This window comes from Acidisarcina polymorpha, from assembly GCF_003330725.1.
Classification (GTDB): Bacteria; Acidobacteriota; Terriglobia; order Terriglobales; family Acidobacteriaceae; genus Acidisarcina; species Acidisarcina polymorpha.
In genome coordinates, this window is sequence record NZ_CP030840.1 from 6,960,646 (window position 1) to 7,018,316 (window position 57,671).

Annotated in this window: 46 protein-coding genes and 2 pseudogenes (2 of these 48 only partly in view); 25 read left to right on the plus strand and 23 right to left on the minus strand. The window is 56.4% G+C overall.

Annotation, left to right across the window (positions count from 1 at the left end):
• Positions 1–222, plus strand: partial view of a hypothetical protein gene (locus ACPOL_RS34370; RefSeq protein WP_201759029.1) — the end only. The gene continues 507 nt to the left of window position 1, outside the view; only the last 222 of its 729 coding nucleotides appear in the window; its start codon lies off the left edge, out of view; its stop codon occupies positions 220–222.
• Positions 223–260: 38 nt separating this feature from the next.
• Complete coding sequence (locus ACPOL_RS34375; RefSeq protein ID WP_236657122.1) at positions 261–713, plus strand: thiamine pyrophosphate-dependent enzyme; 453 nt, start codon at positions 261–263, stop codon at positions 711–713.
• Between the two features lie 377 nt (positions 714–1,090).
• Here the strand turns inward: ACPOL_RS34375 and ACPOL_RS29895 are convergent, their stop codons facing one another.
• The 4 genes from ACPOL_RS29895 to ACPOL_RS29915 all read right to left on the minus strand — a co-directional run bounded on the left by ACPOL_RS29895 (position 1,091) and on the right by ACPOL_RS29915 (position 5,594).
• Positions 1,091–2,824 (minus strand): FAD-dependent monooxygenase, encoded by a 1,734-nt coding sequence (locus ACPOL_RS29895; protein ID WP_114210406.1) that lies wholly within the window; start codon positions 2,822–2,824, stop codon positions 1,091–1,093.
• A gap of 436 nt (positions 2,825–3,260) precedes the next feature.
• Positions 3,261–3,629 carry a protease-associated domain-containing protein gene (locus ACPOL_RS29900; protein WP_114210407.1) on the minus strand — a complete coding sequence of 123 codons (369 nt, stop codon included), beginning with the start codon at positions 3,627–3,629 and terminating at the stop codon, positions 3,261–3,263.
• Entirely contained in the window at positions 3,626–4,024 is a 399-nt protein-coding gene (locus tag ACPOL_RS33300; protein WP_150133186.1) for a hypothetical protein, read from the minus strand. The genes ACPOL_RS29900 and ACPOL_RS33300 overlap by 4 nt, the downstream gene beginning before the upstream one ends.
• A gap of 316 nt (positions 4,025–4,340) precedes the next feature.
• The gene (locus ACPOL_RS29915) at positions 4,341–5,594 is read right to left on the minus strand and encodes a hypothetical protein (protein WP_150133187.1); all 1,254 of its coding nucleotides are present in this window, start codon (positions 5,592–5,594) and stop codon (positions 4,341–4,343) included.
• An 857-nt stretch (positions 5,595–6,451) separates the two neighbouring features.
• Here ACPOL_RS29915 and ACPOL_RS29925 point away from each other — a divergent pair.
• The 7 genes and pseudogenes from ACPOL_RS29925 to ACPOL_RS29970 all read left to right on the plus strand — a co-directional run bounded on the left by ACPOL_RS29925 (position 6,452) and on the right by ACPOL_RS29970 (position 11,651).
• Complete coding sequence (locus ACPOL_RS29925; RefSeq protein WP_114211139.1) at positions 6,452–7,105, plus strand: SDR family oxidoreductase; 654 nt, start codon at positions 6,452–6,454, stop codon at positions 7,103–7,105.
• Between the two features lie 25 nt (positions 7,106–7,130).
• Positions 7,131–8,123 (plus strand): NADPH:quinone reductase, encoded by a 993-nt coding sequence (locus tag ACPOL_RS29930; protein ID WP_114210412.1) that lies wholly within the window; start codon positions 7,131–7,133, stop codon positions 8,121–8,123.
• A gap of 623 nt (positions 8,124–8,746) precedes the next feature.
• Positions 8,747–9,088: pseudogene (tnpB, locus tag ACPOL_RS29940) on the plus strand (IS66 family insertion sequence element accessory protein TnpB); the annotation flags it as partial.
• A 54-nt stretch (positions 9,089–9,142) separates the two neighbouring features.
• On the plus strand, positions 9,143–9,340 hold the full coding sequence (locus tag ACPOL_RS29945; protein ID WP_114210415.1) for a hypothetical protein: 198 nt from the start codon (positions 9,143–9,145) through the stop codon (positions 9,338–9,340).
• Between the two features lie 18 nt (positions 9,341–9,358).
• Positions 9,359–9,856 carry an IS66 family transposase zinc-finger binding domain-containing protein gene (locus ACPOL_RS29950; protein WP_114210416.1) on the plus strand — a complete coding sequence of 166 codons (498 nt, stop codon included), beginning with the start codon at positions 9,359–9,361 and terminating at the stop codon, positions 9,854–9,856.
• A pseudogene (gene tnpC / locus ACPOL_RS35210) lies at positions 9,802–10,959 on the plus strand (IS66 family transposase). Before ACPOL_RS29950 ends, tnpC begins: the two are co-directional and overlap by 55 nt.
• A complete protein-coding gene (locus ACPOL_RS29970) occupies positions 10,857–11,651 on the plus strand; it encodes a TMEM175 family protein (protein ID WP_114210420.1) in 795 nt (264 codons plus the stop codon). Before tnpC ends, ACPOL_RS29970 begins: the two are co-directional and overlap by 103 nt.
• A 14-nt stretch (positions 11,652–11,665) precedes the next feature.
• Here ACPOL_RS29970 and ACPOL_RS29975 read toward each other — a convergent pair whose 3' ends face one another.
• Positions 11,666–12,550, minus strand: coding sequence for an AraC family transcriptional regulator (locus ACPOL_RS29975; RefSeq protein ID WP_114210421.1), 885 nt, complete (start codon positions 12,548–12,550; stop codon positions 11,666–11,668).
• Positions 12,551–12,652: 102 nt separating this feature from the next.
• Here ACPOL_RS29975 and tehA point away from each other — a divergent pair, with 102 nt between their 5' ends.
• Positions 12,653–13,645, plus strand: a complete 993-nt coding sequence (gene tehA / locus ACPOL_RS29980) for a dicarboxylate transporter/tellurite-resistance protein TehA (RefSeq protein WP_114210422.1) — start codon at positions 12,653–12,655, stop codon at positions 13,643–13,645.
• 145 nt (positions 13,646–13,790) lie between these two features.
• Here the strand turns inward: tehA and ACPOL_RS29985 are convergent, their stop codons facing one another.
• Positions 13,791–14,636, minus strand: coding sequence for a helix-turn-helix transcriptional regulator (locus ACPOL_RS29985; protein ID WP_201759033.1), 846 nt, complete (start codon positions 14,634–14,636; stop codon positions 13,791–13,793).
• A gap of 72 nt (positions 14,637–14,708) precedes the next feature.
• On the opposite strand from ACPOL_RS29985, the gene ACPOL_RS29990 reads away from it, so the two are divergent.
• Complete coding sequence (locus ACPOL_RS29990) at positions 14,709–15,596, plus strand: SDR family oxidoreductase (protein ID WP_338026727.1); 888 nt, start codon at positions 14,709–14,711, stop codon at positions 15,594–15,596.
• 573 nt (positions 15,597–16,169) lie between these two features.
• Here the strand turns inward: ACPOL_RS29990 and ACPOL_RS36725 are convergent.
• The 5 genes from ACPOL_RS36725 to ACPOL_RS30020 form a co-directional block, all read right to left on the minus strand.
• On the minus strand, positions 16,170–16,616 hold the full coding sequence (locus ACPOL_RS36725) for a LexA family protein (RefSeq protein WP_414633402.1): 447 nt from the start codon (positions 16,614–16,616) through the stop codon (positions 16,170–16,172).
• A gap of 548 nt (positions 16,617–17,164) precedes the next feature.
• Positions 17,165–18,253, minus strand: a complete 1,089-nt coding sequence (locus ACPOL_RS30005) for an alkene reductase (protein ID WP_114210425.1) — start codon at positions 18,251–18,253, stop codon at positions 17,165–17,167.
• 156 nt (positions 18,254–18,409) lie between these two features.
• The gene (locus ACPOL_RS30010; RefSeq protein WP_114211142.1) at positions 18,410–19,138 is read right to left on the minus strand and encodes an alpha/beta hydrolase; all 729 of its coding nucleotides are present in this window, start codon (positions 19,136–19,138) and stop codon (positions 18,410–18,412) included.
• A gap of 136 nt (positions 19,139–19,274) precedes the next feature.
• Entirely contained in the window at positions 19,275–19,574 is a 300-nt protein-coding gene (locus tag ACPOL_RS30015; protein ID WP_114211143.1) for a putative quinol monooxygenase, read from the minus strand.
• A 57-nt stretch (positions 19,575–19,631) separates the two neighbouring features.
• On the minus strand, positions 19,632–20,186 hold the full coding sequence (locus ACPOL_RS30020) for a carboxymuconolactone decarboxylase family protein (RefSeq protein WP_114210426.1): 555 nt from the start codon (positions 20,184–20,186) through the stop codon (positions 19,632–19,634).
• Positions 20,187–20,286: 100 nt separating this feature from the next.
• On the opposite strand from ACPOL_RS30020, the gene ACPOL_RS30025 reads away from it, so the two are divergent.
• Positions 20,287–20,859, plus strand: a complete 573-nt coding sequence (locus ACPOL_RS30025) for a TetR/AcrR family transcriptional regulator (RefSeq protein ID WP_236657123.1) — start codon at positions 20,287–20,289, stop codon at positions 20,857–20,859.
• A 135-nt stretch (positions 20,860–20,994) separates the two neighbouring features.
• Here ACPOL_RS30025 and ACPOL_RS33820 read toward each other — a convergent pair whose 3' ends face one another.
• The 3 genes from ACPOL_RS33820 to ACPOL_RS30035 all read right to left on the minus strand — a co-directional run bounded on the left by ACPOL_RS33820 (position 20,995) and on the right by ACPOL_RS30035 (position 22,994).
• Positions 20,995–21,135 (minus strand): hypothetical protein, encoded by a 141-nt coding sequence (locus ACPOL_RS33820; RefSeq protein ID WP_161557655.1) that lies wholly within the window; start codon positions 21,133–21,135, stop codon positions 20,995–20,997.
• 184 nt (positions 21,136–21,319) lie between these two features.
• The gene (locus ACPOL_RS30030; protein ID WP_236657124.1) at positions 21,320–22,726 is read right to left on the minus strand and encodes a dihydrolipoyl dehydrogenase family protein; all 1,407 of its coding nucleotides are present in this window, start codon (positions 22,724–22,726) and stop codon (positions 21,320–21,322) included.
• Entirely contained in the window at positions 22,713–22,994 is a 282-nt protein-coding gene (locus ACPOL_RS30035; protein ID WP_114210429.1) for a DUF1427 family protein, read from the minus strand. The genes ACPOL_RS30030 and ACPOL_RS30035 overlap by 14 nt, the downstream gene beginning before the upstream one ends.
• 207 nt (positions 22,995–23,201) lie before the next feature.
• Between ACPOL_RS30035 and ACPOL_RS30040 the strand changes: the two genes are divergently transcribed.
• From ACPOL_RS30040 to ACPOL_RS30055, 4 genes are all read left to right on the plus strand, one after another.
• Positions 23,202–24,095 carry an alpha/beta fold hydrolase gene (locus ACPOL_RS30040; protein WP_114210430.1) on the plus strand — a complete coding sequence of 298 codons (894 nt, stop codon included), beginning with the start codon at positions 23,202–23,204 and terminating at the stop codon, positions 24,093–24,095.
• A gap of 63 nt (positions 24,096–24,158) precedes the next feature.
• Positions 24,159–24,839: a pyridoxamine 5'-phosphate oxidase family protein gene (locus ACPOL_RS30045; protein ID WP_114210431.1), complete on the plus strand. Its 681-nt coding sequence runs from the start codon at positions 24,159–24,161 to the stop codon at positions 24,837–24,839.
• 95 nt (positions 24,840–24,934) lie between these two features.
• Complete coding sequence (locus tag ACPOL_RS30050; protein ID WP_201759035.1) at positions 24,935–25,741, plus strand: cysteine hydrolase family protein; 807 nt, start codon at positions 24,935–24,937, stop codon at positions 25,739–25,741.
• Between the two features lie 57 nt (positions 25,742–25,798).
• Positions 25,799–26,413: a carbonic anhydrase gene (locus ACPOL_RS30055; protein WP_114210432.1), complete on the plus strand. Its 615-nt coding sequence runs from the start codon at positions 25,799–25,801 to the stop codon at positions 26,411–26,413.
• A 310-nt stretch (positions 26,414–26,723) separates the two neighbouring features.
• Here the strand turns inward: ACPOL_RS30055 and ACPOL_RS36730 are convergent, their stop codons facing one another.
• Positions 26,724–27,683 carry a helix-turn-helix domain-containing protein gene (locus ACPOL_RS36730; protein ID WP_114210433.1) on the minus strand — a complete coding sequence of 320 codons (960 nt, stop codon included), beginning with the start codon at positions 27,681–27,683 and terminating at the stop codon, positions 26,724–26,726.
• Between the two features lie 688 nt (positions 27,684–28,371).
• On the opposite strand from ACPOL_RS36730, the gene ACPOL_RS36735 reads away from it, so the two are divergent.
• From ACPOL_RS36735 to ACPOL_RS35215, 3 genes are all read left to right on the plus strand, one after another.
• Positions 28,372–29,055 (plus strand): response regulator transcription factor, encoded by a 684-nt coding sequence (locus ACPOL_RS36735; RefSeq protein WP_114210435.1) that lies wholly within the window; start codon positions 28,372–28,374, stop codon positions 29,053–29,055.
• A 326-nt stretch (positions 29,056–29,381) separates the two neighbouring features.
• On the plus strand, positions 29,382–29,774 hold the full coding sequence (locus ACPOL_RS30075) for an alpha/beta fold hydrolase (protein ID WP_114210436.1): 393 nt from the start codon (positions 29,382–29,384) through the stop codon (positions 29,772–29,774).
• A 77-nt stretch (positions 29,775–29,851) separates the two neighbouring features.
• Positions 29,852–30,169: a helix-turn-helix transcriptional regulator gene (locus tag ACPOL_RS35215; protein ID WP_414633328.1), complete on the plus strand. Its 318-nt coding sequence runs from the start codon at positions 29,852–29,854 to the stop codon at positions 30,167–30,169.
• 708 nt (positions 30,170–30,877) lie between these two features.
• On the opposite strand, the gene ACPOL_RS30085 is transcribed toward ACPOL_RS35215, so the two are convergent.
• The 3 genes from ACPOL_RS30085 to ACPOL_RS30095 all read right to left on the minus strand — a co-directional run bounded on the left by ACPOL_RS30085 (position 30,878) and on the right by ACPOL_RS30095 (position 34,328).
• Positions 30,878–31,420 (minus strand): ester cyclase, encoded by a 543-nt coding sequence (locus ACPOL_RS30085; protein ID WP_114210438.1) that lies wholly within the window; start codon positions 31,418–31,420, stop codon positions 30,878–30,880.
• A gap of 418 nt (positions 31,421–31,838) precedes the next feature.
• On the minus strand, positions 31,839–32,906 hold the full coding sequence (locus ACPOL_RS30090) for a LacI family DNA-binding transcriptional regulator (RefSeq protein WP_114210439.1): 1,068 nt from the start codon (positions 32,904–32,906) through the stop codon (positions 31,839–31,841).
• 108 nt (positions 32,907–33,014) lie between these two features.
• Positions 33,015–34,328 carry a hypothetical protein gene (locus ACPOL_RS30095; RefSeq protein ID WP_114210440.1) on the minus strand — a complete coding sequence of 438 codons (1,314 nt, stop codon included), beginning with the start codon at positions 34,326–34,328 and terminating at the stop codon, positions 33,015–33,017.
• A gap of 305 nt (positions 34,329–34,633) precedes the next feature.
• Here ACPOL_RS30095 and ACPOL_RS30100 point away from each other — a divergent pair, with 305 nt between their 5' ends.
• The 5 genes from ACPOL_RS30100 (at position 34,634) to ACPOL_RS30120 (ending at position 44,649) form a co-directional block, all read left to right on the plus strand.
• Complete coding sequence (locus ACPOL_RS30100) at positions 34,634–37,888, plus strand: outer membrane beta-barrel protein (protein ID WP_114210441.1); 3,255 nt, start codon at positions 34,634–34,636, stop codon at positions 37,886–37,888.
• A gap of 301 nt (positions 37,889–38,189) precedes the next feature.
• A complete protein-coding gene (locus ACPOL_RS30105; protein WP_161557657.1) occupies positions 38,190–40,004 on the plus strand; it encodes a tetratricopeptide repeat protein in 1,815 nt (604 codons plus the stop codon).
• A gap of 196 nt (positions 40,005–40,200) precedes the next feature.
• Positions 40,201–42,342, plus strand: coding sequence for a beta-galactosidase (locus tag ACPOL_RS30110; protein WP_114210443.1), 2,142 nt, complete (start codon positions 40,201–40,203; stop codon positions 42,340–42,342).
• 1 nt (position 42,343) lies between these two features.
• On the plus strand, positions 42,344–43,906 hold the full coding sequence (locus ACPOL_RS30115; RefSeq protein ID WP_161557658.1) for an alpha-L-fucosidase: 1,563 nt from the start codon (positions 42,344–42,346) through the stop codon (positions 43,904–43,906).
• Positions 43,867–44,649: a discoidin domain-containing protein gene (locus tag ACPOL_RS30120; RefSeq protein ID WP_114210445.1), complete on the plus strand. Its 783-nt coding sequence runs from the start codon at positions 43,867–43,869 to the stop codon at positions 44,647–44,649. Before ACPOL_RS30115 ends, ACPOL_RS30120 begins: the two co-directional genes overlap by 40 nt.
• Before the next feature lie 656 nt (positions 44,650–45,305).
• Here the strand turns inward: ACPOL_RS30120 and ACPOL_RS30125 are convergent.
• The 3 genes from ACPOL_RS30125 to ACPOL_RS30135 all read right to left on the minus strand — a co-directional run bounded on the left by ACPOL_RS30125 (position 45,306) and on the right by ACPOL_RS30135 (position 54,426).
• Entirely contained in the window at positions 45,306–47,939 is a 2,634-nt protein-coding gene (locus ACPOL_RS30125) for a glycoside hydrolase family 31 protein (protein WP_114210446.1), read from the minus strand.
• Between the two features lie 90 nt (positions 47,940–48,029).
• Entirely contained in the window at positions 48,030–50,426 is a 2,397-nt protein-coding gene (locus tag ACPOL_RS30130) for a glycoside hydrolase family 31 protein (RefSeq protein ID WP_114211145.1), read from the minus strand.
• Positions 50,427–50,829: 403 nt separating this feature from the next.
• Positions 50,830–54,426 (minus strand): outer membrane beta-barrel protein, encoded by a 3,597-nt coding sequence (locus tag ACPOL_RS30135; RefSeq protein WP_114210447.1) that lies wholly within the window; start codon positions 54,424–54,426, stop codon positions 50,830–50,832.
• A gap of 317 nt (positions 54,427–54,743) precedes the next feature.
• On the opposite strand from ACPOL_RS30135, the gene ACPOL_RS30140 reads away from it, so the two are divergent.
• Positions 54,744–55,781: a tetratricopeptide repeat protein gene (locus ACPOL_RS30140; RefSeq protein ID WP_414633403.1), complete on the plus strand. Its 1,038-nt coding sequence runs from the start codon at positions 54,744–54,746 to the stop codon at positions 55,779–55,781.
• Between the two features lie 25 nt (positions 55,782–55,806).
• On the opposite strand, the gene ACPOL_RS30145 is transcribed toward ACPOL_RS30140, so the two are convergent.
• Positions 55,807–57,432: an alpha-L-fucosidase gene (locus tag ACPOL_RS30145; RefSeq protein ID WP_114210449.1), complete on the minus strand. Its 1,626-nt coding sequence runs from the start codon at positions 57,430–57,432 to the stop codon at positions 55,807–55,809.
• Positions 57,432–57,671: the 3' end of an arabinofuranosidase catalytic domain-containing protein gene (locus ACPOL_RS30150; protein WP_114211146.1), read on the minus strand. The gene runs 3,234 nt beyond the window's last position; 240 of the gene's 3,474 nt are visible here — the last part of the coding sequence; its start codon lies beyond the right edge, outside the window; the stop codon is at positions 57,432–57,434. Before ACPOL_RS30150 ends, ACPOL_RS30145 begins: the two co-directional genes overlap by 1 nt.

Consider the following 57,671-nt stretch of genomic DNA (forward strand, 5'->3'; position numbering starts at 1 on the left):
AGGGAAGCGGCGGCGACACTTATTGCACGGGCAGTTTGTCGCCGCGGTGACGATTGGCTCGAAGAGGTACGAGCAGCGCTCAGCAGGCGACCAGCTATAGGTGGGGTTCGGTTCGCTCATCAACAGCCGGTCGGCTTCATCCGGCGGAGCTTTTACGCACTCTGCGTCCTTACGTCGAACGGGATAACGACACAGTCTTTATCTGCGACGGGGGTGAAGTAGGTCAATGGGCCCAAAGCATGTTGCCGGCGCGGCGCCGAATGGTCAACGGCGTTTCAGGAGCGATTGGAAGTTCACTCTCCCTCGCGCTTGCCGCTAGATATGCAGAGCCCAAGGCACCGGTCTTCGCGGTGCTAGGCGATGGGACGATCGGCTTCCATCTGTCGGAATTCGAAACGGCTGTGCGGTACAATCTTCCCTTTGTTGCCGTCGTTGGCAACGATGCGTGTTGGAACGCCGAGAGCCAGATCCAACGGCGGACGTATGGTCAGGACCGAATGCATGGCTGTGAATTAACGCCTGCACGCTATGATCTCGTCGTATCGGCGCTCGGCGGGCACGGCGAATTGGTGACTGAAGTGAATGACCTTGCAGGGGCGATCGAGCGATCGCTGGCCAGCGGTAAACCATCCTGTGTCAACGTCATGATTGAGAGCATCGCTGCGCCTGTGGTCCGATCAAACACCGAATCGCTGCGAGAGACGAGAAAATGATCTCGAGTCGCGAGGTACTCATGCGGAAGCAGCGGATGAACACCTCGCCCGCCGCCTGGCGTGTCCGTTCCGCAATAGCTCTCTGGAACGCTGTCTCTATAGAGGAGGCAGTCCGAGGCTCAGAGCTCCGAAGCCAAACTGTCGATCCCGCACAACTCAAATACCTATAACCTCTCGGCTGGGAGCACATCAGCCTCACCAGAGACCACTAACAGAAGAGAAAGAGGCCGGTACCGGGCAGATCAGGTCGCTGAGGACTGCAAACCCTCCTTAGCGTGAGAAATCGCGACCCCATTCGGAAGGCCCCATTAGACGGCTTATCAATACAAGGAATCGTGCCTATGGAGGTCCCGTTAGGAAACGGACGATAAAGCTGTCTAATGCTTACCAAGAATGGTACCGAAAGCCGATGTGAGCGCGTCCTCTACCGTTAAACCACTGCATGTTACAAACCGACAAGCGACATGTCCGTCTGGACGGACAAGAAGGCATCCATCTTCGTCGATCTCACGCCGACTCGTCCATTCCAGGTACAGGTCTGTCACATCGCAGCCAGGACCGATGACGATTGTGTTCAATACAATGTCCCATCTTGCGCTAGCCGCGTCTGCGGCTTTCAACCATGATTCGCCGCCAATTCCGGTAATAATGGTAAAGCTTCCTTTTCCTACCAGGTCGAGTGTGGAAACATTTTGTCCGTGACGTTGTACCCACGCGTGGGGGAGGTAGGCACCGGGTCGCGTGGAAGGATTATAAAAAAGTTCAGCGTCCGGCATGGATGCAGGTATCGGAGTTCCATCCGGTATTATCGCGCTAGAGACATACATGCGATTCAGTTCGACGCCGCGACCTCTGAACTCGTATTTAATAGCGGCGATACTCTTATTAAGAGCGGCCCGGTGGGCTTTACCATCCTGCGTGTCGCTACTGAGGATGGTAGACCATTCTGGGCCGGTGGGACCGGCGTTGGTGCCGAGCACCCCTATACCTTCCAGAAGGGGTCCATAGCCTTCCATGCTCTTGAGAGCTCGCTTCGCAACTTGCCGGCCCACGGGCACACGTTCGTCATCGTAGGTTGCAAGAAGGTCTGGTCCAGCCTTACCCCTTAACACGAGATGCAATTTCCAGGAAAGATTGTAGGCGTCTTGTATCCCGGTGTTTGATCCAAGTCCGCTGGCCGGAACGTGACGATGGACCGCATCACCGATGCAAAACACCCGCCCGCGATGGTAGCTGGTGGCATAAAGCGTGTTCATCCTCCAAGGGTCAGTCCCGAGGAGTGTAACGGGCAGATTAGGGACTCCGAGATAGTTGCGAATCGCGCCGATGTTTTCTTGAGAGCTGGATGCCGGTGGCTCCTGGCCTACCGCTAGGCCTTGAATCAGGATCCATTCGGTCCAAGGCTTTGTACACCTGAGAATTGCAAGGCCAGGTCCTTCAGGATCATCTGGCGTACGGATCAAAAAGTAAAGCATCCCAGGACGATATTCCACATAGGAAGAGAGGTCTGCTCTAAACAGCAAGTTGATGCTTCCGCCAATCTCGCCAGGCCCTTCGAACGGTAGCTCTAACTGGCTTGCGACGAGGCTTTTCCCGCCGTCTGCTCCAATCATGAAGCGTGCCTTTACGACCAGATGCTCGCCACTGATGCGGTCTAGCACCGTCGCAATCACCCCGTCATCGTTCTGTTCAAAGGAGAGCAACTCCGTCGAGAAGCGGACCAGCGCGCCCATCTTCGTCGCAGCATCAAGGAGCAAGGGCTCCAGTTGATCCTGCGCTAAATCGGCAATGATACAAGGGCTGACACTATCATCTGCGTACGAGGTGCCGAGTTCACGCACACGGGCAAACTCTTCTCCGACGAGGGAACGCATGAATAAGATGTCTGGCATCTTGGAATAGGGAGTTGCTATTTGTAGTGCCCGAGACTCAAGCCCATGGTCTCGCAGAATTTCGAATGTCCGTTGATTCGTGAAATGTGCGCGGGGCGTCGGAGAGAGCGATTTATGCTTCGTGATTGCGAGCACTTTGACACCCAATTGCGAGAGGGACAGTGCTGCAGTAAGACCTGATGGACCACAGCCAATAACAAGAACTTCTGTTTCAATCATCTGACCGTTTCTACCTCAAAAGCGCGTTTCAATGCATATCCGCTATGACTTAGAGCCCGTGGTCCGAAATGCTCGCCCCGATTAGGCCGTGCCGTCTTCGGTGAGCCTTTGGATAAAGTCCACCATATGTGCGTGGGCATCCTCCCAGCGATCAGCAGCCGCGCTAAGTGTGCAATCGTCGTACACGACGAGTTCAACCACTCCGGGCGGAAAAGCAGCAGCAGTCGCTTCAAATGGACATGACTACACCAGCTCCGTCATCAAGTGCTCCAGTACCGAGATCCCTGAGTCGAAATAACCGAAGACAATGACCACCTGTTGGGATGAGTGGAGCCCCTCCAGTCGGCGATCACATTATAGCTTTCGACCTTGGGGTTGAGTTGAGGTGTGAGGACAAGACGCATCTTAGTCTCACCTTGCTTTGCGAGATCGGCCATCAGGTCAGCATCTTCAGCGGCAACCGACGCGGTTGGTACTTTAGGTGATTATGGGGAAGGCGGTAGTCCGCGCCGCCGATGGAACGGACCAAGACAGCTACAACTCCAGCAGTAGCCAGGGCAGGGGCGGCCTTCCGCAGAAGCGCAATCGGAAGGCCAGCATCCAGTGCTAGATTCTGCGCTGCCATAGCTTTGTCAAAGCTTCGATTTAGTAGCACGATCTTACCTTTGAAGCTGTCGGGTGGCAGTTGACGCAATTCGTCGAAGGAGGATACGACGATGACAGAGGCGACAATCCCAGTCGGTGGCGTTGGCACCGTGCCACCGAACGCCGTTAGCACAATCTTCTGCTCGGTATGCGGTGTCATACCCTTCCACTGGATGAGAGCGCCCGTTTCAACCCCGCGGACCAATGCGGCACCATTGTCTTTTCGAGAGTCACGGTGGCCCCAAGAGCGCGCATTTGATCGGCAACATACTGCACCGCCTGCACGGCCTGTGGAGATCCGCTCAAACGCGGGCCAATACTGTTTGTGAGATGTTTCAACTGATCGATCGCATAATCATCAGTCAAAGCCGCATCGCGCAGCCGTGTCATAGTCACATACTGCTCCGCCGTCCAGGCACTTGTGTCGGGCTCGGCAATCGGTAGAGGGCCGGAGAGGGAACCAAGCCGACTGTTGACAGGTGTGTTCTGGGCCCATGCAGGTATCACGAGTGCGATGGATGCGAGTATCAAAGTGCAGATGCTATTGCAGATCATACTTCTCTTTTCCCTTACCTTCAGGTGTATGGCACGCATGATAAGGTCCCTCATCATGCGTGAAGCTGAACGCCAGGTAGAGCAACAGACCGAAATGCCCGCAAAGCGGAACATAAATGATCCAAGGCGCCAGATAGTGCAATAGTTATATTCCGTTCTTGTTCGACCTAAGCATCAGTGCGAAAGACAGATTGATGTATAGGAGTCGTATTAAATCGTCAATGGAACGTTTATGTTCACTTGGAGGACTTAATGGCTAAACCTCTTGAACGTACAATTCCCGTAAACATCGGGTTACCTATGTACGGTAAGTCTTCTAGTGTTTGTGCGGAGCGGGCAGTGTCAGTGCGAGTTGCGGGTCGCCCCAGAGGCCAAAGTTGAGCTGAAAGTACGGTACTACAGACTGGGCCAGTACCTCCCTGATATCGCTCATCTGGCCTCGTGCCACCGCTGTGTTCACGTGGTAGTACTTCGCATAAAACGTCTGATCGTTCACGATATTCTTTTCCACATCATGCGCAAGAACCAGGTTTGCATCGCTGTCCTTATCCACCCCATATCCGTCGACAGCGACATGTGCGCGGTTCTGCATGATGCCGGCTACCGCTTCATTGATAATAGAGCCCATACCCGGCGTCAGATGATGCCGCTCAATATCTGCATTTACTGTCTTTGACAGCCCAGAGAGCGCGAAGATGGCGTGCCCACTCTCGTGTGCAAAGATCCCGATGTGTTTCCGCAAGGTCACATCGCTCACCACACCCGTGCCCCCCGTGAGCATCTTCTCGCTCAGGCGAACTTGATGACCATCCCAGAACGATGCGGAATGGTCTTGCGCGCCCCGAAGCATCGTAAAGGTAACCTTGTAAGAGCTGATCGCCTCCGCTTCAGCCGTGCCCAGCCAACTTAGCCGGGCCAGGTAGAGAAATGCGGCCGTCTCATCGGCCACATCCTTAGCATTACCCTGCGCGTTCGGGCGCCCCACGATTCTCAGCATCTCTGAATCGGAGAGTCGAGCCACCACCTGTCCCCGCACCGCGGCCGGCACGCCTGGATCGCACAGCAGCACCGAGTAGATCGCTGTTCGCCCCAAATCAATTGCCCGTCCGGGTACGTCATGAACATTCAGCAATGCCTGCTCTAAACCAGGGTTGCTTGCAACAGATAGACAGCTGGCCAGCCCAGCCTTGGTCAACCCTTGGTCTCCACCGCAAAGTGACCGATCCATTGGGCTTACCGCAAAAAAACGTGCGGCATTTCGCGCCGATGGTTCAGAGCTTTCAGCAAGAGGGGTTAGATCGTCCTGCGTGATTCGATCCTTCTTCTGCTTGTGCACTCGATCGAACTCGGTTAAGAGCACCTGAGCGGCCTCTTTTAAGTTTGTCGTGGTACCGACTGACTGTGCCGTGGGGGTTTGCATCTCAGGCGGGGCGCTGACATTCACACGGTTTGAATCCTGCGCGCGAAGATCATGAATGACCGAAGAAAGCAGGAATAATCCCGCAATAAAAAGTACGCTAGCACGCAAACCATTGTGACAATGGAACCGCAATGCAGACAACCGTGGCACGAACAAATCTACTCTCCTTATTGCTTCTTTCCATAGCATGGGCAACGTCAATCGCGACACTGCGTCGGCCAGCGACGCTAGCACGGCCAGCTGCAAGCTAGTCGTTCAGGCTCTGATCTGTACGCGGGGGAATGCCGCCGACGCTTCATGATCCAGAGATTTCAAGTCTTTCCTGTACTTGCGGCGGATGCGCGGTTTTTGCTTCGGCTAGCCAAGAGAGCAACTAGTCCCATCGAGCTCGCCGTTCAATATGGCCTGGTGCAGCCAAACAGCTGTAATGGGATAGCGCAGCAACGGCAAGAGGAGCGACTCTCCCGCAGATCGCTTATGTGATGGTGTAGCCGGCGCAAATCCCGTGATACTTTGCGCTGCTGAAAAGAGTCCGATCATCTCCAGAGGAACTCCATGCAGCAAACGAATCATAACCACAGCTCCTTGATTCGTTGTTATCGGTCCGTTGTTATAGTCCTAGATCAACAATAAGCGCTATTGAAGATTACAGGAGAGACACCCGCAATCTGGATCGTGCAGCGTCTACTGATCAATTCGACGTGAGCGGGAACGTTGCGGTTGTAGCTGCAACAGCCCCCACCCGCTTAATCGCAAGAGTGGAACAATCTTCCGCTACTTATGACAAATGAATTCGCATGTAGGCGAATAGGATGATCTAGATGGTTAAGTTTAGCGAAAGACCCTAGTGCGAACAGTTCCAGAAAAGTCCAATAACCATGGAGTAGACCCCGAAACTACCGCAGCTCTCGGCGTCTTGAATGAAATGGAAGCTGCTGTTGGATCTTGAACCGATGGCTACTGTACGAGCAAACAGCTTAGCTGTGCGTCATCAAGGGGAGCTGACAATGAAAGTGTTCATTATAGGCATCTCGGGTGCAACAGGGTCTCGCGTCGCTCGACTCCTTGCGGACGAGGGCAATACGGTATCCGGTCTCTATCGGCACCCGGAACAGCTTGCGGGCATTCAGGCTCTTGGTGCCAGCGGGACTCTTGGTGATGTCGCAACCACCTCTGAAGAAGAATTGGCTTCCGCAATCACTGGGGCCGATGTTCTCGTCTTCTCAGCCGGCGCTGGTGAACAGGACGATGATTCGATGATCGACGCGGTCGACCGCGACGGTGTTCTTAAAACGATCGCCGCTCTACGCATCGCGGGTATCTCCCGTCTTCTCTTGGTTTCGGTATTTCCCGAAGCATGGAGAGAAAGACATATGCCTAAGAGCTTTGAACACTACATGGCAGCAAAAAAGCAAGCAGACGTATACCTTGTTCACAGTGAACTCGACTGGGTAATTCTTCGGCCCTCTGCGCTTACCGATGATCCCGGAACGGGGCGCGTCAGTCTGAGTGAAGCAGAGATTCATATCGATATTTCCCGCGACGACGTGGCTGCGACCATCGCAACGCTGCTCCATCGTCCGGAGGTGCGGAGACGCATTCTTGAGGTGACTGCAGGCGGAACACCGATCGCGAGCGCTGTCGCCACATTGTCGAACTAGGTCAGGTCAGGTGTCAGGATAGGAAATGAGAGCAGCATGGTATGAACGAAACAGAAGCGCACGCGACGTGCTAATAGTTGGGGAACTTGCAAAACCCGCCCTTGGACCCGGCAAAGTCCTCGTGAGAGTACATGCAGCCGGTGTTAATCCCTCCGATACGAAACGGCGAGCACGCGCACCTCTACTCCCGGGAAACAAGCAACAGATCCCGCACCAGGATGGAGCCGGTGTCATCGAGGAAATTGGTGAGGGCGTCTCTGCTTCCCGGCTCGGACAGCGAGTTTGGATCTACGAAGCGTTGGTCGCAGGTAAAGCTGGGTGTGCTGCGCAGTATGTCGCCGTTCCAAGCGGGAACGCGGTGCCACTCCCGAGTAGCATCTCGTTCGAAACGGGCGCATGTCTTGGCGTTCCGGCCTTGACGGCGCACCGTTGCGTATTCGCAGATGGTCCGGTGACCGGTAAGACCCTGCTCGTGACTGGAGGTGCGGGCTCTGTCGGTGTCCATGCTATCCAGTTCGCGAAGGCGGCGGGTGCTAGGGTATTCACAACCGTCAGCCGTCCCGAGCAGGCGCTCATCGCAAAAGATGCGGGGGCAGATCTTGTGATCGATCGACATAAAGAAGATGTGGTGGCTCGCATCCAGGAGACGGCGAACAACGCAGGAGCTCAGGTCGTAGATAGGGTTATTGATGTTGCGTTCGGCCAGACGCTTCCATTCGCGGTCAAGCTGCTCAAAGTGGGCGGAGTCATTGCCACCTACTCCTCGGACGCTCGGCCAGAGCCAACCATACCGTTCTTGCCCCTCTTGTTCCTCGATGCGACCATCCGCTTTGTGAATGTATACATGATGTCGCGAGAGGCTCATGAGAGCGCAATTGAGGCTGTCATGGTGGGTTTAAGAGAGGGTTGGCTCAAACCAACCATCGCGTCTCGGTTCTCATTGGACCAGATTGTCGCAGCTCATGAGGCATCGGAGTCGGGTAAGAGTGTAGGCAAAATCGTCGTTCTCCTGGACTAGTCGACTGGTCTTTCACCTGCGGCACCTAGAGTTACTCTTCACCCCGATCCAGCCCCAGTCGCCGTTCCAAAGATGCCAGTCCGTCCGGCAAATCCCTGAGGCTGTCACACGAACAAGAGCGTCTTCGTCTCCAATCTCTGGAATTGGAACATCTCGGACGGCCATAGGTTTTAGTACCTCGTCCATCTGTACTGCTTTCATAGTCCTCATAAGTCTCCTTTTAGATGGATCTGAGTAGGTTGATACTTAGTTACCTTGCTGGAAACAAAGACCGCGAAGTGAGCACGTGTTGGAAGACCAGCAAAGCACCAACCCGCGGTACTTTCTGGAGCTTTTCCACGCACTGATACTCAGGCGTAGATACAGGTAGAGTCTTGAACGAAATTGCTGCAATTTCTCTTCAGTCTGCATGCACAATTCAGCCCTTAAGGCGAATTTCAAATTCCGAGGTTTCGATGTCGATCGTGTTCTACATACGCGGATACGCCACCGGGTTGATATCACTATCATTTGTTTCGCGATGGAGAGATTGCCCAAAATTCTCAAAGGAAGGTGGATTTCGCGCAAAGTCGCGTAACCGCCGTCCCAGGACAATGCGGGGCATATGAACCGTCTTCGTCGCTACCGGCAAAACCGATATGCGTCTCGGGTTCAATGGGCTCTATGCTCTCGTTGTCGGCAAGTTACAGCAGGATCCGCAAAGCGGCCATCTGTTCTTGTTTGCCAAATCGAGAAGAGATCGCGTGAAGATTCTCTTCTTTGACAGCAACAGCCTATGGGTCTGCGCACGCAGGATGGAGCAAGGACGATTACATTGGCCGACATCGGAAGATGGGCGCGTGCAGTTGACTCTCGAAGAGTTTGCGCTGTTGATTGGCGGCATCGATCTGTCCGCAACGACGAAGCGGAAGTGGTACAGAAAGGCTGTTGCCGAAGAGAAGTCGATCTCGCAAACAGCCTCATAAATACTGGTGATTCAATGCCATAACCCTGATGTTGTTTGAGAGAATAGAAGCAGGATGAATCCCGCTTCCAAGTCGCTTCTTGCTGTTGTGCTTGATCCGGCTGCCGCCGCACTCATTGCACAGCTGAAGCAAACGATGAAGCAGGCGATCGCAGCCAAGGATCAGGTGATTGCGCTGTCCGAGCTGAAGATACGGAAGCTCGAAGAAGAGCTTCGCCTGGAACGTATCAAGAAGTACGGCCTGCGCAGTTAGAAGCTCAGCGATCTCCAGTTGCAGCTGCTCGACCTTGAGCCTGGCGCATCGAGCGATGATGTCCAGAGCGAGATCGAACGCGGTCCGCTGCCGGACGCGACCGCGAACAACGACACGACCGATAAGCAGCGGCGCGGACGCCAGAATCATCCCGGCCGCAACGAGCTGCCCGCGCATCTGAAACGTGTCGACAGGATGATTCCCTGCGCGTCCGAGCAGTGCAAGTGCGGCAGGTGCGGCGGCGATACCAGGGTGATCGGCTACGACATAACGGAAGTGCTCGACATGAAGCCGGTCGAGTTTTTTGTGACGCGCATCATGCGGGAGAAGCGTGCCTGTGTGCGCTGCATCAAGCAGGGTGTCGCCACCGCGCCGGTGCCGGTGCGCATCGCGCCCAGATCGATCTTTTCCGATGAAACCATCATCAGCTTTCTGGTCGGAAGTATGCCGACAGCGTCCCGTTGTATCGTCAACGCGCGATCCTGCTGCGCGATCTCGGCACCGATGTGGCGCTGAGCACGATCAACGATGCGGTGTTGCGTGTGGGCGAACTGCTGATCCCGATCGTCGGCGTCATGAAGTGCGAGCTGCTGGCCGGTCATTACATCCAGGCCGATGAAACCTATGTCGGAGTACAGACCGATGAGAAGAAAGGCTGCAATCATACCGGATACTTCTGGCAGTACAGCGCGCCGGGTAAGGGTGTGGTCTTCGACTTCAACATGACGCGGAGCAAAGACGTTCCAAAAGCCTTCCTCTAAGACTATGGCGGCATCCTTCACACCGACGGATACGCCTCCTATGAAAAAGATATCGGCGCCGAAGGCATGATCCACGCGTGCTGTATCGCGCACGCACGCAGAAAGTTTATCGAAGCCCTCAAGGTACAGACTAAGGCCAACGCCGGCGATCCTAAGTTGGAACGCGCCGTCGCGCTCATGGATCACTTGTTTGCGATCGACTGCGAGGCGCGCTAACAGCAGCCGTCGCCAGATGACCGCCATGCGCGGCGGCAGCAACATGCGCCGGCCATTCTGAGAGAGTTACATGCGCTGTTGCTTGAGATGCGGCAGGCCGGATCGATTCTGCCAGAGTCCGCCGCCGGTCAGGCGATCTCGTATACGTTGAATCGTTGGCAGAAGCTGACACGGTTCATCGAGCGTCCTGTGATCGAACTATCGACGAACTTGGCTGAGAACTCGATGAGACCGATTGCAATCGGTCGCCGCAACTGGCTGCACCTGGGAAGCCAGGAAGCGGGACCGAAGATAGCCGCCATCTTCTCGATCGTCGAGAGCTGCCGCAAACTGGACGTGCCCATTCGCAATATCTGGCCGACGTGCTGCCCGGCCTGGCCGACCGCTACATCCAGTCCCTGGCCGAGTTCACCCCAACCGCTTACGCAGCCAAAGCGGCAAAGTAGCCTATTCCGGGCCGCCTGGGGCCCGTCAACCATGGTGTTTGCCGGACGCACACGGATTCGCCGCTCGCGGCCTCTCTCCTGTAGAGTTGGCAGATGCCTGATGAAGCGGACCGAAATGAACGACAGATCAGTCGGCTCGGCAGTTTCATCGACGCCGTGTTCGCGATCGCTATCACACTTCCGGTTGTGCAGTTGACAGCACCTAAGGTCGGGGCAGGTGAGAATCTAGGAGCCGCCTATGCTCGCTTGCGGCCTGATCTAATTGCCTACATCCTCGGATTCATGGTTATTGGACTTTTCTGGAACTGTTCGCACTTTGGTGCGAAGCTTTTGGTAAAGTCCGATCAAGGGTTCAATCTGCTGACTCTTCTCTTCTTGGCGTCCGTAACCCTAACCCCATTTCCAGCACGGCCGTTTATTGAACATATTGCAGATCCGCCAAACGCTGGCGTCGCGGCAATGTTCTATGGACTCGCTCTCACTGCGCCAATCGCGATGTGGTTCTCGCGCTGGCTCTGGGGAGTGTTGCGCGGTCTCTATAACCCGGAGCTTCCGAAGAGCTATGTGCGAGCACTCACCATTCGATATGCCACTGCTCTAGCGGTCGCACTGTCCGGCGCGCTCATATTGGTGCTGACCAAGCATCCGAGAATCGGCCTCTCTACCGTGGCTGCATCGACGGCAAGCTTCCTCTTACCCCCGACCACCCTATTTGGATCTCGTCGAAGCTTGAAGAGGGCGAATCATGATGTTTCTAAGTCGGCGCGATATGCCGGCGCACTCGATAGCCTGCATCTTCCGCAAACGTGGCCTGGACCTAACTTTGAGCAGAAGCAACGCCGCTCATGCAAGCAAAGTGCCTGGGCGAATGTGTTCACAATTCCTTAGACTTTGAAACGACGCTAAACCACTCTACGCAGGCTCTGGGCCGGCGGTACGCCGAAAACACGCTTGAAGTGGCGAGTCAGGTGGCTCTGATCCGAGAAGCCCAACGTTGAAGCAACATCGACGATCGGTTCGCCGCGCTGCAGCATATTTTTGGCTCGTTCGATCCGTACCTGCAGCAGGTATTTGTGCGGCGGCAGGCCCAGCGCCTCGCGAAAACTGCGAAGCGCATGATACATACTCAGGTGGCCAACGTTGGCAAGCGCTTCAAGGCTGATCTGCTCTTCGGCGTGCGCGTGAATGTACTCACGCATGCGCGCGACACTGCCCGAAGGTGCCGTCGACGGGGTGGTGCACGCCTTCTCAGCGTGTCTCTGCGCGACGTGCTCTAGGACGTTAAGCATCCTGCATTCAAACTCGATTGCCTCGCAATGACCTTCCAGCTTCTTATGTAGCTCCAGTATCTTGTCGGCGAGTTGTGGATCGAGACGAAAGGCTTCTGTAAATCGGATAGGCGTTGCGGAGATCTGCAGGCTGAGCCGCTCAAAGAGTTCGTCCTGCAGGTAGAACATGCGGAACGACCAGCGCCGGCTATCAGCTGGGAACGGCGCGTGCACATCGCCGGGGTTGAACATAATTACCGTATCTGGTTGCAGCGTGTAGTTGCGGTCGCGATGCCAGGAGCGCATAACCCCGGACTGCATGGCACCGAAGGAGGCTTCGGAGTGGAAATGGCGAGTGAAGGAGTAGGCCTGGAAGTCTCCGCGAAAGAGTTCTGCGCCCGCCACCCGTTCATTCCGCCACAGCGTGCCCGTTTCATTCTTAGACAAGGCAGCGGCTGCGGCTGGATCCCAGGGCCGGTCCTCGTCATGCGGCATTGCTTTGGGGGCTGATTTCTCCATGCAAACTCACGCTTTGGGGGTTGCTTTGTCCATGCAAAATCAAGGGATATTACCGCAACTTCGTTCAATACTCTACCGCTCTATACCCCTGATCATCGGGATATGGAAACGATCAAGAAACTACCGCAGGTACCGGCGTCCTGGTTCGGGATCGTGCTTGGCCTGGCGGGGCTTGGACTCAGCTGGCGCGTTGCTCATCGAGTGTGGGGAATGCCAGCCTTGATTGGTGAGAGCATCCTGGGAATCTCCGCTATGGTCTGGGCAACGCTGCTCGGGCTTTTCGCAGTCAAGTGGATCCTTTTTAGGTGTGACGCTCACGCGGAACTTAAGGATGCCATCCAGTCCACCTATATCAGCCTGATTGGAATTGGAACCAATCTGATGGCTATCGGCCTGTACCCCTATAGCCAGCGCGGTGCGCTTGCTTTGTTTGTTCCGGCGACCCTGGTCTCCGTCACGCACGGCGTTTTCTTTACCAGCTTTGCGTGGAGCGGCGACAGGCACTCTAGTGCCACCACTGGATCGCTATACCTGCCGACTGTCGCGGGCTGCTTTGTCACAGGCACCGCCGCAGCAACGCTTGGGTACCATGGGCTGGCGCAACTTGCTTTTGGTGCCGGGATGTTCTCCCGGCTTTCGATTGAATCCGTCATCCTTCACCGGCTCTACGATAAGAGCGAGATGCCGCCAGAGCAACGCCCGAGCCTCGGCATCCAATTCGCCCCTGCGGCAGTCGCGGCAGTCACTTACTTGAGCATCCAGGGTGGCGTACCGGATCTGTTCAGCAAGGCATTGCTTGGGTACGCGATCCTGCAGGGCTTGGTGGTGGTGCGCCTGATCGGCTGGATCATGGTGTCGCCTTTGAATGTCAGGTACTGGGCATTCACCTTTGGTGCGGCGTCTTTATCGACCGCGTCCTGCCGCACGGTCGAACATGGTGAACAGGGAGCGCTGCGCATTCTTGCGCCAATCCTGTTTATCGCAGCCAACCTGATCGTTGCAGGGGTTTCTGCAGTGACGTTGAGTCAGTTGGTCAGGCATCTCCTTACATCTCGTCGAACTGAAAGGGTCTTCCGTGACCCGCGCTCTGCATGACCTGTCGCAAGCCGCTACAACTGCTTCTGATACGCAAGTGCAGTTCGTGGGCGGTCGTCGTGAGGACCAGACTGAATCGCTACGACTACCGTTGCCGCGTGCCGGGATGTGTGACGGGTACCTATAAAGCATCATCCCGCGTGTCTTACGCTTCAAGATGACTCCTTATGCGCTCTGCGACCTCTGTACTGGTCGGCATGAAGATCATCATCGTGAGGTCCTGCCGTCCGTCTACTCCGAAGATAGAAGCCTCGAAGTTAAGCGTTCCGAGAACCGGATGCCGGAGGTCCTTTGTGGCGTGCGCGGTGGCCGAAACATCGTTGTCCTGCCACATCGCTTTGAAGGCGGGACTGGAGCGCGAGAGCTCATCCACCATGGCAGCTACCTCGGCCATGGCACCCGCACGTGCCACGTCCGCACGAAAAGCGGCAACCGCCATCCGTGCCACGCCTTCCCAGTCGTAATAGAGAGTCTGCGCCTGAGGATCGAGGAAGACCATTCGTAGCGTATTGCGCTCGGGCAGGGCGAGCTCTGCGAAGTTCGGCCAAAGCACCGTCGCGGCATGATTCCAGGCCACAACATCCCACGTTGCGGTTTTGATGAATGCAGGCGCCGGACTGAGTTGGTCCAGCACACGCTGGACACGCGGCTCGATATCATCGGGCCGTTTGTAGCGGCTTTCGGGCGCTCTCCCCAAGCCAAACACAAAGAGATGTTCCCGCTCCGCATCGGTCAACAATAGCGCTCGTGCCAGCTTGTCGAGCACGTCGCTCGAGGGTGCGCCTCCCCGGCCTTGTTCCAGGCACACATACCAGGCTGAGCTGATGTTGGCTCGCTGGGCCACCTCTTCACGGCGGAGGCCGGGTGTCCTGCGTCGGGCTGAAGAGAAACCGAAAGATGCTGGATCGAGTTTTGCTCGCCGATCCTGAAGAAACCTACCCAACGCCTGGTCGGTCGCATCGTGAACCTTTACCATAGTAGTCAATATCATAGGATAAATCCTCGACTTTACTATGATCCCTGCTGCATCGATCATAAATTCCATGGTCTTTGGAGGACCAGAATGATGCGTGTATTTGTGACGGGAGCGACAGGATTCATCGGTTCGGAGCTGGTAAAAGATCTCATCAAAGCAGGGCATCAGGTGCGCGGACTGACCCGGAGCGATGCCGGCGCCGAGCAATTGAAGGCGGCGGCCGCTGAGCCGCATCGCGGGGACGTTGAGGATCTTGACAGCCTGCGCAGCGGAGCAACCGGCATGGATGCCGTGGCTCATTTGGCGTTCAGCCAGGATATGACGAAGTTTGCGCAGAGTGGCGCGGATGAGATCAAGGCGATTGAGACGTTGGGATCGGCCCTGGAACCGGGCAAGCTGCTCGTGGTGACGTCGGGAGTCGCCATCACCATCGGTGGTCCGGGCCACGTGCGCAAGGAGACGGACCCTGCAATCGATTCGCCGGACATTCCACGTAAGCCGGAGCAAACAGCGCAGGCTGTCGCGGAGCGGGGTGTGCACATCGGGATCGTACGAATGTCGCAGGTGCATGATACCCACAAGCAAGGGCTGGTGATGTTTTTGATTCAAATTGCGCGGGAGAAAGGCGTCTCGGCCTATGTGGGCGATGGCGCAAATCGATGGGCCGCGGCTCCCGTGAAGGATGTTGCGCACCTCTACCGGCTGGCTCTCGAGAAGACAGGACCCGGTGTGACGACGTATCACGCGGTTGAGGAAGAGGGCGTGTCGTTGCGCGAGATCGCGGAAGCGATCGGTAAGGGACTGAACGTGCCGGTTGTCTCGATCCCACAGGAAAAGGCCGCAGAACACTTTGGAATGTTTGGGTACTTTGCCGGGCTGGACATGCCCGCTTCAAGCGAATGGACGCGGAAGACTCTGGGATGGGAGCCAACCGGGCCAGGCATGATCGAAGACCTCACGAATATGCAGTATTGAGGAAGCCGTGAATACACGAACATCGCGATGCTTCAGCACAGAGAGGGCTCGGCGTGAGCCCTCCTCTGCGCAACAAGTTCGAAATCGGGCCAGCTCCGGCTAAAAAGGTTCCTCTATTTGAGTACGTCGCCGCTAATACGGGCGAACTGTGGTTGCCATAACGTAAAGAGGTAAATGCGTAAATGCATCAATGCGGAATGTCTCGGGCTCTTGGGTGCTGATTGGCTTTTGGCTGCATAGAGATTCGCATCCGGATCTCAACTGCGCTGGTATCATGCGGGGAAAAATTTATGAGGGGGTAATGCTCGCACAAGGGTATTTGCTGGGAATTGACATGGCGGGCACATACCAGACTTCAGCAATCGAGCTTGCATGGAGGCAGGACCTTACCGTCGCGATGGATTTAGGCGGCGACGCTAGCCCCGTCCTTCGCTGCCGCCTGACACAGCGCCACAGTCTCGTTTGTCTTGGTGACACATACTACAGTGGCTTGGAATTCCGGAAGACTCCGGTTCAATGCGAACCGCCAGTCCCGACTTCGAATGCATTTATTCAGCCAATGCCCTGCTATCCCTACAAAAGAGAATCACCGCCACCCCAGAAATGATGTACCTCGTCGCCTATTTCCATCAAGGAAAACCTCGCCCTGGCGGCTGATCCCGAGTAAGAAATTAGCAGGTACTGGGCGGGCCCAGATTGCGGCAATCCGCTGGATCTAAAAAGTTGAAGACGGATTGCCCCTGGTGACAGCAATGTTGGGTCTACCATCATGGAAGGCCTGGCTGTCTCCGTCTCAGCAACCTTACCGTACGATCTGGACCGTTTTCTGAAGAAACCCGAATCAGGTCCACATCGAAGCCGCTTGACCGTATACGCACCGTTCACTGCCACGACCACCACGCAGCCGTTCGCTGCCTTTGCCGAGCGATCGACAACTAAAGGTCGCCGTCCAGAAATGCCGGCACCCTTCATCGAGTCCACATCGACGCGCATGAGGAAGGTAGCAGCGAGGTTTTCTATAAGAACTCGGTCAGATCAAGCGGAGCTTCACGTAGGCCTCTGCAGGGCTTGGGAAGCCTGCGGGCAGTTTCCCATTGAAGTACGGTAACACCAGCGGCCACTCGACCAACTCTAAGCTCATTCGCTACCCAGGACAGGTAGCAGGATGAGCGAAGAAACAGCGAATATGTGGGCAGGACGAACCCTCGCTAAGTACACTAGAGCTGCGCTTTTAGCGGGGCTTCACAATGTGCGTTTGGTTAGAGCAGGGGCAAACCGAGGTTGCCAAAGCAACACGGCCCTGCGCGAACAGCTCTGATGGATCTTTCTGGATATACATCAAGAATTCCGGCCCCGCGACCGGAAGAAATACCGGCCTATCCGTTTGTAATGCCCATACCCATGTCAATGCGACTTTCGTCTTTTTCTTCGCTTACATTTCCCCGCCCCCGCCCTCGCCGGAGGTGTTCGGCACTCACATGCCGCGTTTCAACGCGGAAGTGTAAGAGCCAGCGCCTGGTCGGCGCCACTGAGATTCCTAACCGAACGGTAAGTAAGCAAACGGTTACCTATCGATCAAAATGGAGTGTGGGATAGCTCGTGTAGCCGGCGGCCCCTCCGCCATAGAAAGTCTCTGGGTCTGGCTCATTGAGAGCAGCTCCGAGTTGCAGCCGCACTGGTAGATCCGGGTTGGCCAGAAAGGCGCGGCCGTATGCGACAGCGTCGGCATGTCCGGTCCGTAATGCTTCCTGTCCCCTGGGCCCGTCATATCCGCCATTGACGACATAGAGACCTTTCCACAGCGTTCTAAGGTGAGCCGACATGGCGAGGTCCTCCTCGCTGCTACCTTTGCTGTTCTGCGCCGTTTCAACAAGATGAAGGTACCCAAGCTCATAGCTGTTGAGGCTGTCGACGGTGATAGAGAAGGTCTCGCGCGGGTTGTCGTCGGTCATATCGTTGAAACCGCCCGTCGGAGAGATTCGCACACCCACGTGCGCACGATCCCAGACCTCCAGGACTCGTTCCACTATTTCAGTGAGAAATCGGACTCGATTTGACGCAATACCTCCATACTCGTCCGTTCGCCGATTCGTTCCAGTTTTGAGAAATTGATCGACCAAGTATCCATTCGCCGCGTGAATCTCGACCCCGTCAAATCCGGCTTCTTTTGCGTTGGCGGCTGCTCGCCGATAATCATCGAAGGTCTTATTGATCCCGCTAGCCGTCAAGGCAACCGGCTCCGAAACCGGAGCCAGACCCGTGGCAATTAGAGTCTGGCTATTGGCACGGATTGCGGAGGGAGCTACTGGCTGTGCATTGTTCGGCAATAAGGACGTATGTGAGATCCGGCCGACATGCCACAATTGAAGGAAGATTCGGCCTCCACTCTGGTGAACTGCTTCCGTGACGCGCCTCCACCCTCGCACCTGTTCGGGGGAATGAATCCCTGGAGTATTGATGTAGCCTTTGCCCATGGGCGAGATTTGCGTAGCCTCGGTCACGATGAGGCCAGCCGAAGCGCGTTGCGAGTAATAAGTCGCCGCAAGTTCGCCGGGCACGCCATCTGCGCCGGCGCGGTTGCGCGTAAGGGGCGCCATAAAGATGCGATTTGCCAGGACCAAAGATCCAAGCTGAACCGGTTCGAAGAGATTCGCCATTCTGTGCTCCTGATGGCCCACGACGTGATGCGCTGCTGGTGATGAGTTCCATCCAGAAGGCGGTTGCTGTTTTCGCGTGCTGTAACCTGTGGTCCTAAACTCGATTCCTTACGCCGCAGCCAACGCGGCGTAGAACAACCATTCAAAAGATCGCTATCACTTCATGGTTGCGCGGGCGGCCTGCCCGATCACATCGACCACGACGTCCGGGAAAGTGATGGGGATGGCGTGCGATGAGTTCAGCTCGATGACGTGAGAGTGGGCACGATCGGCTTCGAACTTAAATTCTTGAACGGGAATCACGGGATCAAGCAACGGCCTGATTTGCCAACTCGGCTTACTCGTCCATGCAGCTGATGTCAGTGGCTCGTTGAGAGCTGCCAAGCTGATCGGGCGTTGTGTGGCGATCATCAGGGCGACCACGCTCTCAGGCACATCGGCAGCGACGAGATAGCGGTACTTGTCGGCCTTGACTTGGACATTCGTGCCGCTGGTTCCGTCGGGCAAGGTATATGGGGACAGTTCGACAGATGAGGCAAAGTCGCCACCCGGAAACCGTACGAGACAATCGTTTGCAGATTCCCCTACCCCAGGCATAGGGGAGCCGGCGTAGAGAAGGGCCTTGACCTTAGGGTCGTCCCCGGCCTGGCCGATGACAGCACCGCCGTAGGCATGGGAAACGAGGATCACGGGCCCCTCGATCGAGTCCAGCAGGCTTCGCAGGTAGGCAGCGTCGTGCGCCACCCCCCGCAAGGGATTGGAGAAGGCCTTGACCGGATAGCCGTCGCGCTGAAGTCCCTGGATCACTCCATGAGTCCAGAGCGACGAGTCTTCGAGAGCCCCGTGCACAAGCACGATCGTGGGCTTGGATAATTGGATATCCATTTTGATTCCTTTCCAGAAGTGTTGCTCGAAGTGTTGGGCCAAATGTTGCTTCGGGGGATGGGCGGCTGACGTATGCATTAAGCCAAGCCGCCCAGGATCGTCCTCTGTTTCCGTAATAAAGGGCCGCAGTAAGGGGTTACTTCTGGGCGACCACCTGAAGCTTAGAGACCTTCGGCGCAACGGAGAATAGCTCCTCCGCCTTCTCCACTAGCTCCTGTGCGGCCTCGCCGTTCAGATGGGTTTCGCGAGCAGCTTCATCGCCAAAGGTGTCGAAGATCCAATAGGCTCCAGGCTCACCTTCAATTTTCGCCGCGTGCCAAGACAGCGTTCCAGACTCTTTTCTTGCTAGCGAGGCCTCCTTCTCGAGAAATGCCTCGACTTCCGATTCCTTTCCCGGTTTCGCCTTCAACTCCACAAGCAACGCGAACTTAGCCATTTCGATCTCCCTTTCTTGAGCGGTGGTTTGGTTGATGGTTTCCGTCACTGCGAGGCTCTAGGCTTCCGACTTGAATGCCGGATCGAGTTCCGTATGGGAGATGTGATCCAGGTAATTGCTCATCGTCTTGAGAGCGACGCCTATCAGAACCTCAAGTACCTGCTCCTTTCTGTATCCGGCAGCAAGAAAGCTATCCATGACTTGCGCCCGCACGTGGCCGCGCTCAGCAACGATCTCCTTGGTGAGGGCGACGAGCGCGTCTAACTTCGGGTCGGAGACAGGCTGGTTGGACCTCACTGCGGATACTACGTCGGCCGGCACATGCAGGAAAGCCTTCAGCACCGTGCTGTGTGCTGCGGTGCAGTAACCGCAATGATTCACAACGCTGGCGGCGAGGAAGACGACTTGGCGTTCCGCTGCAGTGAATGTCCCCTTGTCGAATGTTTTTTCCAAACCTATGTAGCCTTCGAGCAAAGTAGGAGAGTTTGCAAAGACTCCAAAAAGGTTGGGAATGAACTTAAACGACTTCTGGACACCTTCCAGAAGCGGTCGAGACTTCTCAGGCGCGTTGTCCACACCTAGAGGTGAGAAGAGGGCTGTTTGCGTATTCATGTGCTGGTTCCCTTCATACGACTAATATAAAGACAGACACCTCTGTCTGTTTTAAGAGGAGTATAGACAGATATCTCTGTCCGCCGTCAAGATCAATTTGATGAACACACAAACCCAACCCGATCCACGACAGAGAATTCTGGACGTGGTCGACCGGCTCTTCTACACGGAAGGGGTCCGCGCGACCGGCACCGAGAAGATCATGTCCCTCGCCAAAGTCGCAAAGGCGACGTTTTACCATCATTTCGAAAGCAAGGACGCCCTGGTGCTCGCATACCTCGAAAACCGCGACCGAGCTCTTTGGGACTATCTTTCTCAGCCCACTCCCCCAAAGGACCTGCGTGAGGCCCTGACCAAATTCGAACAATATGCGAACCGGCCCGAAGTAGTCGGCTGCCCGTTCCTTCGTATCGCAACCGAGTTCCCAGATACCGCCCATCCGTTCCATCGCCTGGCGATCGAACACCAAAACAAAATTGTTGACTACCTGGCCGACTTGCTAAAGTCCTTAGTAACCGATAAGAGGGCTGCGGCGGCGGCGATCCTTGGCGTCATCGATGGAGCCTTCTCCATTCGAATGCTCTATGGGACCTCGAAGGAGGTTTTGATTGTCTCGCCCGCCGAGGCAGTGTTCAAGAGCTTTCAGAGCGCGGGAGCTCCGCGCCGCAGATGATTGGCTGGCGGTCGCAGCATACCGCAAAGAGCCAAGACTAATGTCGATAACGCTGCCGAAATGCGACTGACAAATCGCCGAGTAATGAAAGCCCGGTGACGCGAAGCGAAAATTTATGGCGTAAATGACTATCGATCAGGTGGTCGCTGAAGCTTCGATCAGAACCAGCCAGTGGTCCTGCTGCGAGGCGAGATAGTTGTTGAAGTTATAGCTCACCTGATGAATCGCATTTCGCCGGGCATCATCTGGGCTGGTCGCAATATCGTGCAGGATCATCAAGGTGCCGAGAATGCAGCCATTCGCACAAGCCGCCTCGATGACCGCTTGCTTCAGGGCTGCGAAAACGCTGTGGGCCTGACTCGTTCGCCTAACCTAGCAAGCGTTTCCGGTACGGAATGGGCCTGCTGAGGTGCACAAGGCCACGACTGCCATTAAGCTGCATTCGATTTCCCCTCAGGGGCTACTTTCCAGGCACGGCAGAGAACAGATAGACGAGTCCCTCCGTCAGGGTCGGATGGGTCACAATGAGGTCACGTAGAGCCGTATAGGGCAGCCCGGCGCTCATGGCCAGTTGGACAGGAGCCAGCAACTCACCCGCACTTGCTCCTAGAGCCGTGAATCCCAGAATGCGGTCGTCGTCGCCAATGAGAGCCTTGAAAAATCCTTCGGTCTCGCCGAGAGTGCGCGTGCGTAGCACGGCAGCCATGGGTAGTTTGGCTAGGCGATACGAGGTGCCTTGGCGCTTGGCATCATCTTCGCGCAAGCCAACGTGGGCGAGTTCGGGATCGGTAAACAGCGTATAGGGCAGCTGCCGCCCCGTGGTCACCCGGCTCTCGCCTTTGAGCGTTCGATAAACGATCCGATAGTCATCGTATGCAACGTGAGTGAAATATGGACTGCCGGCAGAATCCCCCACGGCATACACGCCGTCGGCCGTTGTTCGCAGTGAGGCGTCCACCCTGATGTGTCCGTTCGCGTTCAAGTGGATGCCGGCCTTGTCCAACCCGATCCCTTCGGTGTTTGGGGCGCGACCCGCCGCTGCAAGGATGTGTGTTGCCTTGACAACCTCCTCACCGGCTGCGCTCCTGATTCGTGCTTCAACGGTCTCTCCCGAGCGGCCGCTGACGGATTCCAGTGTGCTTCCCAAAAGGAACCGGATACCCTCCCCACCAAGCAGATGACCGAGCGTTGCAGAGACATCTTCGTCCTCGCGCGGTAACAAGCGCTCATTGCGATCAACGACCGTCACCCTAGAGCCGAAGCGCGCCATGGCCTGGGCAAACTCGAGCCCGACATAGCCCGCACCTATCACGAGCAGATGCTCAGGAAGGGTATCAAGCTCAAGCTCTTCCACATGCGTCATCGGCTGCGCCGCGCGCAAGCCAGGGATGTCAGGTACTGTAGCGCGCGATCCCGTATTCACGATAATGGTCTTTGCTGTGAGCAGCCGCGAGCCTCCGGCTTGGAGTTCCACGGATAACATGCGAGGGCCAACAAAAACGCCCTCGCCGCAGATGAATTCGACATGGTTGGCAGCGAAGCGCTTGTTGTGCACGTCCACGAGGCCATTGACCATCGCTCGCTTTCTGTCGCGAACGACCGTCATGTCAATACCGGGCGAAGGCAAGTTCATGCCGAATTCATTGAGCCTCTGTGCATACCACGCGACCTTAGCCGAGTGCACAATGTTCTTACTTGGAAGGCAGGCGATGTTGGGACAGGATCCGCCGATGTATCGCCGTTCAACGAGCGCTACACGCTTGCCGTCTCCCCCCAGTGTCCAGCTGAGATACTTGCCGGCCTCTCCGCTTCCAAGGATCAGAACGTCGAATTCTTCGGCCTGCGATCCTGTGCTATACGCCATCATGGCCCTCCACATTGCTATTTGTTGCGTTCGCCCTGTAACCTGACTTCGCCTCAAGCCCAGACATGCCGGTCGGCCCTCCGCACAGATGCGTGGTGCTCGCGAACTTACCTTGTCCGTCCAAGATCCTGTTCGTCGCTGAATAGCCAATGGTCATAGCGAGTACGAGGAGTGCCCCGGGAATCAGAGGGGGACTCGGGACCGGGATGTCGAAGTAGCGGCATCCTGCTCCCACCATGAAACTTAATACCATTCCAATGATGAGCTTCATCTGGCATCACTCCAGCGCGTATCTTGAACCGGAATCCTCGGTCCTCTGAGGACTCTACCGCGGAGTCGCAAGCGAGGCAATCACGTCTTTCCATTACGCCCAAACCTCTAATGGAAAGACATGATAGGCAACCGCCAAAGCTATATCTATTGTGATGGGCGGGGCGGGTGCTTCGTCTTGCCCACTTGAGCTTTGAAGGAATTCATCATGAAAGCTAACGCCGTTTTGTCCGATCCGGCCTCGGCCGTGCACTACAACACAACTCGCATCGGAGATGTCGATGTCTTCTACCGCGAAGCCGGCGCGAAAGACGCCCCCGTGCTCCTCTTGCTGCACGGCTTCCCAACCTCATCGAACATGTTCCGAAACCTGATTCCCCGCCTTGCAGGATCTTTCCACGTGGTTGCTCCCGATTATCCCGGCTATGGATTCAGTGGTATGCCGGACCGAAAAGAGTTCCCCTACACGTTCGAGAACATGACGAACATTGTCGAACAGTTGACTCTGAAGCTCGGCCTAGACAAGTACTCGCTTTACGTGATGGACTATGGCGCACCGATCGGCTATCGTCTAGCCATTCGGCACCCGGAGAAGGTTAGAGGCCTGGTCATCCAGAACGGCAATGCCTACGAGGAAGGACTTCTGGAGTTCTGGGATCCGATTAAGCAATACTGGGGCGAAGCAACGCACGAAAATCGCGCGGCTCTTGAGTACCTGACCAAGCCGGACGCAACCAAGTGGCAGTACCATAATGGCGTGGCTGACACGAGCCTGCTTGACCCGACGACCTGGACGCTCGATCAAGCCGGGATGGATCGGCCAGGCAATGCGGATATCCAGCTGGACATGCTCTATGACTACCGGACCAATGTTCCGCTGTACCCACAATTTCAGAAGTTCTTCCGCGAGTACCAACCTCCGGCCCTGATCGTGTGGGGCAAGAAGGACTACATCTTCCCGGCCGAGGGTGCGGCACCCTATAAGCGGGATCTGCCAAACGTTGAGACCCACCTGCTCGATACGGGTCATTTTGCTCTTGAAACCCACGGTGAGGAGATCGCCTCGCGCATCAAGGACTTCTTCGGGCAGCAACGTGGGTAACCAGCCGAGACCGTGGGTGGTACGTTAGCGGGCCACCCACGTGTCTGGAAGAAGCGAGGGTCTATGAGTTTTGGATCGCTCCTCTTCACGCCAGTCGTGAAGGAGCTTCAAGAGCGTTACGGCAGCCGACGGCAGTACGAAAGGATTGCCGCGTCCGAAACTCACGATGGCCTTTCGCCCTTTGAAGTCGAGTTTCTGTCAGAACGCGATCATTTTTACTGGGCGACCATAGGATCAACCGGATGGCCCTACGTGCAGCACCGCGGCGGGCCAAAGGGCTTTCTGAAGGTCGTCGACCATCACACTCTGGCATTTGCAGACTTCTCAGGAAATAAGCAGTTCATCAGTACTGGAAACCTGCTCACGGACAACAGGGTAGCGATGATCCTCGTTGATTACCCGCGACAAGCGCGCCTCAAAATCCTGGGGCGCGTCGAAGTTTTCGAAGGAGAGAAGGCTGCTCCCTGGATTCAGCGTGTGAAGGTCTCTGGATACAAGGCCACCATAGAGCGGGTCTTCGTCATTCACGTCGAGGCATACGACTGGAACTGCCCGCAACACATTACTCCGCGCTATACCGCTGAGGAAATCCATCACGCAGTCGCTGCGACTGAGGAAAAGATACGTGCTCTGGAAACGGAGAACGAAGCGTTGCGACAACAGCTTAGACATGCCAATGCAGAGGCTGCGTCCAAACGAACTCCCGATCCACCAGCGTCGAAAGGCCATCGGGCAAAGACATGACTACATGGGAACACCGCGGTGACCTGAATCGCGAGTTTTCACTACCGGTACGGCAGACATCACGGAGGAGCACAAGCAAATAACAAGGAGGAGAAATGGAAACGAATGACATGCAGAACACGTCGCGCCGCCGCTTTCTCACATCTGCAGGTGCATCTGCAGCCGCCACAATCTTCGTCTCGAATCTTTCCGCGCAGAGCCCCGAAAGCGGGGGAAGCGGCATTAATCCAGCGGAGACGAGCCAGCACTTAAGCCTTCACAGATCGGATACTGCGGTGGTGATCATCGACCCACAGAACGATGTTCTAAGCGAAAAAGGTCTCGCATGGCCGTTGCTGCACGAGAGCCTGAAGGAGAACAACACTGTCGAGAACATCGAGAAGCTCTTCAAGACGGCAAAGACGCACGACTATGAAGTATTCGTTTCACCACATTATTTCTTCCCAGAGGATAAGGGTTGGAAGTTCAACGGTCCCTTGGAGGAGGTCGAGGCCACAGAGGGAATGTTCGCGAGAAAGGGCCGTCTGGATATCAGTGGACTCAAGGGGGCGGGCGCAGATTGGCTAGAGCGCTATAAGCCTTATATTGAGGATGGGAAGACCATCGTCTGCTCGCCACACCGCGTTTGGGGACCAGAGACAAATGACCTCGTCCTTCAGTTGCGTAAGCGGAGCATCAGCAAGGTGATCCTGGGAGGCATGCTGGCCAATATGTGCGTCGAATCTCACCTGCGTGAGTTATTGGAGCAAGGGTTCGAGGTGGCCGTAGTGAAGGACGCTACCGCGGCTCCCAAGCACCCCCAGTGGGGCTACGGCTACACGGCTGCTTTGATCAATTACGCGTTCCTCGCCCACGCTGTCCTGACTACCGACGACGCTGTGAAAACTATGCAGCGTGGCTGATCCGATGTGATAGTCGCACATCCAACACCTCGATACGGAAGGTCGGAAAACAACGACATGAGCGTCAACGATATAAAAAATGCAGCGGAATTCGGACGGTTCGTATATTCCAACGGTCCAGGATACGACGAACCAACCGTTAGGGCAGCTTTCAGGAACGCCGTTCCCCTTAAGACGATCGCCATTTACTGCTACGATCCGCGGGCTGCAGAGATACCATCTGTCCTCGCCAAAGTCTTGCCCGATGAGATTTACCCAGGCGAGGTGATCTATGACGCAGCCGGCAAGAAGGTAGGCGGCACCGCGACAATCATGCCCGTGGTGGTCGCTGGAGGGAGGGCCATTGACGCCCTTCGATCCATCACGATCGGACATCACTTGTTTGGCGTGACCAACGTCGCGGTGGTACATCATACCAATTGCGGTACGAGCAGCTTCACCGCGCCTGGACTTATCAAGACATACCTTGCCGAGGAAGGCGAAGACATTTCGACGGTGTATGAGAAGGACAGTCTTGCTATTGCGAACCTTGCAGAGACCCTTGACCACGATGTAAAGCTTCTGCGTGCATCAGCCGGCATACCAAAGTCGGTCAATATTTACGGGTACGTGTTCAACATTGATACCGATGAATTCACGTTGCTCATTTCTGATCTCGGCACGAAACAGTAACGCCTCGCATGAATTGGTCACCCCTATGACGCCCGAGGCCGGTCGGTTCGAGGAGTCTTAGCCGGTACCCGATTGGTTTCTTCATCGCGCCTCGACCAAGCAGGTTGCAGCCCTTCGCGCAGTGGAACGTGATGGAGGAATCGGACACCGTTGCTATGGGCAGGCGGCGGTACAGTGGGTCTGTCTGAACCGTTACGCTTCTGCAGCAAAAATGATGGGGAACGTTACCTGTAACTCAGAGGTAGCAAGCGGCCAGGATCTGCCTGCTCTCGCCAGCACTACTGGCATTCAAGCCGATGAGGCTGTACTCTCATGCGTTTCGCCGCCACTCCAGTGGAGTAGCTCCGGTGATCTTCCGGAACATGCGGGTAAACTGGCTCGGGTCAGAGAAGCCGGTCCTCGCCGCGACGTCGGAAACGGTGGAACCTGGTACAAGGAGAAGGCGTTTCGCGCGTTGAACTCTCGTCTTTAGGATGTACTGATACGGGGTTTCACCCAAAGATTCCCGAAACGCCCTTGCAAAATGATAGCGACTTAGCGAATTCAGATTCGCCAGTTCCTCTAGTCGAATGTCTTCATGCAAATGGTCTTCTATGTAGGCGATGACTCTCTTGATATGGCGTTGAGAAAGACCTCCCCGAAGATGTGGGATCGACTTCGATAACTCTCCATATTTACGGACCAAAGCGACCGACAATGCCATGCTAAGGAGATCACCATATAAAGCGCCTGTGCCCCACCCGCTCGCCATTTCGCGATTCATCGCGTCTAGCAGAAGTCCGACTTGATCATCGCGAAACGACCATAGTAGTTTGAAGTCACATAGTCCCCTGAGGCCCATCTGTTCTGTAGCGTCTGCAAGCAACGCAGGTTCAAAAGCCGCAACTATCCTCTGAGTCGATCCGTGCCATATAACGCTGTCCCGGGTGCCAGCCGGCAATAACATCATGCTCCCAGGAACGGATCGTTCGCGTCCCGATCGGCCAGAGCATAACCAGTCCATATCGACCTGTCCGCCCGTCTGAAAATGCAGACACAGAGACTCGTGATCGTGGACGGGAATCTCGCATCCTGCGTGATGATGCTTCTCCAAAATCAGGCCACGCCAAGGCGAGCGCCGGCTGTCCAGGATCGGGCGTTGTTTGAACAAGGGAACCTGTTCTTTTCCGGCCCGGACAAACACACGTCTCTCTTCCGAATAGCCTGCCAACGTCAGTTCCTCTTTCCTCGTCCTGTTCAGCCTTTCTGATGCAATCGGTTGCTCCTCCATAACGATGAGTCCCCCACAACTAACAGCAATATTCCACTGGTTGCCGCATCATTCCACCGAATACCCCTTGAGTAGCTCTACATACCCGTTGGATGATGGGAGAACAACGGCATAGCCTTCGACCTCCTGTGAAATCAAGGGCACGACCACAGTGGCTATCCATATAAGACACCGCAGAGAGCGCCCGAGTCCAGGAGTAGTTTGGACGCTTCTCGGCGGAATGAGACGGATTGCAGTACACCTCTGAACGCAGATGCTTTGGCTCCCAGATGCTTTTCTCGGTAAGCGCGGCCATCGCGTGATGGCGCATGACCGCCGAGACCTCGGACACTCTGGGCAGTCCTGGAGGCGGGGATGATCTTGATACCTGTGCCGATGATCTCGCTGAACTCTTCGACAAGCTTGATCGAGGCGAAGTTAGTTCGGTACATCGGACTACGGCAACAAGAGGGTGAAGAAGGCTGTCTTGATCGGTGCGATCCCACCTGTGATGGCTCGCAGGATTGAGTGACCTTGGCTTGTGAAAGTAGAACGTGAGAACTCTCTAGAGGTCGAAAGCTATTCTTCCAACAAAGGCCGGCAGTATATGCAGATTCCGTCTCTTGTGCAGACTCATTCGCAATATCGTTGCTCTCCGGTGTCGCCGTATAGCAGAGACCGGATTAATCGCTCACCTGACGTGGCATATATGGTCGGAGCTAGCCCCGCCGTGCGTGAGGTTATACCGGGAATTAGTGAGGCGATAAAGGTGGAAGCGGTTTGCTTCGACTCAACCCGGGAGTTCTTGGAATGTAGCCGGGAAGAAGAGGCCTCTTGCCTCATCTTAAACTTGTGTCATCGGAATGAGGAGGGATTCCAGCTGCAATGCCGGTTAGCCGAAGAGGCTTACCCTCCGGTCATTTTTACTTGCTATCACGGCGATGTTCCTTCCGTCGTTCGAGCGCTGAAGTGCGGTCCGGTGGAGCTGTTGGCCTCACCGATCAGCCCTGCCGATTTGGAGGATGCAATCTTGTCCGCACTGTCTAGGGACCGAACACAGCGACGACAGAGGGCCGAGCGGGAAGATCTCCAACGGCGATATTCAATTCTGACGCCGCGCGAAAGGGAGGTGCTTCCCTTGATCGTTGGTGGGCTATTAAACAAACAAGCGGCGTCGGTCCTTGGGATTTCGGAAGTGACGCTTCAAATTCACCGAAGCCAAGTGGTGCGGAAAATGCAGGCTCACTCCATTGCGGATCTCGTCAGGATGGCAGCAAGTCTTCAAATCCCTTTCTGGACGGAGAATGACACGACCTCGGAAACCCTGCCGCAGCGATGCCCCTTTGCTACACCACACCATCGGCCGGTGCGAAGCCGGCACTGGCGGCGGTAGTTGAATTAATAAAGCGTAAGCTGGCAATAAAGCAGCGCGGAATGTTCTTCACCCGTCGGTTAGAAATCTTGGATTGAATCCCGGGCTGGCCCAACTCACGATGGGATATGGCAACGAGTCGAAACAAAATGGGCCATTTGATTCGAGGCAAACTCTAAAGGCCAGAAACACAATGCTTTGAGACCTCTGCGTCCTTCCCCTGTCGTCAGCATCAATGGACAATTTGCTCCTCGCCAAGTCTTTGCGCCACGCGTACACCGCAGGATGCAAATTCGCCATGATGGCTGCTGAAGCCGGAGGCGAGTCGCAGGCGAAATCTCCCCAATATGATCGCAGAGAAATCGAAAGAGAGCTCCCAGCTGAATGTGCCTCTGAAAGCCCTCTTGTTCTTCACCGATACTCCTGAAGGGCGTCAGGCAGGTATTGATTTTGTGAAGCGAATCAACAATCACACTGTCGATCCCGAGTATCCTGCATCGCAGGAAACGGTTCAGGCGCAGGCAAAGGCTTATAGCACCTGGGGGCTCACACCTGCGGATTACACACAGTTGGAAGCCATCAAGCAGCCCGTTCTCATTGTCAACGGCAATCAAGACTTGATCGCCCCTACCGTAAATTCGTATGTCCTTTATCAGCACATCCCTGAGGCGCAACTCAGCCTTTATACCGACCCCGGTCACGGCTCATTGTTCCAGCACTCCATGTCCTGCACGCGCTAAATTGCCATTTTGTTTACTCCTATGGTGGCACCACACGATCGCCCAAACATGCTCAGGGTGGACTCACGGCGCAGCAAGTGAGAAGAGCAACTGAGTTTCTCGATGCTCATCTAGACGCACACATTGACCTGCAGCAGGTGGCGGAAACTTGCGAATTTTCACTGAGTCATTTCGCCCGGGCCTTCAGGCAAACGTTCGGAAAGCCACCCTATCGGTGGTTGATCGAACGTCGGATTGATAAAGCTCAAGATCTGATTGCGAAATCCCGCCTGCCCATCGCGGATATCGCTATTCAATGCGGGTTTACGGATCAATCAGGGCTCAACCGCTCCTTCAAACGCATCCATGGGGTGACTCCAGGAACGTGGTGGCGGACGACCACTAAGAGGAAATAGCAACAAATCAGACATGTGTTGAAGATCTCGTCCATCTCTCAACCTTCGCTCGAACCCTGCCTCTGCATTGTTCGTATGCAATGAAGAGGCCGCGAGTTCGACGCGTCAGACGACCGGATCCTCCGCCTTGGCGCCTACGGAGGGAACGGCGCTTCATCAAAAAGCGGTAATATCTCGCTTTTGACGGTTTTCGCCTAGATGCTTTCGTATATCAAAAACATGCTCGAAAAATAGGACAGCGAATGTTGGACTGCCGCACAAGTGTGCGGAGATCAGCATGCGATTTGCACGGATTTCGAAAGAGCTGGAGCAGATCGCATCACGTGTCGCAGAAATTTCAGGACGAATTGAAACGTAACGGATAACGGCGAACACAGGATACCGCCAGATGGATTCTGATGTTATTAGGACGATTGGCCGGCGCCCCGCATCGCGACGAAATGTGAACAAGATTCGTTGGGCGCTGACTGATCTCTCCTAACACCGAGGGACTCTTTCTACGCGTACCTGAAGCCTATCCAGAGCAACAGGTTAGCCACGCAAGAGGGCGCTCCTTCATCTCTTCCCGCTGCCAGTCACACACTCAAACCGGTCTTACTGTTCGCCAAGAAATCTGTGGAACAGTATCCATTAACCGCTCGGGAATTGGTCGCTCTTCACGGGATGGATCGGGATGGGCCAAGGAGCGGCGCGGATTCCTCTACTTTCTCAGACCGGAACGGTACTTTCCTGCCAGCGCTTCATAAGGGTATTGCTTGGCAGAGACTTATCTGCCACTTTGTGCGAAGTCTCTACTCCTGCCACTGGTAAACCCGTTGGATCGAGCAGGCCTATCTGAGTCAAGACCGAAGCCTGATCCCAATAGATGTGCTCATGCGCAACTTTGTCGCCGACGAACTTAACTATTGCAACCATCGGGATTTCGACGGCGCGACCGGTCGGTGGAACTCCTGGCAGCAACCAATCGATCTCAGTGGTGTGGGTAAATTGACAGATGAATTCATCAACGATTGTGTCTTCTCCAACAGTACGGCTAATCGGTAGGAGACCAAAGTCGGGCGGGTTGACCGGAATAAAGTGGTCGGCGTAGAAGCGCTTAAGCTCTTCGTGTCCCACTCCACCGGTCATAGTGGGAATGTGGTTCACATAGGGTTCTGGCACCATCGTGGCCATGGTGGCATTCGCATCTCGAGTCTCAAATTCGCAGCGGCAGTGACCTTCCCAAAGTTCAACTAGATTCGGCTTTGACATACGCTCTTTCCCTGATCCCTGAAATTTACTTGGTAGTGAGCGGTCCAATAAAGACGACCGGGTCTTTGCGCTCTCAGTTTAACTCTCGTCGTAGGCTAGTTTGTTCTTAGACATAGCTCTCCTGAGGAGCGCCTAAGGCTAACTAAGCTGTCACCCGAGCATTGTAGCCGTCGATCCTTACTTTCTCGTAAATCGTACTCGATGAATAATCCCTGCACCCTCTTGAATTATAAGGAGCTGGTGAGGGTTTAGATCCTGGGATGGGCAGAGATTACCGCACTCCTTGTCCACCTCCACAATGGTGTGGCCAGACAGTCGACCAGGCGAGGCCCCAGAACCGCTCCGGCAAGATTGACGAGGCTGCGGCGCGTCAGATACTTGGACATGATTACCCTCAATATTCTGGTCTGAGTCGGCGCTACAAACCGGCAGATGCCGGCGGCCCGATAGACTCGCGGACGCGAAGTTCTGCTTCAAGCCTAAGAATCGTTTCAGGAGGGCTATCTTCGTTCGGCTTCCTCGTCATCTTGCGGATCAAAGCAGCCGCGGATTCTCTTCCGATGCGGTAACTAGGCTGAGCAATGCAACTGATCTGCGGGGAGAAGAGTGTTGCCCAGCTGAACCCGTCGGCTCCGACCACGAAATCGTCGAATCCGATCACGCTAACCTGGGCTGGACACCGCAGGTCCAGTTCCTTGAGCGCACGCATCAGCCCCAGGGTCATTTCATGGTTGTGAGAAAAAATGGCAGTAGGGGGAGTCGGGAGCTGCATCAGGCCGATAGCAGCTTTGTACCCTCCCTGCAGGTTGAAGCTGCCCGTCCTGACGTACTCTGCAGGCAATGGGAGACCGAACTCGGCGAGAGCATCACGAACCCCTTTCGCCCGCTCTTCGGTAGTGAGGACTCCCGGAATTCCGGCGATCATGGCGATACGCTTATGCCCCGCCTCAATTAAGCACAGTGTTCCCCGGCGGCTGGCGTCAACGTTGTCGACCATGACAACTGTGCCCAGGTACCCCGCGGGAAATCGGTCGAACAACACGATGGATAAATTAGGGTCGAGTCGCTCATAAGCGAGAGACTGAAGATTTGCTGGCGCTATGATGATTCCGTCAACGCGGCGCGAGATGAGAGTAGTAAGTTGCTTTTCCTCTTCCTCTTCATCTCCTCGCGAATCCGCAATGAGTATGGAATACTCGTTTTTCCTGGCTTCATCTTCAACTCCGCGAAGCACTTCAGCATAAAAGGGACTCGCAATCTGGGGCATTACCATGCCGAGTGCGTGCGACTTCTGGATGCGAAGACTGCGCGCAAGCATGTCGGGCTTGTAGTTCAGCATGCGGATGGCACGCCTGACACGGACCGTCAGTTCCTCACTGACAATCGTCTTACCATTGACCACGGCAGAGACCGTGGCAACAGAAACTCCGGCCAGTCGCCCCACATCCCGCATCGTTGTTCGGCTTACTTTTCGGAAAGGCGCCATTCTAATCGATTCGAGAGGGAAACCTAGTCTAGCAAACTTCCGTCTCGTGACAAGCTTCTTCCGTGTGACAGCGGTGCCAAGAAAGAAAGCCCCGGGGCGTTGGTACCCTCACCAGGTAGAAAAAGCCACCACCCGCGGGCGGGAAGAAGACCCATCGACCTGATCCGTCTCCAGAACGAGTTCGAGGTTCTTTTCCGCCCAATCCCTGGGCAGGCCGGCGGTGACCTTCCGAAGTGTTTCTTCGTTGCATAGAGTTCGTTCGGCAGCTTCTGTGCCTACCATACCGGTTCCGCCAATAATGACTATCGGTTGACTGGTCTTTGAACTGAGCAGTCGGGCAACGATTGCGAAATCCCTGCTCCCAAGCCTTCCTTGCGGCTCGGGGCGCCAGGTGCGGGCAGGATTCGATTTGTCCTCGATCAACGCAAGATCTCCTTCTTCCTTGAATCGATACGGAAGATCAGAGCTCATCTTTAGCGTCCATGAATTATTGAAGGCGCCGATCAGCACGGCCGGAGAGCTTCGCAGATCAGCAAACGTCAGGTCTCTGCCGATTCTGGCCTGACTATCTTGATCCAGCCGCGCGAGCACCTTGGATACGTCAGCGAGTGCATAAGCGTCGTCTTTGTTTACGTAATATTCGACTAAGGGTGTGATATTCCTGCCCTTGATAAGCACGTCAGGATCCAGCGTGACGGGCACCGTATTCATCAGGAGTTGTGAGTCGTCGCCACTTGATTGAGGCGGCCTAGACCTCCTGGCCACATCAGAACTGAGCGCGTAGCTGACGGGTGAAGGTAGACAGATGAGCACTGGATTGTGCGCTGAAAAAAGCGGCCTCCAAAACCGTCGCAAAGAAGAGCTTGGACGCAATCCAACAGCGACAAACACGGCGGCGATGGCGGCTGAAACGACCAGCAATACTATCGGCCAGTTCCACAATTTCCTCTGCCGCTCGACAACGACCCGTTGAGAACTCTGCTCTGCCTCTACCTCTGCTTCTACCTGAGCCGGTGCGGATGATTCGACATCCGTGGAAGCTGGTTTTGCTGGTGCATCAAAATGGGGAAGGTACGAACCGAGGGGAAGATCAATCCTAACGACCGGAGCGGGATTTTCGGCATAATACTTGAGCAACCTCCTCCTGACCTCACCCGCCTTCACGCGCACTACTGGATCGTCTCCGGTGACGTAGGTCGGCGACCTATGGTAAAGGCTGACGCCGATTGAGCGCTCCTTGAGCGCTTCGCCGTTTCCTTCGAGAGTCTCATGGACCACATGTGAGAGGAATTCGCGCGCTCGTGGGCTGGTCCGGAAAGCCGTGCTATCGAGGATCGTTTGGAGTTCCGAGAGGATCTCGTTCTTGAAAGCATCTTTGCCGAACCGCGCATGAGCGGCTCCAGGCTCTCTCGGTGATGTCATGCCGTCCCCACAACCAACGTAACGATATTAACAGACCCACAAACGGGTTCGAGAGAGAGGCAATACCTGCGTATAGCCACGCGACACAAGTATCTCAAACAAAAAGATTTGATTCAGAATTTTGCTATCGATACTGTATCGTACCTCGTCGGCTCCTAGACACTCCGAATCGTTTAGATATAAAAACCGCTTTGCAATAAGGACGTGTCGCCTTTGGTGGTCAAAGCCCTCCCTCATCGGGAATAGGACTCAACAATGCACACGATTCTGAGATTGGGACGACCAGGAAGCTTTAGGAGCAGGCCATGTGCAGACGCGTATTTCTTAATTTTTTCATGCTCTTATTGAGCATCGGATTGACTCATTACTGCCTCGGACAAGGTGGTCGCGGAACAATCAACGGGACAGTCGTGGATCAATCCGGCGCAAGTGTTCCTGGGGCTCATATTGTCATTCGAAATCTCGATACCGGTCAGATCCGAGAGGTGATCGCTGGCGACAATGGGCAGTACAACGCGCCGTATCTTCCAATTGGCCGGTTCTCCATTTCTGCGGATCATCCCGGCTTTGCTGCGACCACCCAGGATGGCATGACTCTCACTGCTGATCAGGTCGCGACTGTGAACCTCTCACTCTCCGTCGGCCAGACTGAGGAAAAGGTCGAGGTCACGGCAAATCAGTTGCAGATCAACACCACGAGCGCGACCTTGAGCCAGGTCATCGACTCCACTCAGATTAATGAACTTCCCCTCAACGGCCGAAACCCCGCGACGTTGGCCTTCCTCGTCCCCGGTGGCACGAATGGAGCGGGGAGTGGCGCCATTCAAATCGCTGGTCAGGGAGCAGGATTCCCCAACGAGACGGGAGCGTCGATTAACGGCAGCCGAATGGGCGGGATTTACTATACCCTCGATGGCGTCTACAACATGGACAGCTATCTCCAGACGGCCAACCCATTCCCGAATCCCGATGCTACCCAGGAGTTCCGGGTCCTCACCAACAATTTCGGCGCGCAGTACGGTTTCGCTTCCAACGCCGTCGTCAGCGTAGTGACCAAATCCGGGACCAACCAATGGCACGGCGGGGTCTTCGAATTCGCGCGGAACGACTTCTTCGACGCCAAGGACTACTTCTCCGGCGTCAAGGACGGCCTCACCAGGAACCAGTTCGGCGGTTCGCTCGGGGGCCCCATCAAGAAAGACAAGGACTTCATCTTCGGCAATTACCAACAAACGCGGGAGAGCCAGGTCAATAACAGCTCCTCCTCATATGTTCCAAACGCAAAGATGCTTACTGGAGACTTCAGCGACCTTCTCTCCGGCCCGAGCCCGGTCCAACTGCATGATCCCCAGGGAAATCCCTACGTCAACAACCAGATTCCGACCGGCCTGTTCAGCAATACCGCTTTGAATATCGAAAAGCACATTTCGCAAACCACCAACCCGACCGGGTTGGTGTACATCGCCGGGCTTCCGACGACGGATACCTACAACGAGTTCACGATTCGCAACGACTGGAGCCCGAATATCCGTAACCATGTGACCGGCCGGGTGTTCTACGACAAGTACGACCAGCCCGCAGCATCCGGGGACAATTTCCTCGCGACCAGCGACGGCTGGCCGGCGGAAAACACGAACTACGTCGGGACGTGGACTTTCATCGCGACGCCGAAGCTGGTGAACAACTTCAGCTTCGGGTATGACCGGCTGAACAGTTCCGCCAACAGCGGCATCAATCAGAGCTGGAGCCAACTGGGCGCCAACATCCAGACGGCCGATCCGAACGCGACGATCTTCGTCAATTGGGGGGGCACCGGTTTCAGCTGGTTCGAACAAAACATCAAGCAGAACCGGCACGATTTCGACATCGCCGACAGCCTCTCAATCACCGCGGGCAGGCATGACATCGTTGCCGGCGTCGATGTGCTCAACAGCTACTCGCTCGAACAAGCCTCATGGCTGGCGGATCCATTGGTGTTGGTCAATGGCTCGGTCACGGGCAGCTTCTTCTCCGACTTTCTGCTGGGCGAGCTGAATACGTTCGAGCAGGGCGGTGGCGAGTACAACGTCGTTCACAGCACCGAGCCCGACGCATTTGTCCAGGATACGATCCACCTCAAGCCCAATTTGACTCTCTCCCTCGGGGTCCGCTACGAGCCGTGGGCCGCTCCGAAGACCGATCCGGACGGTCGTATCGTGGACTTTGTGGCGGGTCAGCAGAGCACCGTATTTCCGAATGCTCCCGCGGGCATGCTCTTCATCGGCGACAAAGGCATTCCCGATGGCGGCTACAGCAGCGAGTATGCCAACTTCAGCCCGCGAATCGGCATAGCCTGGCAGCCGCCGTTGCTGAAGAACACGTCGGTGCGGGCCGCCTTCGGCCGCTTCCATGTTCCGTATGCGCTCACCTACTACAACCATATCGGCGACAACGCTCCGTTTAGCCCGACGTACAATCTGACGCAATCTTCCGTGGCGCCCGGCACCAACCTGCTTCTGGATGACCCGTACAAGAACTACACGCCGACGGGCGGCGTATCGCCCTTTCCGCCATTCTCGAAGTCGGGCTTCAACCCTCCTTCCAACGTGGCGTTTGTGACTCCGGTGAATGTGCAGGCGGCTTTCAATCCCAAATTCCGGCTACCCTGGCAACAGAGTTGGAACCTCTCGATCGAGCATCAGTTTCCCGCGGGCATTCTCGGGACGGTTGCTTATGTGGGCAGTCAGGCCTATCACCTGGCGGTGCCCAACGATCAGAATCCCGGCATCTACGCGGACGGTGGGGCGCGAACGACCTTACCCGAGTTCAGTTCGATCGAGCTCTACGAGTCGCGCGGCGTCTCGAGCTATCACGCGCTTCAAATCAGCGCTCAAAAGAACTTTGCTCATAATTTCCAGTTCATCTCCAATTACACCTGGTCGAAGACTTTGGATGAAGGGTCTCAGAGCGACCTCTCGAGCGGTCAGGGGCAGAGCGACCCGTTCAACTTGAGTCATGACTACGGGATCTCCAAGCTCAATGTGCCTTTCATCTGGTCCAACACACTGGTGGCGGAAACCCCCTCTTTCAAGGGGAAGAATGCATTGATTCGTTACGGGCTGGGCTCGTGGGAGCTCTCGGGAGTGGGGACGGTAACCGCTGGCTCGCCGTTCAGCGTCGCCGGCGGGAACGGAAGTAATAATTCCAAGTCGCAGCAGAACTCCGACCGCGCCGATGTGACCGGACAGCCCTTCGAGGTGAAGCAAGGATCGAAGTCTCATTGGCTGCAGCAGTACTTCAATCCGGCGGCCTTCGCGATCAACGCCCCAGGTACCTTTGGCACGTCAGGCCGGAATCTTCTTCGGGCTCCGCGGCGGGACAACATCGACATGATGCTGGCGAAGAACTTCCGGTTCGGCGAAGTGGATAATCTCCAATTCCGCTGGGAGATGTTCAACGCGACGAATACTCCGGCGTTCGGCGCTCCCACGGCCGACCCCTCAAGCTCCGCCGAGGGCCAGATTGTCAGCACCATCAATTCGGCGCGCATTATGCAATTTGGCGCCAAATTCAACTTTTAACCGGCTCCTCCTTCACAGCCAACGATAACGACCCGGGCCCATGCTTTTCATGGGCCCTGGGTCTACACTCCGGTTAAGCTTATGGCTCTCTCAATAGGATCCCTGCACAACCGACCGATTCCACACGAATCGAACTAAACGGTGGCGATCTTTCCAGGAGGACGCTAGCGACTGACTTCCGATGATTTTGCCGACGCTCCCAATTCGCTCGTCTCGATGCCCGCTCAACCGCCGGCTTGCGCACGGAAAGAATGCGCGCTCGGCCCGGGTGTATCTTCTCTCTTCTGTGGCCGGTTTACTTATGCTGTCTCTGCCAGTGTCGGTTGCGCTTTCCGCTTCCCATTGGGCGACAAGCTCACAGGCCCGGCGACCAGCCAGCGGACATCCGGCGGCTCAAACGAAGTCTGGCGTCAGTCCCGAGAAGATCCCGGTCTATCGCAATACATCAGCGGACGTAAGGTATGTCGGCTCGGCGGCGTGCAAGAGCTGTCATCGATCCGAGTATGAACATTACCTGCAAACTCCGCACGGACAGGCAGCCACACTGCCTGAAGGCCGCCCTGAACTGAGGAACCTTCCGGCCGCGGGCGACACCATCTGCCCCGACGGCGGCGTGCATTGCTTCCGCGTCTTTCCTGACAAAGGAGGCTACTTCATGAGCCAGTTCGACCGTGGGGCGAACGGGACAGAGTTACACGTCGAGGTTGAAAAGATAGCATTTGCTCTTGGAAAGCCGCTGATGGCGACCGGATATTTGATTCAGCGGGGGAGTTATCTCTTTGAAGCTCCACTTACCTTCTACTCGGCGCCAGGCCCGGAACATACGAACGGGTGGGCTTTGTCTCCGGGTTACGACAAGGACTCGCTCGGCTTTACCCGTCCGGTCGTGGACTCCTGTATCACTTGTCATGTCGGCCGGCCTCGTCCTACCGATGCTGCCAGCAACCTCTACAAGTCGCCGCCATTCGAGGAGCTATCCATCGGTTGTGAGAGCTGTCACGGTCCGGGGGGCCTTCATGTCGAGGAGCGTCAAGAGCGGAGATCCGGCCCAGCAGCGATCGATACGTCCATCGTCAATCCCCGACACCTCACGACGCAGCTTGCCGACGAGACGTGCATGTATTGCCATGAACTGGGTGAAGCTCGGGTGCCTCAGCCGGGAAAGAGTTTTCAGGATTACCGCCCCGGCGTGCCGCTTCTGCGTACTGAAGCCATCTTCAAATCGAAGCTCCTGTTTGGCTGGAACTTAGAGGAATGGTCGGACGAGATGGCGGCCAGCGCGTGTTACCGGTTCAGCAAAGGAGCGATGCGCTGCTCCACCTGCCACGACGCGCACTTTACTCCCTCCGCCCAGGAGGCGCCGTCCTTCTATCGCGCGAAATGCCTCACCTGCCATCAATCCTCAAGCTGCACGCTGCCCTTCTCTGAGCGGCAGCACACGCAGCCGGTCGATAACTGCATCACCTGTCACATGCCCAAGCATGTAGCTCCCAAGCTGGTAAAAGTTGGTGGCGAGGGCACATCGCATCGAATTACTAAAACCGAAGATGAGCCGATTCCGCAGGTCGACGCTCCACAGACATCTCCAAGCGCGGCCTCGGGGATGATCCTCATCGATAGCGATGGCGCCGACGCGCAGAAGCGCCTCAGTCCGATCGTTTTGCTGAAAGCCTACCAGGGAGTCCTGGCCCACGACGACAAGAATGACCTGGCTGAACGTTACGAATCGCTCCTTCAAACTATGTCGAGCGACAAGGACGACGCATCGGTATTCAGCGCACTGGCGAGCTCTGAGTTGGCGAAGCACACGGACGAAGGCAATCGCATGGCGATCCACGATCTGTCGGAGGCGATCCGCCTGCATTCCGATTCTCCCCGGGATTACATGCTGCTCTCGGAGCTGGACTATCGTGCAAGTGACCTTAACTCGGCGATCACGACGCTCACCACAGCTCTCGCACAATTCCCCTATGTTCCCACACCCTATGAAAATCTTGCGGTTTGCTATCTGCGCTCGGGGCAGTCGTCGAAAGCCTCCGAGATCATTCATCGCGGGCTGGAAATCTTTCCATCCGATAGAAACCTTCTTCTTCTAGATCAACGAATACATCCTTAGGAAAGCTTTGATTGAATGGACAAACTTCCCTCCGCGGCTGAAGCCGCATTCATTCTGTTCAATTTGTGGCACGACTGAAGTCGGTCCCTTCAGGCGTTGGACTTAAGCAGAGCTTCCTTAGGGCGGAGTAACTCCATTCCTATAAGTACTTACCGTGCACTTTGAGTTTTCACCAGCACTTTATCTAGAGGAGCGAATGACTTATTTCCGCAGAATCCAAGGGCGAATAGCCTGCAAGCTCTTCCTTCATCTCGCCACGATGTCGCTTACTTTGATCTCAAGCGCGGAGACGCAGCAGAGTGTGGCCCACGCCAAATGGCCTGGTCCGGGACAGCTCTTCGTTGGAGCCTGCTACCAGCCCGTCGACCGTTCACCTGAAGAGATCGATCAGGATATCGCCTTGATGAAAGGCGCCGGCTTCAACGTAGTCCGCATGGGCGATCTTTCATGGGATTCTTTTGAGCCGGCGGAGGGTCAGTTCAACTTCGAATGGTTCGACAGAATCATCGACAAAATGCAAGCCGCCGGAATCCATGTGATTCTGGATATTCCGGGGCCGCCTGCTCCGATCTGGCTTCACCGCGCCTATCCCGGTGTCGATATCGTCAATCAGTCCGGCGACCGCGTTCCTCCCGCCGAGCGCTACATGGACGATATCTCCGATCCGGACTACCGTCGCGAAGTTGCTATCCTGGGCGAGGCGATGATGAAGCGCTATGCTCGTCATCCCGCCTTGATCGCCGTTGGATACGACAACGAGATCGGCAATGGGTACATGTCGTATTCTCCCGCGGACCGGTTGCGCTTTATCGGGTGGCTCAAGAACAAGTACGGCTCCATCGACGCGCTCAACAAGGCATGGGCGACGCAACGCTGGTCCCGCCGCCTGGCGAGCTTCGATGATGTCGACCTTCCGTTGGCAGACGGTCCCGGGCCTTCGGAGCGCTTCCTCGATCTGCACAGATTCTGGTCCGACACCACGGTTTCTCTCCTAGCAGGCCTTGACCAAGAGCGAAGGCGGATCGCTCCCGATCTTCCGGCGATCTCGAATCTCTGGGACAATGCTCCCCGCAGAGGCTTCGACTATCTCAGCACCTATAAGTCATACGTATCGTACGGCGCGGAGGGCTTTTATCCGGGAGACCCGGTCAGTGGGGCTTTCGGAGCGACCATGGTCAAAGGAGATCTACCGACGCCGATCTGGTTCAACGAATTTACGGCGGGGGGCGGCGGCTTCTATGGCACGCCCGGGCGAAGCCGCATGTACGCGTACCTCGGTCTCCTGCTCGGTTCGCAAGCCACACTCGCCTGGACCTTCAACAGTCATCTCGGTGGCGAGGAACAGGCATTGTTCGGCCTGATCGACCATGACAATACCCCGTCTTGGAAGCTCGACGAGTTCGCGCACATTGCCAGCGACTTCAAGCGGCTGCAGACGCTTGGCTTCCCTCGCTATCCTCGTCCCGAGGTGGCGATCGCATACTCGTTCGCCTCCTTTGTCGACTCCCATCCCAACGGGCCGTCCAACACCACGCTGCAATACTTCAAATACCCCTATACAGACCAGGTGCAGGGGGCCTTCGCGCCGCTCTTCCGAGACAACATGGATGTCAGCATCATCAACGTCGGCCATGCCGATCTGACTCCTTACAAACTCGTCGTCGTGCCCGCGGATTTTGTTATGGACGAGGCCAGCGCGACCGCCCTGCGAGAGTATGTGCGCGCAGGCGGCGCGGTGCTTATGACCGCGTTCTCCGCCAAGGTGGATGAACATGGCCAATGGTTTAACACGCCGCTCCCGGGCCGCTTGAGCGACGTGTTCGGTATCAAGGTGAATGCTTTTTACGAGACACCAAAACCTCTCAGCTATGAACTGGACGGAAAGAGCTACCAGACCGATGTTCGCTTTTACGAAGTGCCTGAACCGTCCACAGCGACTACGCTCGCACGCTTCAAGGACCTTCCGGCCGATGTGCCGGCCATCACGATCAATCAGTTCGGAAAGGGCAAGGCGCTTTATATCGCGATGCCAGCCAGCGACAAAGTCATGCAGCCGATCTTGAACCAGCTGATCGCGACCCTTAGTCTTCATCGGGGGCCCGAAACCCCGGAAGGTGTCTATGCCCGAAGCGTGCAGGGCCGGACCCTGTATGTGAACAGCACTGCCTCCTCGCAGAGCATTCCTCTACCGGGTTTGTTCCATGCCACTCTCTCAGACCGCGACATGCATGACACTCTTCAGCTGAAGTCGTTTGAAGTGGAACTAGTCCAAACAAAAAATAATGACGCGCTAATGCAGGCCAAACCTAATGCAGGCCAAACAAAGATCGGCGAATGACATGAAACGATTCCAGATAAAAAGCAGGAGCTTGATCGAGGCGGCAGTTTTGTCTACGGCGTTGTTCGCCGGCGGCCAGGTGTCGAGCGGCACAGACCATTCCCCTCAAGCCCCCATCCCTTACTCGACTTTGCAGCACCTGTTGAGCACGGATTCCTCCGCGACGATAGTAGAGAAAGCTGCCAAGGTTCTGCCGCGTCAAAACCAGACAGAATGGATGCGACTCGAACGAACGTTCTTCATTCACTTTGGACCCAATACATTTCGCGAGGTCGAATGGGGCACAGGCCGTGAAGATCCGCGGGTATTCAATCCGACCCAGTTGGACGCCGACCAGTGGATGCGCGCCGTCAAGGACGGCGGCGGCAAGATGGTGGTCTTGGTCTGTAAGCACCATGACGGCTTGAGCTTGTGGCCCACTCGATACTCCAGGCACTCGGTTGCGGAAAGTCCATGGCGCGACGGTAGCGGCAACCTTGTACGCGAAGTTGCCGATGCCGCGCGGAAGTATGGGATCGAGCTAGGTGTCTATCTCTCGCCCGCCGATCTATACCAGTTAAGAACCAATCCAACCAATCCGGATGGCTACTACGGAGATAACAGCCGTAAGGTGGCATCGACCATACCGACCAATCCAGCCAGCTTTAAAGCGGACCCATCAAGAGCACGCAAGATAGTCGCAGGCGGCCCTCAGTTCCGCTATGACGTCGATGACTACAACCGCTATTTCTTGAACCAGCTCTATGAACTGCTTACCGAGTATGGCCCAATCCGCGAAGTATGGTTCGATGGGGCGAATCCGGATCCCAGTGTTCATGAGGAGTATGACTACAACGCCTGGTACAGCATGATACGCAAGCTGCAGCCCAAAGCTATCATCTTCGGTAAAGGCCCAGATGGACGATGGGTGGGCAATGAAGGTGGTATAGGCAGAACCACCGAATGGAGCGTCATCCCACTACCTGCTCCGCCCGACGAGTTCCGCTGGCCCGATATGAGAGACAAGGATCTCGGCAGCGGCGACAAACTTACGCCTGGCTCCTACTTATGGTGGTACCCAGCCGAGACCAACGTTCCTATTCTGCATGGGTGGTTCTGGGCCCCGCAAAAACCATCACGGACTGCGGCCGAGTTGATCGACATCTACTATCAATCCGTTGGTCGTAACAGCAACTGGATCCTGAATATCTCTCCAGACAACCGCGGGTTAATACCCGATCTTCAGGTGGCCCATCTGAAGCTGATGAATCAAGTCATCGACAAAACCTTTGCAAACAATCTCGCCAATGGAGGGACCATAGCCGCTGATAGCTCAAACGGCGATCATCCCCCCGCTCACATCCTGGATGGCGATCTGGATACGTGGTGGGAAGCGACTGCTGGCAAAACTGCGGCGTCGCTGACTTTGACTCTTCCTGCTCCAGTCACCTTCGATGTCATGTCCCTCCAGGAGGCGGTCGACCACCGCAGTCAGCGGGTAGAGTCTTTCAGCGCGACATTTGGGATGGCTCCAGCTGGAAGCAGATGGACGAGCAAACCACCATCGGTCACAAGCGCTTGTTGAGGTGGGACACGCCTGTAACCACCGATCGCGTTCGAGTACGGATTACAGGATCCCGTTTAGAGCCTACTCTGGCAGAGCTTGGTCTGTTCAAGCAGGCCTCCTATGTAGGCGCTCCAGTCATTTCCAACCGCAGCCCCGAAGGATTCGTAAGTATTAGCAGCCCCCAAAATCTGCCGGTGGTTTATACCTTGGACGGCACCATACCAACCGCAAAGTCTCACCTCTACACCGCGTCCATTCCTCTGTCGAGGGGCGGCACCGTGCAGGCTGCCTGCCTCACATCTCAAGGCACAGTTGGGATGGTCGCCTCTCGACGCTTTGCCGGCTTGGCCGCTAACGGCTGGAAGGTTGTAGGGACGAACTCATCGGCGCAGAACGCGATCGACGGCAGTCCAGAGACATTCTGGATGAGCTCCAAAAGTTCAGAAACACCGCCGCAGATCACGATCGACATGGGCAGCGTCCAAAACATCGCCGGATTTGCCTATCTACCACATACCGGAACCCACATAGGCCTCATATCAAAGTACCGTTTTGAGACAAGCACGGACGGCCAACGCTGGACAACGGATGTGAGCGATGGTCGCTTTGACAACATACAAAACAATCCCGAGCTTCAGGAAGTGAAATTCGCTCCGGTCAAAGCACGATTCTTTCGCCTTACTGTTAATGAAGATGTAGGCAAGTCTGGGACGATGAGTATAGCGGAGATTTCGGTTCTCCCTGATGCTGCAACTTACTAACGCTGCTCGGTCTCGGCAGCCCGCATTCAGAGAAGAGCCGTTACAAGAATCGCCAGCAACTCAGTTAGGGAGATTGCTCCCTATTTCTGCCGGCTTGCGTCCTCGCCCGCCAGCCATCACCTTGCCGACGGACACCACTGCCGGGTCGAAGCCTTTGATAGCCATTGCCGCCACCTGAAAGGTGGCCGTTGTCGGACCCGCCGAGGTTTTGTCCGAAGCGCTTCGGTACAGATCCAGGAAAGCAGCAGTCGAGGGCGATTGCCGAACGGAAGCTTGTTGTCGCCCCCTGGCGATTAGAACGAGCTTGTAGGGGCCTATTTTGTCGCTTGTATTGCAGTTGGTCGCCTGGGTCCGTCCGCGGGAGCGAACAGAGGGTCAGCATCCTGGCCACGACGCCGATGTCCGGACAGGCCTCTTGAGGAGTTTTGCCAAGACTGCTGATCTGTTTCCGTCGTGTGTAATGATGCCGGTTCTGGCTCGATGTTCCAACACGCTGGGGTGTGGATTGAAAAATCTCGGGAATTTGCGGAAGGAGGACGGAAAGACGAGTCAGTTCCCCAAAGCCCGTGAGGCCTCTTTATCAGCCATCCAGCCCTTCTTTGAAGTCCATTCAGACGACGATCCGAGAAGTCGATTTAGACAACCCTCAGGCGGCCTCATCTAGGCACAACATACACCACCTTTTTCCCCTCATACTCAAACGGATGCGCTGAGCTTGAGTCCACAGCGACGATCTTGAATTGTCTCGACTGCAGCATTCCGGAGAACTCCCCGCTCCGTTGTCCTACCGAAAGCTCCCTCCTGGCGTCGTCCCAGTGGAACTGGATCGTGCTTCGCATTCCCTTCTCGTAGTTATAATTCGTGCCTTCATCCTCATACAGCGTGAAGTCTCCGTCCGCTCCAGGATAGACGCGGATCTCCAGATCGCTGGACGGTTTCTCGCCCGCGTATTGTTCGACCGGACCGATCGGGACGATGCTTCCGGCTCTGACCAGCAGCGGTATCTGCTCCAGAGGGGAGGCGACGTCGGCAGCGCCCGAGGCGACCCGGCTTCCCGTCCAGTAGTTGTACCATCCCCCCGGAGTAGCGGGTGCGTAGACCGGCCAGCGCACCGCCCCCGCTTCCAACACCGGAGCGACCAGGAAGGCGGGACCGAACATGTACTCATACTTCTGCGTGAGCGCTTGATCGTCGTGCGCGAAATCCATCACCAGCGGACGCATCAGCGTCGATCCCTGAAAGCTGACGGCTGCGGCCTGAGAATAGATATAGGGCAGCAACTGCTGACGAAGGTCGAGGTAGCTGCGCACCTCCCTTTCGACCTTATCTCCATAGCGCCAGGGCTCGGTGTCGGTTTGGAATCCATGCACGCGTTGCAGCGGAGAGAAGGTTGAAAACTGAAACCACCTCAGGAACCGCTCCTGATATTCGGGATCCGTATATTGACCGGCGCCCGGACGAAAGAACCCGCCGGCATCCGTAGTCCAATAGGGCAGTCCGCTCGCGGTGTACCCGAGGCCCGCCGTGATCTGCCTTCGCAGCGTCTCCCAACTGTTGCCGACATCGCCGGACCAGGTGGCGGAGGCATAGCGCTGTTGCCCTAAAAACGCGCACCGGCTCAATATGAAAACCCGCTTCGTGGGCGCATCCTTTCTCTGGCCCTCGTAAACGGTCTTGTTCACAAGCAGCGGAAAGATGTCACGCACCTTGCCGCCAGGGCCGGCAAAGGTAGTTCTTCCGGCAAGGTCGTCGTTCTCCGGTTCGGTGGCGTCCTGCCACCAGGCATCGATCCCGAGCGATAACATACGTTCGCTGAAATTCTTCCAATAGAGCGCGGCCGCAGCCGGGTTGAAGAAATCGATCCACTGAGTCCCAGGAATGTAGTAGCCCTTCGCCGTGAATTGCTTGCCGACGTCAGTCGCTGGATCGATCTTCGACCACACCGAAACCATCAGCTTGACATGCATGGCGTGCAGCCGGTCGATCATCCCGGCGGGATCCGGATAGTATTGCTCATCCCACTTCATCGCGTTCCAGCCGTACTTGCCCCAGTACTGCCAGTCCTGCACGATAAGATCGAGCGGCAACTGGCGCTTTCTGAACTCCTCCGCCGTATCCAGAATCTCCTGGCTGGAGTGGAACCGCTCCCTGCAGTGGATGTATCCATACGCCCACAGCGGCATCAACGGCGCAGGCCCCGTGATCTGGCGGTAAGTGGCGATCACGTCATCGGCGGTCGGCCCTCCGAAGACGACATAATCGACCGCGTCCGCTACCGGAGATCGCAATACGGTGCGGTCGGCGGTGGCTCTGAAAAAAAGCACCGGCTGATCATCCTGCGCCCCGGTAACGCGGATGCTGTGGTGGCCCGCGGTGAGATCGCCAAACCAGCTGGTTGTGGGAGGGAGCCAGAAGTTCGCGAAGTCGACAACCACCTTCCCATCGATCTCAACATGGTACCGGCGGGCCATCTTCTGCCCCACATCCAGCATGAAGGCATACCGGCCGCTGCTGGGAACGTCCAGACCGCCAGTAAATTCGCCCTCCCGTCGGACTACCCGTCTCGCGCCTTCTGCCGTGGTGACATTGGCTGTCGTTTCGTTGCCTGTTGACGTTCGCGTCAGCACTGCACGTTCATTCGCGGGGTTCAGGTCGGTCAAACCGTAGTTATGCCAAAGAATCCCATAGCCGTTGCTCGACAGCAGAAAAGGAATGGCGATCTGGGTGTTGACCTGCGTCAAGCGCCGGGGAAGATCTCGAATGTCGAGGAAGCCGTCTTGGAATTCTCCGCTTCCGAACAAATGTTCGCCGGCTGGGGAGTCGAAGGCCTGCTCTACCGCAAAGGTCGGCTCGCCCTGTACAGTGGATGGCTCCAGCCTGCGCGTGCCCGGAGCTTCGGACAAGAACGTCTTTCCCGAACCATCGGTATAGTGAAGTGCTCCGCTACTACGATCAAAGACCGCCTTCATTTTGGATGTCGCGAGCACAACGCTGGTCTTGTCATGCGAGACCTTGAACGCCGGGACGGATGTTTGCGGCAGCAACACCAGACTTGGGCTCTCCACACCCGGTCCCTTCGCACAGCGAATGCGGAACGCCGTCGCCGTGATCGGGCTTATCGTAAGCACGCATGTGTCCGTGGTGATTTGCACCCCGGATTCTACCCGCTTGATCGCTCCGCTCGATGCGCCCTGTGCAGGTTCAGCGGCGAATGCACACAAGACAAGGAGCCCCGCAACGATCGCCTGACACGGGAAGGCGAATAGGTTTCGTCGAACGAAATGATTCAAAATGATCCTCTACTCCGCCTGCCGGCGCTCAAATTCCACCGACCAGGCGCTAACCTTCGCGTACTTTCATTGAAGGGCTTTGTGTAAGACCTACTTACCCGTCACCGTCACGACAGACGAATCCGGACCGCTCCACCCAGGCGCTCCCTCATGTTTCAGTTGCTGCGCGGCGTCGTCCCAGGTCAGGGTCGTGACCGAACCCGCGCCCTTTTCATAGCCGTAGGTCTTCCCGTCGTCCTGGAAGAGGGTGAAGCTGGCATTCGCGCCCGGATACACCCGGACTGACGCAACCGTCTGCGGCAGCGATGCGCTCAGCACCTCCGACCCGAGCGGAATAATGCTTCCCGCTTTCACGAACAAGGGCAGCGTCTCGATCGGCGCGTCGGCCGTAATGGTCTGTCCTCCGTGCAGCCGCTCATTGGTCCAATAGTTGAACCAATCGCAGCCAGCCGGCAGATACACCGTTCGCTGAGTTGCGCCTTGCTCAGTCACCGGCGCCACCAGCAACGCCGGGCCGTACATGTACTCGTCAGGAATGTCGGCGGCCTTCGGGTCGTTGGGAAAATCCATGAACAGCGCCCTCGTATACGGAGCGCCCGTCTGATAACTCTTGTACGCAAGCGAGTAGGTGTACGGCAGAAGCTGGTAGCGCAGCCGGAGATACTTCGCGAGAATCGGCTCCGCCTGCTTGCCGTAAGCCCAGACCTCGTTATGATTTCTTTCTCCGTGCGCGCGCATCACCGGCTGAAAGGCGCCCCATTCAAACCAGCGCACGAACAGCTCGGGATAATCTTCATAGTTGCCAATCGTCCCGCGCACATCCGAGCCATCAATCAGCGGTTTGTGCGGAGCGTGATAGTCCGCCGGCACCGACGGAGAAAAGAACCCCGCAATGTCGGTGTCCCAGTACGGCAATCCAGTCGCTGTAAAGTTCAGTCCTGCGGGGATCGAGCGCTTGAGCATGTCCCACGTCGAAACAATGTCGCTCGACCAGAACACCGTGCCGTTGCGTTGCGCTCCCAGGTAGGCCGCCCGGGCCAGGATCATCACTCTCCGGCTGTCGCCGAAATCCCTCCGAAACCCGTCGTACACCGACGCCGTGTGAAAGAGCGGATAGACGTTGTAGAAGCGCGTACCGGAGCCGACCGAGAAGACGTCCTTCGCCGGGTCGACATCCGGCTCGGTCTCATCCAGCCAGAGGTAGTCGAAGCCGTAGGGCTTCACATACCGGTCGCGAATCTTCTCCCAGAACCAGTTTGCGGCCTCGGGATTCGTCGTGTCGATGTTCGGCCCGATTGCGTCCGTAAAGCCGCCCGAATCCGGCTTCCCGTCCCGCGTATGGATCAGCCAGCCTTTGCTTTGCAGCATGTCATAGAACTGCGTTCCCGGCGCATAGTGCGGCCACACGCTCAACAGTGTGCCGACGCCCATCGCATGCAGCTCGCGATTCATCGCCGCCGGATCCGGCCACCGTTTGGGATCCAGGTCCATCTCGCCTTGCTTCGTCATATTGAGAAAATCGACGACCATCACATCGAGCGGCAGATTCTTCGCGCGGTACTCCTTGGCAACATCCAGTACCTGTTCCTGCGTCGGGTAAATTGCCTTGCTCTGGATGTATCCATACGTCGCCCTCGGCAGCATGTGGGTGGTTCCCGTCAGCAGACGGTAGCCTTCATAAATCTCGTCGCTGGTCTCGCCGGCAATCACGAAATATGAGACCCGATCGCCAACCTCTGACGACCACAGATTCCGCCCATTGATCCCCAGATCCACCGTCGTCTTGGAGGGGTTGTCCCACACCAGCCCGTACCCAAGGCTCGACACCATGAACGGAACGCACACGTCCTGGCCGCCAATCGCCACGTAGTCATGCCAACACCGGATTTCGTGGTCGCGCAGATCCATCCATCCCTTCTGCTGCTGCCCCAGGCCGTAGTAGTGTTCGCCTGCCGGCGAGTCGAACATCGACGAAACCCGGTAGCCTTTGGCGCCCGCGTCATTCGCAGCCACCTCCGGGCTCTCCGGCGCCATCATCCAGGTGCGCATATGCAGCAGCGTCTTGCCTTCCGGCGTGGTCACCAGCAGCGCATCGTTGTGCGGACCGCGCCCACCGTCGTTGGGACCATTCCCGCCGCCTCCTCCAAAGTAGTGGCTGCGCAACTCAAGGTTCAGCGCATCGAGCGGCATTGGCCGCGGAAGCTTGTCCTTCGGCAAGTCTCCCGGTGCCAGGCGCACCACCATCCGCGCCGAGCGGTACACATCGTAGCCTTCAGCGTCGCGCTCGTGCGTCCATCCCTCAGCGGCGGGTTTCGCGACAAAGCCGTATCCAGGAGCGCTGGTCGCACCCGCCCGGTCCGTACTCATGGTTACGCGCAAAATGTTTGGCGCATACGGCTCGAGCGAAATCACCCGGCTCGGCCGCTCCAGCACCAGCGGACCGCCTTGAGCGAACGCCGTCCCGCCCGATGACGCCGCCAGCAGCATCAAGCCCACAGCGTATGCTGGGAACTTCCCTGGAAACCGACACCCGATCCGAACCCCTATGCCTTTCACGAAGCACCAAATCTGCATTCTTCTCCCACCTGTCAACCGTCATTTCTACTGGAGAGACTCTGTGGATCATCCCGCTGAATCTCGCTTCGCCGTGCTCACCGTACAAGTTTGATTGAAGCCGTATTTGGGGGGCGAAGAAGGTGTGCTCATCCGCGCCGAGTCGCGGGCGTGTTCACGTCATTCCCCTCCTGACATCCTCGAAAAAGGAGCCGCGCAATGATGAACAAAGCGCGGCTTAGGAGGCCTACACCTTACGGCGGAGGGTTGGTGGCAGTCGAAGCATGATGCGTCGACTGCCACAACCCGGTAGGTCGCCGATATCGCAAGTTGCAACTCAAAAGAGAACGGTCACCGAGAATTCCAATTGTCGTGGCTGCGCTCCAATGGCCATGCCGGTGATCACTCCATTACCCGGGCAATCGATACAGCTGCTTGGATTTGCTGGGCTGATGAAATTGAAGACGTTGAACGCATCAAGGCGGAACTGCGCGTTGATGTTTTCATGGATCGGGGTGTTCTTCGATACCGACAGATCGGTATTGAAGAACGATGGGCCGAAATAGCTGTTGCGCCCGGCGTTGCCGAACTGATCCAGACCAGGCCTCGAGAACGGTCCGGAAGTCGAGCCTTGCGCTGTAAGCGCGGCAACCGGAGTAAAGTATGTTCGCGAGTGCGACGCAGTATTGAAAGAAGTGAGATGGGTTGGTAGAACGCCGCCGGCCTTGTTGGGCATGCAAGGACCGTTGGGTATGTCGGATCCGCACTCCCCGTAGCTGGGAGTGAAGGGCAGCCCGCTCGACCAGTTCAATGACGTACCCGACTCCCAGCCAGCGATCAAATAGTTCGCCCATGTCGGTACGTTGTTGAAGAGCTGCCGGTTGCGGCCGAATGGCAGATCGTAGTTCCCATAGAGCTGGAACTCCTGCTCGCGCAGATCGTCGAATCTCCCGTACATGACTTTCCGGTTGATCTCGTCGTAATCGTTGTTCCCGTAGTTGAGCGACGACTGCCACGAATACCTTGCTGTAAATTGCAGACCTTGAGTGAAGTGCTTGTCCAAGGTCAACTGCAGGGCGTTGTAATGACTATCGAATCCATCGTGGTAGTAGGTTAGGTCCTGGGTCCAGCCAAACTGCGCAAAGTAGTGTCGCAGGTAGTTCGTGTTGCTGGTTGTGGCTTGTCCGGCCACCGGCTGGGTCGCAGGGGCATTTGGGTCCCAGCAGAGCCCTTGACCGGTAATGCTCTGGACGCCGGGAATGCACGCGCCGACCGCATTGAGGTTCACCGTCTGCCCGTCTCCGGCAAACGTGTGGCTGCCTTTGTTTCCGGCGTAAGCAATGGTCGCCGAGAGGGAGCTGGTCAGTTGCCGCTGGATGCTTAAATTCCATGCGTCCACGGTCGGTAGAAGTTGCGGGTTCCCGCGGACTTTGGCGGCCAGGCCATTCGGGATCGGGATTAGACCGCTGGCGGGAACGGTTGGAAAGGTGAACGGCGTAGGACCAGTGGAGAGATTGAATGCGGCGGTATTCGCCCCCGCATTGGTGAGATTCTGATTGGCCAGCACCGGAAGATTCTGGGTCACCACATGGCCGAAGAGCGTGCCGAAGACGCCAATGTCGAAGCTTCGTCCGTAGCCCGCGCGGATCACAGTTTTAGGATCGAGTTGATAGGCGAGGCCGAGTCGCGGCGCTATGTTCTTGAAGTCCTTCTGGACATTCATCGCGGTATTGTAGGGGCCCACGCCCGCCACGCGAATCGACCCATTGGTGAGATCGGCGAAGCCGCCCTGCCCGACGCCATTCACCGTCTCAGGGAAATATACCTCCCAGCGGAGCCCGGCGGTGAGTGTCAGATTAGGCGTGATGCGCCAGTTGTCCTGAACGTAGCTGAAGATAATCTTCTGCGACTCTTTTGCATTGACTGACGTGCTCACATAGCGGGCGAAATTCGTAACATCGCCCAACAGGAAGGACGCCAGGCCCAGGCCTCCGGGCGCGGGCGCGCTCGCGGTCGTGTTTTCAGTATCGGTAGCGCTGAACGTGATCTCGCCCGCTCGATTGTTATCGCTCGGCACGCGTAGATTTCGGGCATAGCGCAGATCCGCGCCGAACCGGATGCTGTGATTACCGATGATCTTCGTCCAGTTGTTCACTACCTGGTATTGGTCTTCGGTCTCCTGCAGATGGCAGTTGCACGCGTTGACCTGCAGACTCGAACCAAAGCTTGACAGTCCATCGCCACTCGTTCCGCTTGCGTTGTTCATGAAGAAACCGGGAGCGCCGGCAGTGAAGGTCGTGCCCAGGTTCAATCCCGGGATGCCCGCCATGGCGGCCAGGTCCTCGGTGCCATCATACTTTTCCGTGGAGACGTGGTAGCGCAGGTATCCCAGGCGGAAGTCGGTGAGCAGTTTAGGATTCAACGCGACGTCCATGCCCGCGACCGCGCTCTGATTCTTGCCCTTGGCGGATCCTCCAAAGTCATTTTGGGCGGACTGAAATCCCGCGCCCCCGGCCGCCCCAAAGATCGTTCCGGCCGAGTTGGCATTGTCGAAATAGCTGTAGCGGCCAAAGGTGTGTATTCCCTCACGAAGCTCATAGTCGACGCGCACATCGAACTGGTTCTGGTTCGTGACCCCGGTGCCGCCTCCGTTGTAGTTATTGGCGGTGCCATCCTGCGTGCCCGGAGCGTTCGGCAGCGGGATCAGGTTCAGAAGGTAGAGCGCCTGCGGAGAGAGGTACTGGTTGGGTATGAAGTTGTTGGCAAAGGCCTGGGGTTGCGCACCCGGCGTAGTGGGTGCAACCACCGCCCCGGTCGAGTCAACAAAAACCCGCGGATTGTAGATCTGGCCCTGCGCCGTCCCGCGCCCGATGAGAAACTCGCTCAGATCGCATCCCGCCCCGGAGAGACATGAGTTATGGGCCAGCGCCGTCGGAACGGTTACTTGAGCCGAAGCTCCATTCCGCTGCCGGACGCCCTGGTAGTCGCCGAAGAAGAACAGTTTGTTCTTCAGAATCGGCCCGCCCAGCGACCCGCCGAATTGGCTGTAAAGCGCCGGCGGAATCAGGCGGCTCGTCAGCGCGGAATATGGCGCTGACTGGTTGAAAGGATTTCGCGCCTGCTGCGCGTCGCTTCGCCGATAGTCGAACGCGTCGCCATGGAGGCTGTTGGTTCCCGACTTAGTCTGCGCGTTCACCACCGCGGCGACCGATTGCCCGAACTCCGCGTCATAGCTTTGCGTGATGATCTTGGCTTCCCCGATCGCATCCAGCGGAGGGTTGATCACAATCTGTCCCAAAATAGGGTCCTGGTTCGATGCGCCGTCGAGCAGATACCCGACCCCGGCGAAGAACTGTCCCTGGATGTTCACCGTCGGGCTGCCCTGCGCGTCCTCGGCGTTGTTCTGCTGCCAGCTCATCGACTGGGCGCCCGGAATCAACAGCTCAAGGCTCGCAAAGTTACGCCCCGTAATCGGCAGGCCGGAGATGGTTTTTTGGTTGAAGACAGTGCCCACCTCGGCGCGATCAGTTTGCAGCTGCGGGGCCTCGCTGGTGACCGTTACCGTGCTGCTGGCGCTGCCGACGGTGAGCTTCAGGTCGACCTTCGGCGACGTGTCGGCCGAGACCTGAATTCCCGGGTTGTCCACGGTGCCGAAACCGGCGGCGGTAGCCTTGACGTCGTAAACGTCCGGAATCAAATTCCGCACGGTGTATTCACCCGATGGATTGGAGGTCGCTACAACCGATGTTCCCTTGCTTTGATCGGTCACCGTGATGGTCGCATTGGGAATAGCCGCGCCGGTCGCGTCGGTGACTGTTCCGAAGATTGACCCGTAAATGACTTGCGCTTCGACAGCAATGGGCTGCCCGCAGATCCATCCGATTGCCACCACTAGCAACACATACCCGAGGACCTTTTCGCTTCTTTTCCGCATCACTCCTCCTAAAGATTTACAAGCAGTACTTCTGTTCTTGGTCTTTGCCGAGAGATCTGGAACAACTTATCCAAGCCATTGAAAACAGCGGTTTCGTTGGCGAAACTCTCAGGTTTTCAACAACCTGATTGATCGTCAGACAGCTTTAATCCTCATCGTTTACTTTAACGGAAAAGTACACACCGCCATCTAGCCTTTGTCAAGGACAAATTTGTGCCTGTACGCCAGCGAACAACGCCCGTCCGAGTCCGAATCGCAATGGTGCGTATCTTGGGTAGAATCCCTATGGGCGAGGATTCCCTGCGATGCGTCTTCCCATGTTGCGATACTGCTTTTCCGCCTCCTGCCGAATAGCAGTAGCTATCGCGTGCCTCTCGGGTCCGTTCGCGACATTGCTCGCCGGCCAGACTGTCGATCGAGTCTCCGAAGCCCAGGCACTCATGAACAAAGGGCAGCTGGACAAAGCCCTCGAGTTACTAACTCCGTCAGCCGCTGCCAGTCCAGAGGCGAAAGGATCTGAATATCTGCGCGGACTGATCCTCTACGAAAAGGGCGACCTGCAAAACGCAGCGGCAGCTTTCGCGAAGGCATCAACGCAGGATCCAACCGACCTGGAAGCGATGAAGATGCAAGGCGCTAGTCTGTTCCGCATGGGCAGAGCCGCGGAGGCGATTCCCCTGCTCGAGAGAGCTTCGGGATCAACGCAGCAAATGAACGTCGATCCGCAATACGTCCTCGGACTCTGCTACCTGGATACAGATCGTCTCGATGACGCCCGCCACGCCTTTGCAGCGCAATACGAATTCTTGCCCGACTCCGCACCGGCCTATCTGCTCGAGGGCCGTATGCTGCTGCGCCGGCAATCCCTGCCCGCCGCAGAAAAATCGACGCGCAAGGCGCTTGAACTTAAACCCGATTTACCCTCAGCCCACCTGCAACTGGGCCAAATTGCGCTCGCGCGAAATGATCTTCACGAAGCAGTGTCGCAGTTCATCATGGAGCGTGATTTGAATCCCATGTTTGGCGCCGTCTACGATCGGCTTGGCGATGCCTATCTCCGCAGCGGTGACTATATCAATGCCCAAAAAGCTCTGGACCGCGCCGTTCTTCTTGAACCGACCTTAAACATACCTTACATACTGCTCGGTAAAGTGCTGCTCGAGCAGAACGACGCCCTGATGGCGACAATGTATCTCAAGCATGCCATCGAAATCGACACGAAGAACTCAATGGCGCACGCGCTGCTCGGACGCGCCTACCGCTCCCTCGGCCGCACCGACGACGCCGTAGCCGAGCTGCGTACCGCCGCGAAGCTGCAGGAGACAGAAGCGCCCGTTGTCGAACAATCTAAATAACGTAGCTTCCTTCGAGTGTGTTGACTCAAGCTGGGAGTATCCGGAACGAAAACGCATTCTTACACGGCGGACTTGCGGGTAATTCGATCTGGAGACCTGATGCTCCGCGCGTCCATTTCAGCTCCGATTTCGATCCAAGAAGCTGCACACTTCGAACTTGGCCAGGATAATTTGGAGAGTTCTGGGCGAGCGACTTGATAAAAATCTTGCCATCCGAAGGCCAGCCGAGTGCGATAGCGTAGAGCACCTCGCCCTTCGTCGTGAACCGTATGTCCGCATGATCGAACTTCAGCCTCTCCAGTTGATACGAGGGCAGCGCTTTCGCCTCGATGGAGGGCCCTTCTCCAGCGATTTTCCAGGGACGCGTTCCCTTGATCGCTTCGGAGTTGACGTCTTGCCAATCCGCAAGTTCCCCCAGAAATGCGAGTTCATCGCTGTCCGGCTCCCCATTGCCCGGCAAAGGAATGTTGAGAAGTAGATTGCCATTCTTGCTGACGATATCGACCATCAAGGGAATCATCAATGACGCTTTCTTGTAGGCATGGTTTTCGAAGAGCTTTCGATCGTAATGCCAACTGCCGATGCATGCCTCGGTCTGCCATGGCTCCTTCTGGAGCTTGTCCGCCAGCGACATTTCGAAGTCGCGCGTGAGTGTGCCCCACACCGGCTCGGGAACCTCTTTGAGATCGACCACTCCTTCCAGACGCCCGCCATGCGATTGCACATTCTTGTTGTAGTAGTAGGCAATGATCTGCGGCGCCAGGTCGGGTATTCCAAGCCACACCTTCAAATCCGGAGCCCCCGGTCCGCCGGCATCGAAATCGAACCGCGCGCCATCGTCGAAGTTCAGGATGTCTGGATTGTAGTGATCGATCACGTCCTGTACCCGCAGAAGAAACTGCTGCACAAACTCGGGACAGGGCGTGTTCTTTGCGTGCGGCTTGCCATTGATCATCTGGGGATCCATGCCGTCCCACCACTTGCCCTTCCCGTCGGCGCTGGTCTGCATGCCATCGTATGGAACGCCAGCCAGCGGTCCGGTCGTGTCGCTCTTATAGCGGACCGGAAGAAACTCGTCCCACACGCGATGCGGAGTGCCGTGATAGCTCACGCCGAACCGCAGTCCGTTCGAACGCGCGACCTTCGCCCAGCCGCCGACGATGTCCCGCTTCGGCCCGATGTTAATGCTGTTCCAAGGCTGGTATTTCGAATTCCAGCAATCGAAATTATCATGGTGCGTCGCTAAGGCGACCAGATACTCCGCGCCCGCTCGTTTGTATAACTTGATAAGTGCTTCCGGATCCCATCGTTCGGCTCTCCAGAGATTGCAGATGTCCTTATACCCGAACTGCGAGGGATGTCCGTAGTTCTTGACGTGGTACTCGTATTGAGGCATGCCCTGGATATACATGTTCCGCGCATACCAATCACCTTGCTCGGGGACGCACTGGGGGCTCCAATGGGCCCAAATCCCGAACTTGGCATCCCGAAACCAGTCAGGGCAACGATACGATTTCAGAGACTCCCAAAATGGCAGGTATGGCCCATCTGGAATCTGTCCGCGAAAGAACGGAGACCCTTCAAGGGCTCTCGCCATCCGCGACAACGCGATCATCGACATCCCGCCGGTCAGAAACCCCCTGCGCTTCATCACTGCGGTCTCCTGCGATATTGGTTAGTGCCGCCGGGTGTGGGAACGTTGTCCGCTACTGGCGTTCCGCTGAGATGATTCCGAGTTAAAGCCGTAGTGAGAGTAATGCCGGTACCGGAAACCGGCACACCATCCGCGTGTGCACGGTTCAGCGGAGCTTTGATGGTTATCATAGCGCCGCCGGACCTGCGTATGGACGCGATCACCGCCGTCTCCGCATTGGCGCCGCTGTCAATCGT

Coding starts and splice junctions, on each gene's coding strand:
- ACPOL_RS34375 (WP_236657122.1), top strand. CDS start 261: ATGGTCAACGGCGTTTCAGGAGCGATTGGAAGTTCACTCTCCCTCGCG.
- ACPOL_RS29895 (WP_114210406.1), bottom strand. CDS start 2,824: ATGATTGAAACAGAAGTTCTTGTTATTGGCTGTGGTCCATCAGGTCTT.
- ACPOL_RS29900 (WP_114210407.1), bottom strand. CDS start 3,629: ATGACACCGCATACCGAGCAGAAGATTGTGCTAACGGCGTTCGGTGGC.
- ACPOL_RS33300 (WP_150133186.1), bottom strand. CDS start 4,024: ATGATCTGCAATAGCATCTGCACTTTGATACTCGCATCCATCGCACTC.
- ACPOL_RS29925 (WP_114211139.1), top strand. CDS start 6,452: ATGAAAGTGTTCATTATAGGCATCTCGGGTGCAACAGGGTCTCGCGTC.
- ACPOL_RS29930 (WP_114210412.1), top strand. CDS start 7,131: ATGAGAGCAGCATGGTATGAACGAAACAGAAGCGCACGCGACGTGCTA.
- ACPOL_RS29945 (WP_114210415.1), top strand. CDS start 9,143: ATGAATCCCGCTTCCAAGTCGCTTCTTGCTGTTGTGCTTGATCCGGCT.
- ACPOL_RS29970 (WP_114210420.1), top strand. CDS start 10,857: ATGCCTGATGAAGCGGACCGAAATGAACGACAGATCAGTCGGCTCGGC.
- ACPOL_RS29975 (WP_114210421.1), bottom strand. CDS start 12,550: ATGGAGAAATCAGCCCCCAAAGCAATGCCGCATGACGAGGACCGGCCC.
- tehA (WP_114210422.1), top strand. CDS start 12,653: ATGGAAACGATCAAGAAACTACCGCAGGTACCGGCGTCCTGGTTCGGG.
- ACPOL_RS29985 (WP_201759033.1), bottom strand. CDS start 14,636: ATGATATTGACTACTATGGTAAAGGTTCACGATGCGACCGACCAGGCG.
- ACPOL_RS29990 (WP_338026727.1), top strand. CDS start 14,709: ATGATGCGTGTATTTGTGACGGGAGCGACAGGATTCATCGGTTCGGAG.
- ACPOL_RS30005 (WP_114210425.1), bottom strand. CDS start 18,253: ATGGCGAATCTCTTCGAACCGGTTCAGCTTGGATCTTTGGTCCTGGCA.
- ACPOL_RS30010 (WP_114211142.1), bottom strand. CDS start 19,138: ATGGATATCCAATTATCCAAGCCCACGATCGTGCTTGTGCACGGGGCT.
- ACPOL_RS30015 (WP_114211143.1), bottom strand. CDS start 19,574: ATGGCTAAGTTCGCGTTGCTTGTGGAGTTGAAGGCGAAACCGGGAAAG.
- ACPOL_RS30020 (WP_114210426.1), bottom strand. CDS start 20,186: ATGAATACGCAAACAGCCCTCTTCTCACCTCTAGGTGTGGACAACGCG.
- ACPOL_RS30025 (WP_236657123.1), top strand. CDS start 20,287: ATGAACACACAAACCCAACCCGATCCACGACAGAGAATTCTGGACGTG.
- ACPOL_RS33820 (WP_161557655.1), bottom strand. CDS start 21,135: ATGATCCTGCACGATATTGCGACCAGCCCAGATGATGCCCGGCGAAAT.
- ACPOL_RS30030 (WP_236657124.1), bottom strand. CDS start 22,726: ATGATGGCGTATAGCACAGGATCGCAGGCCGAAGAATTCGACGTTCTG.
- ACPOL_RS30035 (WP_114210429.1), bottom strand. CDS start 22,994: ATGAAGCTCATCATTGGAATGGTATTAAGTTTCATGGTGGGAGCAGGA.
- ACPOL_RS30040 (WP_114210430.1), top strand. CDS start 23,202: ATGAAAGCTAACGCCGTTTTGTCCGATCCGGCCTCGGCCGTGCACTAC.
- ACPOL_RS30045 (WP_114210431.1), top strand. CDS start 24,159: ATGAGTTTTGGATCGCTCCTCTTCACGCCAGTCGTGAAGGAGCTTCAA.
- ACPOL_RS30050 (WP_201759035.1), top strand. CDS start 24,935: ATGGAAACGAATGACATGCAGAACACGTCGCGCCGCCGCTTTCTCACA.
- ACPOL_RS30055 (WP_114210432.1), top strand. CDS start 25,799: ATGAGCGTCAACGATATAAAAAATGCAGCGGAATTCGGACGGTTCGTA.
- ACPOL_RS36730 (WP_114210433.1), bottom strand. CDS start 27,683: ATGGAGGAGCAACCGATTGCATCAGAAAGGCTGAACAGGACGAGGAAA.
- ACPOL_RS36735 (WP_114210435.1), top strand. CDS start 28,372: ATGGTCGGAGCTAGCCCCGCCGTGCGTGAGGTTATACCGGGAATTAGT.
- ACPOL_RS30075 (WP_114210436.1), top strand. CDS start 29,382: ATGATCGCAGAGAAATCGAAAGAGAGCTCCCAGCTGAATGTGCCTCTG.
- ACPOL_RS30085 (WP_114210438.1), bottom strand. CDS start 31,420: ATGTCAAAGCCGAATCTAGTTGAACTTTGGGAAGGTCACTGCCGCTGC.
- ACPOL_RS30090 (WP_114210439.1), bottom strand. CDS start 32,906: ATGGCGCCTTTCCGAAAAGTAAGCCGAACAACGATGCGGGATGTGGGG.
- ACPOL_RS30095 (WP_114210440.1), bottom strand. CDS start 34,328: ATGACATCACCGAGAGAGCCTGGAGCCGCTCATGCGCGGTTCGGCAAA.
- ACPOL_RS30100 (WP_114210441.1), top strand. CDS start 34,634: ATGTGCAGACGCGTATTTCTTAATTTTTTCATGCTCTTATTGAGCATC.
- ACPOL_RS30105 (WP_161557657.1), top strand. CDS start 38,190: ATGCTGTCTCTGCCAGTGTCGGTTGCGCTTTCCGCTTCCCATTGGGCG.
- ACPOL_RS30110 (WP_114210443.1), top strand. CDS start 40,201: ATGACTTATTTCCGCAGAATCCAAGGGCGAATAGCCTGCAAGCTCTTC.
- ACPOL_RS30115 (WP_161557658.1), top strand. CDS start 42,344: ATGAAACGATTCCAGATAAAAAGCAGGAGCTTGATCGAGGCGGCAGTT.
- ACPOL_RS30120 (WP_114210445.1), top strand. CDS start 43,867: ATGGACGAGCAAACCACCATCGGTCACAAGCGCTTGTTGAGGTGGGAC.
- ACPOL_RS30130 (WP_114211145.1), bottom strand. CDS start 50,426: ATGCTGCTGGCGGCGTCATCGGGCGGGACGGCGTTCGCTCAAGGCGGT.
- ACPOL_RS30135 (WP_114210447.1), bottom strand. CDS start 54,426: ATGCGGAAAAGAAGCGAAAAGGTCCTCGGGTATGTGTTGCTAGTGGTG.
- ACPOL_RS30140 (WP_414633403.1), top strand. CDS start 54,744: ATGTTGCGATACTGCTTTTCCGCCTCCTGCCGAATAGCAGTAGCTATC.
- ACPOL_RS30145 (WP_114210449.1), bottom strand. CDS start 57,432: ATGAAGCGCAGGGGGTTTCTGACCGGCGGGATGTCGATGATCGCGTTG.